This window comes from Butyrivibrio sp. CB08, assembly GCF_003625485.1.
Classification (GTDB): domain Bacteria; phylum Bacillota; class Clostridia; order Lachnospirales; family Lachnospiraceae; genus Butyrivibrio.
Genome location: NZ_RAIR01000009.1, coordinates 1 through 56,069 on the forward strand (window position 1 = coordinate 1; position 56,069 = coordinate 56,069).

At 42.9% G+C, this 56,069-nt stretch carries 70 protein-coding genes and 1 pseudogene (1 of these 71 running past the window's edge); 69 read left to right on the forward strand and 2 right to left on the reverse strand.

The window, feature by feature from the left end; genetic code table 11:
- From D6855_RS13835 to D6855_RS13895, 13 genes are all read left to right on the forward strand, one after another.
- Positions 1-201 (forward strand): L-2-amino-thiazoline-4-carboxylic acid hydrolase (locus D6855_RS13835; protein ID WP_199712457.1); only part of this gene is annotated, 201 nt, incomplete at its 5' end.
- Between the two features lie 11 nt (positions 202-212).
- Positions 213-890, forward strand: coding sequence for a DUF6796 family protein (locus tag D6855_RS13840; protein ID WP_120742123.1), 678 nt, complete (start codon positions 213-215; stop codon positions 888-890).
- Between the two features lie 8 nt (positions 891-898).
- The gene (locus tag D6855_RS13845) at positions 899-1,528 is read left to right on the forward strand and encodes an L-2-amino-thiazoline-4-carboxylic acid hydrolase (protein WP_120742403.1); all 630 of its coding nucleotides are present in this window, start codon (positions 899-901) and stop codon (positions 1,526-1,528) included.
- 180 nt (positions 1,529-1,708) lie between these two features.
- Entirely contained in the window at positions 1,709-3,010 is a 1,302-nt protein-coding gene (eno, locus tag D6855_RS13850) for a phosphopyruvate hydratase (RefSeq protein WP_120742125.1), read from the forward strand.
- A gap of 154 nt (positions 3,011-3,164) precedes the next feature.
- Positions 3,165-4,961: an ABC transporter ATP-binding protein gene (locus D6855_RS13855; RefSeq protein WP_120742127.1), complete on the forward strand. Its 1,797-nt coding sequence runs from the start codon at positions 3,165-3,167 to the stop codon at positions 4,959-4,961.
- Positions 4,945-6,705: an ABC transporter ATP-binding protein gene (locus D6855_RS13860; RefSeq protein WP_120742129.1), complete on the forward strand. Its 1,761-nt coding sequence runs from the start codon at positions 4,945-4,947 to the stop codon at positions 6,703-6,705. Before D6855_RS13855 ends, D6855_RS13860 begins: the two co-directional genes overlap by 17 nt.
- Positions 6,686-7,366: an energy-coupling factor transporter transmembrane component T gene (locus D6855_RS13865; protein ID WP_120742131.1), complete on the forward strand. Its 681-nt coding sequence runs from the start codon at positions 6,686-6,688 to the stop codon at positions 7,364-7,366. Before D6855_RS13860 ends, D6855_RS13865 begins: the two co-directional genes overlap by 20 nt.
- Positions 7,348-8,769, forward strand: a complete 1,422-nt coding sequence (locus D6855_RS13870) for an ABC transporter ATP-binding protein (protein ID WP_158589542.1) — start codon at positions 7,348-7,350, stop codon at positions 8,767-8,769. Before D6855_RS13865 ends, D6855_RS13870 begins: the two co-directional genes overlap by 19 nt.
- 71 nt (positions 8,770-8,840) lie before the next feature.
- Positions 8,841-9,443 carry an MptD family putative ECF transporter S component gene (locus D6855_RS13875; RefSeq protein ID WP_120742135.1) on the forward strand — a complete coding sequence of 201 codons (603 nt, stop codon included), beginning with the start codon at positions 8,841-8,843 and terminating at the stop codon, positions 9,441-9,443.
- 110 nt (positions 9,444-9,553) lie between these two features.
- Complete coding sequence (locus D6855_RS13880; protein ID WP_120742137.1) at positions 9,554-10,162, forward strand: TetR/AcrR family transcriptional regulator; 609 nt, start codon at positions 9,554-9,556, stop codon at positions 10,160-10,162.
- Between the two features lie 112 nt (positions 10,163-10,274).
- Complete coding sequence (locus D6855_RS13885; protein WP_120742139.1) at positions 10,275-12,026, forward strand: ABC transporter ATP-binding protein; 1,752 nt, start codon at positions 10,275-10,277, stop codon at positions 12,024-12,026.
- Positions 12,026-13,762, forward strand: coding sequence for an ABC transporter ATP-binding protein (locus D6855_RS13890; RefSeq protein WP_120742141.1), 1,737 nt, complete (start codon positions 12,026-12,028; stop codon positions 13,760-13,762). The genes D6855_RS13885 and D6855_RS13890 overlap by 1 nt, the downstream gene beginning before the upstream one ends.
- A 92-nt stretch (positions 13,763-13,854) precedes the next feature.
- Positions 13,855-14,361: a hypothetical protein gene (locus D6855_RS13895; protein WP_120742143.1), complete on the forward strand. Its 507-nt coding sequence runs from the start codon at positions 13,855-13,857 to the stop codon at positions 14,359-14,361.
- Positions 14,362-14,391: 30 nt separating this feature from the next.
- Here the strand turns inward: D6855_RS13895 and D6855_RS13900 are convergent, their stop codons facing one another.
- Positions 14,392-14,973, reverse strand: a complete 582-nt coding sequence (locus tag D6855_RS13900) for a TetR/AcrR family transcriptional regulator (RefSeq protein WP_120742145.1) — start codon at positions 14,971-14,973, stop codon at positions 14,392-14,394.
- 100 nt (positions 14,974-15,073) lie between these two features.
- Here D6855_RS13900 and D6855_RS13905 point away from each other — a divergent pair, with 100 nt between their 5' ends.
- From D6855_RS13905 to D6855_RS14095, 41 genes and pseudogenes are all read left to right on the forward strand, one after another.
- A complete protein-coding gene (locus D6855_RS13905; protein WP_158589543.1) occupies positions 15,074-15,682 on the forward strand; it encodes a GNAT family N-acetyltransferase in 609 nt (202 codons plus the stop codon).
- A 105-nt stretch (positions 15,683-15,787) separates the two neighbouring features.
- Positions 15,788-16,375 (forward strand): L-2-amino-thiazoline-4-carboxylic acid hydrolase, encoded by a 588-nt coding sequence (locus tag D6855_RS13910; RefSeq protein WP_158589544.1) that lies wholly within the window; start codon positions 15,788-15,790, stop codon positions 16,373-16,375.
- A 79-nt stretch (positions 16,376-16,454) separates the two neighbouring features.
- Complete coding sequence (locus tag D6855_RS13915; RefSeq protein ID WP_120742151.1) at positions 16,455-17,234, forward strand: class I SAM-dependent methyltransferase; 780 nt, start codon at positions 16,455-16,457, stop codon at positions 17,232-17,234.
- Between the two features lie 19 nt (positions 17,235-17,253).
- Positions 17,254-17,973 carry a DUF6796 family protein gene (locus D6855_RS13920; RefSeq protein WP_120742153.1) on the forward strand — a complete coding sequence of 240 codons (720 nt, stop codon included), beginning with the start codon at positions 17,254-17,256 and terminating at the stop codon, positions 17,971-17,973.
- A complete protein-coding gene (locus D6855_RS13925; RefSeq protein ID WP_305781712.1) occupies positions 17,970-18,452 on the forward strand; it encodes a hypothetical protein in 483 nt (160 codons plus the stop codon). Before D6855_RS13920 ends, D6855_RS13925 begins: the two co-directional genes overlap by 4 nt.
- Before the next feature lie 13 nt (positions 18,453-18,465).
- On the forward strand, positions 18,466-19,209 hold the full coding sequence (locus D6855_RS16825; protein WP_199712458.1) for an alpha/beta fold hydrolase: 744 nt from the start codon (positions 18,466-18,468) through the stop codon (positions 19,207-19,209).
- The gene (locus tag D6855_RS13935; protein ID WP_120742155.1) at positions 19,202-19,870 is read left to right on the forward strand and encodes a DUF6796 family protein; all 669 of its coding nucleotides are present in this window, start codon (positions 19,202-19,204) and stop codon (positions 19,868-19,870) included. The genes D6855_RS16825 and D6855_RS13935 overlap by 8 nt, the downstream gene beginning before the upstream one ends.
- A gap of 33 nt (positions 19,871-19,903) precedes the next feature.
- Positions 19,904-20,386 (forward strand): hypothetical protein, encoded by a 483-nt coding sequence (locus tag D6855_RS13940; RefSeq protein ID WP_120742157.1) that lies wholly within the window; start codon positions 19,904-19,906, stop codon positions 20,384-20,386.
- Positions 20,387-20,392: 6 nt separating this feature from the next.
- The gene (locus tag D6855_RS13945; RefSeq protein ID WP_120742159.1) at positions 20,393-21,028 is read left to right on the forward strand and encodes an L-2-amino-thiazoline-4-carboxylic acid hydrolase; all 636 of its coding nucleotides are present in this window, start codon (positions 20,393-20,395) and stop codon (positions 21,026-21,028) included.
- Between the two features lie 13 nt (positions 21,029-21,041).
- Positions 21,042-21,758 (forward strand): L-2-amino-thiazoline-4-carboxylic acid hydrolase, encoded by a 717-nt coding sequence (locus D6855_RS13950; protein ID WP_120742161.1) that lies wholly within the window; start codon positions 21,042-21,044, stop codon positions 21,756-21,758.
- A gap of 32 nt (positions 21,759-21,790) precedes the next feature.
- A complete protein-coding gene (locus D6855_RS13955; RefSeq protein ID WP_120742163.1) occupies positions 21,791-22,297 on the forward strand; it encodes an SRPBCC family protein in 507 nt (168 codons plus the stop codon).
- 168 nt (positions 22,298-22,465) lie between these two features.
- Complete coding sequence (locus D6855_RS16710) at positions 22,466-22,624, forward strand: hypothetical protein (protein ID WP_158589545.1); 159 nt, start codon at positions 22,466-22,468, stop codon at positions 22,622-22,624.
- Between the two features lie 300 nt (positions 22,625-22,924).
- The gene (locus D6855_RS13960) at positions 22,925-23,980 is read left to right on the forward strand and encodes a DUF5688 family protein (protein ID WP_199712459.1); all 1,056 of its coding nucleotides are present in this window, start codon (positions 22,925-22,927) and stop codon (positions 23,978-23,980) included.
- A 13-nt stretch (positions 23,981-23,993) separates the two neighbouring features.
- A complete protein-coding gene (locus D6855_RS13965; protein WP_120742165.1) occupies positions 23,994-24,485 on the forward strand; it encodes a PcfB family protein in 492 nt (163 codons plus the stop codon).
- Between the two features lie 35 nt (positions 24,486-24,520).
- Positions 24,521-26,101, forward strand: a pseudogene (locus tag D6855_RS13970) (VirD4-like conjugal transfer protein, CD1115 family); the annotation flags it as partial.
- A gap of 81 nt (positions 26,102-26,182) precedes the next feature.
- Positions 26,183-26,395 (forward strand): Maff2 family mobile element protein, encoded by a 213-nt coding sequence (locus D6855_RS13975; protein ID WP_026653618.1) that lies wholly within the window; start codon positions 26,183-26,185, stop codon positions 26,393-26,395.
- Positions 26,396-26,468: 73 nt separating this feature from the next.
- Positions 26,469-27,335: a VirB6/TrbL-like conjugal transfer protein, CD1112 family gene (locus D6855_RS13980; protein ID WP_120742166.1), complete on the forward strand. Its 867-nt coding sequence runs from the start codon at positions 26,469-26,471 to the stop codon at positions 27,333-27,335.
- A 9-nt stretch (positions 27,336-27,344) separates the two neighbouring features.
- Positions 27,345-27,713: a PrgI family protein gene (locus D6855_RS13985; RefSeq protein WP_120742168.1), complete on the forward strand. Its 369-nt coding sequence runs from the start codon at positions 27,345-27,347 to the stop codon at positions 27,711-27,713.
- The gene (locus D6855_RS13990) at positions 27,694-30,060 is read left to right on the forward strand and encodes a VirB4-like conjugal transfer ATPase, CD1110 family (RefSeq protein ID WP_243111952.1); all 2,367 of its coding nucleotides are present in this window, start codon (positions 27,694-27,696) and stop codon (positions 30,058-30,060) included. The genes D6855_RS13985 and D6855_RS13990 overlap by 20 nt, the downstream gene beginning before the upstream one ends.
- Complete coding sequence (locus D6855_RS13995) at positions 30,060-31,652, forward strand: C40 family peptidase (protein WP_120742170.1); 1,593 nt, start codon at positions 30,060-30,062, stop codon at positions 31,650-31,652. Before D6855_RS13990 ends, D6855_RS13995 begins: the two co-directional genes overlap by 1 nt.
- A gap of 8 nt (positions 31,653-31,660) precedes the next feature.
- The gene (locus tag D6855_RS14000) at positions 31,661-31,981 is read left to right on the forward strand and encodes a DUF4315 family protein (RefSeq protein ID WP_120742172.1); all 321 of its coding nucleotides are present in this window, start codon (positions 31,661-31,663) and stop codon (positions 31,979-31,981) included.
- Positions 31,965-32,633, forward strand: coding sequence for a DUF4366 domain-containing protein (locus D6855_RS14005; RefSeq protein ID WP_158589546.1), 669 nt, complete (start codon positions 31,965-31,967; stop codon positions 32,631-32,633). Before D6855_RS14000 ends, D6855_RS14005 begins: the two co-directional genes overlap by 17 nt.
- Positions 32,626-32,958, forward strand: a complete 333-nt coding sequence (locus tag D6855_RS14010) for a plasmid mobilization protein (RefSeq protein WP_120742176.1) — start codon at positions 32,626-32,628, stop codon at positions 32,956-32,958. Before D6855_RS14005 ends, D6855_RS14010 begins: the two co-directional genes overlap by 8 nt.
- Positions 32,959-32,976: 18 nt before the next feature.
- Positions 32,977-34,353, forward strand: a complete 1,377-nt coding sequence (locus D6855_RS14015; RefSeq protein WP_120742178.1) for a relaxase/mobilization nuclease domain-containing protein — start codon at positions 32,977-32,979, stop codon at positions 34,351-34,353.
- 187 nt (positions 34,354-34,540) lie between these two features.
- Positions 34,541-34,942, forward strand: a complete 402-nt coding sequence (locus D6855_RS14020) for a single-stranded DNA-binding protein (RefSeq protein ID WP_120742180.1) — start codon at positions 34,541-34,543, stop codon at positions 34,940-34,942.
- Positions 34,943-35,088: 146 nt separating this feature from the next.
- Positions 35,089-36,501 carry an NYN domain-containing protein gene (locus D6855_RS14025; protein WP_120742182.1) on the forward strand — a complete coding sequence of 471 codons (1,413 nt, stop codon included), beginning with the start codon at positions 35,089-35,091 and terminating at the stop codon, positions 36,499-36,501.
- A gap of 185 nt (positions 36,502-36,686) precedes the next feature.
- Positions 36,687-36,842, forward strand: coding sequence for a hypothetical protein (locus tag D6855_RS16715; RefSeq protein WP_158589547.1), 156 nt, complete (start codon positions 36,687-36,689; stop codon positions 36,840-36,842).
- A gap of 525 nt (positions 36,843-37,367) precedes the next feature.
- Positions 37,368-37,649 carry a hypothetical protein gene (locus tag D6855_RS14030; protein ID WP_120742184.1) on the forward strand — a complete coding sequence of 94 codons (282 nt, stop codon included), beginning with the start codon at positions 37,368-37,370 and terminating at the stop codon, positions 37,647-37,649.
- 104 nt (positions 37,650-37,753) lie between these two features.
- Positions 37,754-38,197 carry a flavodoxin family protein gene (locus D6855_RS14035; RefSeq protein WP_120742186.1) on the forward strand — a complete coding sequence of 148 codons (444 nt, stop codon included), beginning with the start codon at positions 37,754-37,756 and terminating at the stop codon, positions 38,195-38,197.
- A gap of 270 nt (positions 38,198-38,467) precedes the next feature.
- Positions 38,468-39,199 (forward strand): AAA family ATPase, encoded by a 732-nt coding sequence (locus D6855_RS14040; protein ID WP_120742412.1) that lies wholly within the window; start codon positions 38,468-38,470, stop codon positions 39,197-39,199.
- On the forward strand, positions 39,177-39,362 hold the full coding sequence (locus tag D6855_RS14045) for a hypothetical protein (protein WP_243111954.1): 186 nt from the start codon (positions 39,177-39,179) through the stop codon (positions 39,360-39,362). Before D6855_RS14040 ends, D6855_RS14045 begins: the two co-directional genes overlap by 23 nt.
- A gap of 1 nt (position 39,363) precedes the next feature.
- Complete coding sequence (locus D6855_RS14050) at positions 39,364-40,245, forward strand: hypothetical protein (RefSeq protein ID WP_120742190.1); 882 nt, start codon at positions 39,364-39,366, stop codon at positions 40,243-40,245.
- A 25-nt stretch (positions 40,246-40,270) separates the two neighbouring features.
- Positions 40,271-41,509 carry an immunoglobulin-like domain-containing protein gene (locus tag D6855_RS14055; RefSeq protein WP_120742192.1) on the forward strand — a complete coding sequence of 413 codons (1,239 nt, stop codon included), beginning with the start codon at positions 40,271-40,273 and terminating at the stop codon, positions 41,507-41,509.
- A gap of 13 nt (positions 41,510-41,522) precedes the next feature.
- Positions 41,523-42,146 carry a DUF1349 domain-containing protein gene (locus tag D6855_RS14060; RefSeq protein WP_120742194.1) on the forward strand — a complete coding sequence of 208 codons (624 nt, stop codon included), beginning with the start codon at positions 41,523-41,525 and terminating at the stop codon, positions 42,144-42,146.
- 16 nt (positions 42,147-42,162) lie between these two features.
- Complete coding sequence (locus D6855_RS14065) at positions 42,163-42,723, forward strand: flavin reductase family protein (RefSeq protein ID WP_120742414.1); 561 nt, start codon at positions 42,163-42,165, stop codon at positions 42,721-42,723.
- 173 nt (positions 42,724-42,896) lie between these two features.
- Positions 42,897-43,232, forward strand: a complete 336-nt coding sequence (locus D6855_RS14070) for a hypothetical protein (RefSeq protein ID WP_120742196.1) — start codon at positions 42,897-42,899, stop codon at positions 43,230-43,232.
- 27 nt (positions 43,233-43,259) lie between these two features.
- Entirely contained in the window at positions 43,260-43,688 is a 429-nt protein-coding gene (locus tag D6855_RS14075; RefSeq protein ID WP_120742198.1) for an SWIM zinc finger family protein, read from the forward strand.
- 104 nt (positions 43,689-43,792) lie between these two features.
- Positions 43,793-44,521: a MerR family transcriptional regulator gene (locus D6855_RS14080; RefSeq protein WP_120742200.1), complete on the forward strand. Its 729-nt coding sequence runs from the start codon at positions 43,793-43,795 to the stop codon at positions 44,519-44,521.
- Positions 44,522-44,773: 252 nt separating this feature from the next.
- Positions 44,774-44,938, forward strand: a complete 165-nt coding sequence (locus D6855_RS14085; RefSeq protein ID WP_242826472.1) for a hypothetical protein — start codon at positions 44,774-44,776, stop codon at positions 44,936-44,938.
- Positions 44,939-44,956: 18 nt separating this feature from the next.
- On the forward strand, positions 44,957-45,139 hold the full coding sequence (locus tag D6855_RS14090) for a DUF6440 family protein (protein WP_120742202.1): 183 nt from the start codon (positions 44,957-44,959) through the stop codon (positions 45,137-45,139).
- A gap of 28 nt (positions 45,140-45,167) precedes the next feature.
- Positions 45,168-45,404, forward strand: coding sequence for a GlsB/YeaQ/YmgE family stress response membrane protein (locus D6855_RS14095; protein WP_120742204.1), 237 nt, complete (start codon positions 45,168-45,170; stop codon positions 45,402-45,404).
- 51 nt (positions 45,405-45,455) lie between these two features.
- Here D6855_RS14095 and D6855_RS16960 read toward each other — a convergent pair whose 3' ends face one another.
- Positions 45,456-45,938 (reverse strand): helix-turn-helix transcriptional regulator, encoded by a 483-nt coding sequence (locus D6855_RS16960; protein ID WP_243111956.1) that lies wholly within the window; start codon positions 45,936-45,938, stop codon positions 45,456-45,458.
- Here D6855_RS16960 and D6855_RS14105 point away from each other — a divergent pair.
- From D6855_RS14105 to D6855_RS14175, 15 genes are all read left to right on the forward strand, one after another.
- On the forward strand, positions 45,837-46,724 hold the full coding sequence (locus tag D6855_RS14105; protein WP_120742208.1) for a DUF6591 domain-containing protein: 888 nt from the start codon (positions 45,837-45,839) through the stop codon (positions 46,722-46,724). The two genes, D6855_RS16960 and D6855_RS14105, sit on opposite strands and share 102 nt — an antisense overlap.
- Positions 46,725-47,172: 448 nt before the next feature.
- Positions 47,173-47,541: a helix-turn-helix domain-containing protein gene (locus tag D6855_RS14110; RefSeq protein ID WP_120742210.1), complete on the forward strand. Its 369-nt coding sequence runs from the start codon at positions 47,173-47,175 to the stop codon at positions 47,539-47,541.
- A 90-nt stretch (positions 47,542-47,631) separates the two neighbouring features.
- A complete protein-coding gene (locus D6855_RS14115; RefSeq protein ID WP_120742212.1) occupies positions 47,632-48,330 on the forward strand; it encodes a hypothetical protein in 699 nt (232 codons plus the stop codon).
- Between the two features lie 174 nt (positions 48,331-48,504).
- Complete coding sequence (locus D6855_RS14120; RefSeq protein ID WP_120742214.1) at positions 48,505-49,149, forward strand: hypothetical protein; 645 nt, start codon at positions 48,505-48,507, stop codon at positions 49,147-49,149.
- Between the two features lie 182 nt (positions 49,150-49,331).
- Positions 49,332-49,553, forward strand: a complete 222-nt coding sequence (locus tag D6855_RS14125) for a hypothetical protein (RefSeq protein WP_120742216.1) — start codon at positions 49,332-49,334, stop codon at positions 49,551-49,553.
- 320 nt (positions 49,554-49,873) lie between these two features.
- Positions 49,874-50,224: a helix-turn-helix domain-containing protein gene (locus D6855_RS14130; RefSeq protein WP_120742218.1), complete on the forward strand. Its 351-nt coding sequence runs from the start codon at positions 49,874-49,876 to the stop codon at positions 50,222-50,224.
- 140 nt (positions 50,225-50,364) lie between these two features.
- Positions 50,365-50,577: a helix-turn-helix domain-containing protein gene (locus tag D6855_RS14135; RefSeq protein ID WP_120742220.1), complete on the forward strand. Its 213-nt coding sequence runs from the start codon at positions 50,365-50,367 to the stop codon at positions 50,575-50,577.
- Positions 50,578-50,653: 76 nt separating this feature from the next.
- Positions 50,654-51,250: a sigma-70 family RNA polymerase sigma factor gene (locus D6855_RS14140; RefSeq protein ID WP_120742221.1), complete on the forward strand. Its 597-nt coding sequence runs from the start codon at positions 50,654-50,656 to the stop codon at positions 51,248-51,250.
- A complete protein-coding gene (locus tag D6855_RS14145; protein WP_120742223.1) occupies positions 51,217-51,447 on the forward strand; it encodes a DUF6462 family protein in 231 nt (76 codons plus the stop codon). Before D6855_RS14140 ends, D6855_RS14145 begins: the two co-directional genes overlap by 34 nt.
- A gap of 152 nt (positions 51,448-51,599) precedes the next feature.
- The gene (locus D6855_RS14150; protein ID WP_092059795.1) at positions 51,600-52,841 is read left to right on the forward strand and encodes a tyrosine-type recombinase/integrase; all 1,242 of its coding nucleotides are present in this window, start codon (positions 51,600-51,602) and stop codon (positions 52,839-52,841) included.
- 616 nt (positions 52,842-53,457) lie between these two features.
- Positions 53,458-53,817, forward strand: coding sequence for a DUF6462 family protein (locus D6855_RS14155; RefSeq protein WP_243111960.1), 360 nt, complete (start codon positions 53,458-53,460; stop codon positions 53,815-53,817).
- Positions 53,818-53,820: 3 nt separating this feature from the next.
- Positions 53,821-54,072: a DUF6462 family protein gene (locus tag D6855_RS14160; RefSeq protein WP_120742225.1), complete on the forward strand. Its 252-nt coding sequence runs from the start codon at positions 53,821-53,823 to the stop codon at positions 54,070-54,072.
- Complete coding sequence (locus D6855_RS14165) at positions 54,060-54,842, forward strand: ParA family protein (RefSeq protein ID WP_120742227.1); 783 nt, start codon at positions 54,060-54,062, stop codon at positions 54,840-54,842. Before D6855_RS14160 ends, D6855_RS14165 begins: the two co-directional genes overlap by 13 nt.
- Positions 54,843-54,859: 17 nt before the next feature.
- The gene (locus tag D6855_RS14170; protein WP_120742229.1) at positions 54,860-55,777 is read left to right on the forward strand and encodes a ParB/RepB/Spo0J family partition protein; all 918 of its coding nucleotides are present in this window, start codon (positions 54,860-54,862) and stop codon (positions 55,775-55,777) included.
- A protein-coding gene (locus tag D6855_RS14175) for a replication initiator protein A (RefSeq protein WP_120742231.1) crosses the window boundary here: on the forward strand, positions 55,767-56,069 show its 5' portion. Its footprint extends 93 nt past the window's final position; 303 of the gene's 396 nt are visible here — the first part of the coding sequence; the start codon lies at positions 55,767-55,769; its stop codon lies off the right edge, out of view. Before D6855_RS14170 ends, D6855_RS14175 begins: the two co-directional genes overlap by 11 nt.

Here is a 56,069-nt window from a genome sequence, read left to right on the forward strand (position 1 = left end):
AAAGAACAGTGCTTCATGGATGTGGTAAGCTGTCCTCTTTATGATAAGGCACGGGAACTTGGGACTCCGGAAGCTGTTCAGATGATCTGCTGTATGGATAAAGAATACATGAACGGTTTCAGGGGAGTTGATTATAAACGGACTAAATCAGTGGCTGAAGGTGACGACTGTTGTGACTACAGGCTCATAAAGTCACTGTAAGTGGAGGAAAAATGAAGAATCTTACATCGAGACAGAAAATCATGTTCGGAGTATATTCTATGATCCTGGCGATCATAGGAGATTACCTCCTGGGTTATGGAACATTCAGTACTTCCAGTTCACCGGATGCCTATATGGGAGTTGAATGGAATGTAGCTCCTGACTGGAGATATGCAGTGTCGTCCATTCTCGGATTTGCCTGTGCTACTCTGTTTGCTGTGGCGGCTGTTGAACTTCTTAAGGTTATGGAAGAGAAATATCATCTTAATGATTCTAAGTTGTTTGGCCTTTTCAAGATCGCAAACTGGAGTGGAATCCTTTATTTTGCTTTCATCCATATAGGAATATGCATGCTTCCTGTTGTGTTCAATGCTGGAATGGCAGCAACAGGCGATGTGAAAACTTCTGCTGATATGGTGTTCAGAGTATTGAAAAGTATTGCAGTTCCCATGGGCATCGGATTTGTAGTATGCGATGTTTTCGTTACAATTGCCTGGATCGGAATGGTGTTTAAGAAAATGATTCCTGTGAAAAAGGCTGCATTTATTTGTTGCCCGGTGATTACCTCAATATTAGGGCAGCTCATGAATTACATTTCTGAAGGCCTGGATTCCGGTTTCGAGTCTTTTGGATGGTTGCTCATGTATCTGGTCTGCGCGTTAAGCCTTGTAGATAAGGATGAGAGGTGATGATACAGATGAAATATGCAGGAATGCCTTTGGGGATGTGGTTTATATATAAAATGAGCTTTCGAAATAAGCTGGTAAGCGTGCTTGAGCTTTCGGATCCAGAAGCTGTCGAAGTCATGAAAGCAGCTAAGCGTAGATATAAAGAAATCATTGGAATACTTCCGGAGTTTGAAAAAGGGGACATATTTAAGACTAATATAGTTAACTGTGCCCTATTTTCGTCAGTAATCCTCAGTTTGAAAAAGAAGCCTACCGTAGATGCACTTACTGATTACTACGCGCAGGCCATGACAACGGCTGCTACAAAGTGGTTTTGCAGACGGGCAGGGAAAAAGAAGTTCAGTGATGCTGATATAAGTGGGATGAAGAAAACAGCAGCCCTGAAAGCCGCGGACAGAAACCCTTATTCCTGGAATATGGAATACTTTGATTATGGCGATGATTCCGGATACGAAGCCAGATTCACTAAATGCGGCATCTGCACACTCATGAAGAAACTTGGAATTTATGAGTTTGTGCCTGCTATGTGCCATCTGGACTATACAATGAGCGAGATGGGCGGTTCGGCAGAATTTGTGAGGCAGTATACCCTGCCGTCAGGTGGACCGTACTGCGACTGTGGTTATAAAAAGAAATAATATCTGATAAAAATACTCATTTAGAGTGGTTGACACTGGAAGTAAGCAGTAATAGAATAATCAATGTTAGCGATGGCTAACATGTTGAGTAAATCATGTGAGTTCCTCTTTTTCATACCGGGACCTATGACCGGTTATGAAAAGAGGAATTCTGTGTTTAAACGGAAAGGAGCATTGTGAATGGAATACTTGGAAATTGAAAAGGTTATAGGAAGAGAAATACTGGATTCAAGAGGAAATCCTACTGTTGAAGCAGAGGTTACTCTTGCAGATGGAACTGTTGCTACCGGGACAGCACCAAGTGGAGCATCTACAGGTGAGTTTGAGGCGCTTGAACTTAGAGACGGTGACAAATCAAGATATCTGGGCAAGGGTGTCACAAAGGCAGTAGAGAATATCAACACTGTTATAAATGATGCTATCGTTGGACTTGATGCATCAGATACCTACGCAGTTGACGCAGCCATGATCAAGGCAGATGGAACAAAAGATAAATCAAAACTTGGAGCCAATGCAATACTTGCTGTTTCAATTGCTACAGCCAGAGCAGCATCCAAGGCTCTCGATATTCCTTTATACAGGTTCCTTGGAGGTGTATCCGGCAACAGACTTCCTGTTCCTATGATGAACATCCTTAATGGAGGAGCGCATGCAGACAGTGCTGTAGACACACAGGAGTTCATGATCATGCCCGTTGGAGCACCTTCATTTAAGGAGGCTCTTCGCTGGTGCGCAGAAGTATTCCATAATCTCAAAAAGCTCATCAAGGATATGGGAGATGTGACTGCAGTTGGAGATGAGGGCGGTTTTGCACCTAACCAGCTCAAGAGTGATGAAGAAGCGATTGAGAAAATACTTGAAGCCATAAAGGTAGCGGGGTATGAGCCGGGTAAGGACTTTATGATTGCCATGGATGCAGCAGCTTCCGAATGGAAGAGTGAAAAAGGAAAAGGCTTCTATAAGCAGCCTAAGTCAGGAAAAGAGTTTACATCAGATGAGCTTATCGCGCATTGGGAGAGTCTTGTAGATAAATATCCTATTATTTCAATCGAGGACGGACTTGACGAAGAGGACTGGGAAGGCTGGCAAAAAATGACCGCTAAAATCGGTAACAAGGTACAACTTGTCGGAGATGATCTCTTTGTCACAAATACAGAGCGCCTCAGCAAGGGCATTTCTTTGGGGGCAGGGAACTCAATCCTCATAAAGCTAAATCAGATAGGATCTGTTTCCGAGACACTGGAAGCCATCAAGATGGCTCACAATGCAGGATATACAGCGATTTCATCACATCGTTCAGGTGAGACGGCGGATACAACAATTGCCGATCTAGCAGTTGCTCTTAATACATGCCAGATTAAGACCGGTGCTCCAAGCCGTTCTGAGCGTGTGGCAAAATATAATCAGCTGCTTAGAATCGAGGAGCAGCTTGGCGACAGCGCTGTTTATCCCGGAATGAATGCATTTCATATAAAAAAATAAGAAGAAACAAAGAAATAGGACTTGAGATTTATCAGGCGAGAATATATAATGAAATGCGGTTAGCTGATGCTAACCGCATTTTTTAAAACTTCATGTTAGCCATCGCTAACTATGAGCTATATGAATTGCAGAAATGTGGGGAGATAAGTGAGGTATGAAGAAAAGTAACAATCTGTTTTTTCTCTTTAAGGCAATGGGGCCCTTTCGCATATGCATGTTCTTAAGCATAGTATTCGCAGCGGCTTCCGCTATAGTTTCAATAAAAGCTTACACATATGTGTATCTTATTGCAGAAGAAGTGATTGGCAAAATGGGAGAGGGAGCATTAGATGCTTCTTTAATCTCCGATTATGGTAACTCAATAGTTTTTATGATCTGCGGAGGATTTGGTCTCTATGGCCTGGCACTTCTTTTTTCCCATATAACAGCTTTCAATACGGCAGCACGACTTAAAAGAGTATTGATAGAGCATATCGGAGCACTTCCGGGAGGATATCATGATGTAAATCCGAGCGGGAGCGTGAGAAAGATCATAGAAAAGAACACTGATGTTACGGAAACGCTTATAGCACATCAGATACCTAACACTACGATGTCAATCGTGCTGCCGATCGCGTTTGTAGTGTTCATGTTCAAATATAGCGTCTTTCTGTCGGTTGCCTGCATCATTCCGGTAATAATAGGATTCGCTCTCTTAATGGCGATAATGATGGGCAACGGCAGCGACTTTGTAAGGACATATCAGCAGGCATCCAAAGACATGTCTAACGCAGCTGTGGAATATGTGAGAGGAATTCCTGTCATGAAAACCTTTGGACAGACCGCAGATTCTTTTAACAGATATAAAACTTCAGTGGATTTCTTTTGCCAATACGTGCTTAAGTTTGCGGTATCAATGATGAATGCGGACAGCAGTTACAATACGGCCATCAATTCGGTGTTCTATGCACTTGTTCCGGCAGCTTTGATAGCATTTAATCGTTCAGAGGACCAACTGAAAGTAATATGTTCTTTTATATTCTTTGCATCCATTATTCCGCTTGAAGTGACCATTTTAAAGCGTATAATGAGCAATTCTTCCGAAACCATAATCGTTGATGAGGCTATGGGCACTCTCAGGGCTGTGCTTGATGAAAAGCCCATGGAATATGCAGGAAACAAAGTGCCTGAGGGCTATGACATTAAGTTTACAGATGTTTCCTTCAGATACGCAGACAATCTTCCTTATGTTCTCAAGAATGTAAGTCTTACCATGAAAGAAGGTACCATGACGGCTCTCGTGGGCATGTCCGGAGGAGGTAAGAGTACGATTGCACAGTTATGTGCCAGATTAAGGGACGCTTACTCCGGAACCGTTACGATAGGCGACGTGGACATAAAGGACATATCTGAAGAAACGCTAAACGAAATACTCAGCATAGTATTCCAGGAGAGCACGCTCCTTAAAATGAGCATTGCCGAGAATGTTGCTTTGTATAAAAAGAATGCCAGCCGAAATGAGATTCTTAGAGCCCTCGAAGCTGCTCAGTGCAGTGATATCATAAGCAAACTTCCAAATGGAATTGATACGGTATACGGCTCCAATGGCGCACATCTGTCGGGAGGCGAGATTCAGAGAATAGCAATAGCAAGGGCAATACTCAAGGACTCACCTATAGTTATCCTTGATGAAGCGACAGCGTTTGCTGATGCGGAAAACGAGTATCTAATCAGAAAATCATTTGAAAATCTGCTTAAAGGCAAAACAGTTATTATGATTGCTCATCGGCTTTCTTCTATTAGGAATGCAGACAATATCTATGTGATAGATGGCGGCGCTCCTATCGAAGAAGGCACCAATAAAGAGCTTATGGCATTACGCGGAAGATATTATGAGATGTACTGTGAGTACAAGAAAGCTGTAAGCTGGAAGCTTGAAAAGGAGGTGCCTATAGATGCTAAAGTGTCTTAAATATATGTCTGAAAATGGCAAGAAGGCTGTTCTTTTTGCATCCCTGTGGCTTGGACTGTTCCAGGTTGTATGCATGCTTCCAATGATAATGATAATACATGTCTTATCCAAGATGCTTAGAGCATATCGATTTGGGAATGCAGTGGAAACAAGCGTGGCATTTTATCTTATTGCCGGAGCGTTTCTTATAGCCATTATGTTCTTAACTTACAAGAAAATGTACCGCATGAAATACATAAATGCGGCTAATGAAAATAACTCTCTTAGAATGGGTGTTGCTGACAAGTTCAGGAGACTTCCTGAGAGTTTTCTTTCTACACATGACTTGAGTGATCTGACATCGACTGTAATGGATGATGTAGGAACTATTGAAGGTGTTCTTGCCAATCAGTTGACAGAGATGATTGGCGGGGCTTTTGGAATAGGCATAACACTGATATTTATGTATTTCATAAATGTCAAAATGGCGCTTGCACTTACGGCAGTTATTCCGTTTGTGGTTTTCAGCATGTCATTAAGTGATACTGTGTCCGGGAAGACTCATATGAAGAACAGAATTGCAAGGGTGGCAATTTCTGATTCAATTCAGGAGTACCTGGAAAATATAAGGGTTCTTAAAATTTCAGGGAATATTGGCACATATCAAAAAAGTATCTATAGAAAGATAAGTCATTTGATTCCGGGGCTGGTGCTGTTTGAATTTTTGGCTGGTATGTGTGTTTCAATGGCCTTTAATCTTTTGAGAATGGGCATAGGCATAGTGGCTATATATGGCGCAGGAATCCTAGCCAAAGGGGAAATCAGCGTGGAAATCTACATAACTTTTGTTCTGATGGCTGTGTGGATATATGAGCCTCTTTCTTACACCTGCGAGCATTTAGGCGCAGTAATAGCCAGCAAGGTTGCTGCCACAAGAATCGAGAATATCATGGAATATCCGGAGCAGACTGGTAGTAGAACGGCTTCTTTTGATGGATATGATATTTGCTTCAAAGATGTTTCTTTTTCTTATGCGAGCAAGGAGACAGCGTCAAAGGAGAATGTTCTTAATTCTGTGAGCTTTACTGCCGGACAAGGGCAGTACACAGCGCTCGTGGGACTTTCCGGAAGCGGTAAGAGCACTATCTGCAGGCTTGCAGCCAGACTGTGGGACTATGAGAGCGGACTGATAACAATTGGGGGGACAGATGTTAGGAGTGTTCATCCCGAGCGGCTTTTTGAATTGTTCTCAATAGTATTTCAGGATGTAACTCTTTTTAATGACACGATTTATAACAATATACTTGTTGGGAATAGGAATGCCACAAGAAAAGAGGTGTTGAAAGCAGCCGAAGACGCTCAGTGTATGGCGTTTATAAATAAGCTTCCCGATGGTATCGATACCGTGATAGGCGAAAATGGACATACTCTTTCGGGTGGCGAAAGACAGAGACTATCGATAGCAAGAGCATTCTTAAAGAACGCACCGATAGTCCTTCTTGATGAAAGCACGGCATCTGTCGATCCTGAGACCGAGACAAAACTTCAGGCTGCCATAGAGAAGCTGACAAGGGGCAAAACGGTTCTTATGATAGCTCACAGATTAAGATCTGTCGTGAATTGCGACAGAATAGTGGTGCTAGACAAAGGTGAGGTGGTTGGAAACGGTAGCCACGAAACACTAATAAAAGATTGTGATATTTACAAAAGGCTTTACGAACTGCAATGCGAGGATAAAGACGACTATGAACAGATTACGAATTAATCCGGTGGTACTGATCATTATCAACATTATTGCACCATCCATGTACATAGTGCTAAACGGCAGGTATTTACAGTATTTTCTGCTTGCCTTTGCTTCTTTTGTTCTGATTTTAATGAAACGGTACAAAAGGATTATCGGAATGATAGCAGTCTATGGGGCAATGATCGGAATACACGAAATCACGATCATGGATGACAGGACCAAGTTTATAGGACTGTTTTTCATCGTAATTGCTCAGTCAGTGCCATGTCTGGTGTTGGCATCGGTGCTTGTCACCAAGTACAATTCTGCAGAACTTCTATCGGCTCTTGAGACTATGAGATTGCCGAGGATGCTGGTGGTGGCAGTAACTATAACCCTCAAGTACATACCCACTTTTGCACGAGAGTTTAAGCTGATCAAAGAATCCATGCGACTTAGGGGAATTGCCTTTACATGGAAAAAACCAATCTGCAGTTTTCAGTATTTTGTGGTGCCGCAGCTTTTCAGATGTGCGGCACTAGCTGAAGAAGTCACGGCTGCCGGGATGGTTAAGGGGATAGATGCACCGGTGAAGCGAAGTTCTTATTTTGAGGAAAAGGTAAGATGGTCAGATGCAATGATAATGGCTGTCTTTATGATCGGACTAGCAGGAGGTTTTGTATGGCAGATACACCTGTGATTAAGGCGGAAGGCCTTTCTTTTAAATATAACGAATCAGAAGAAGGAATATTTGACATAAGTTTTGAAGTTATGAAGGGGGAGGCTGTGCTCATTACCGGTAACAGTGGTTGTGGCAAATCTACACTCTTAAAGTGCCTCAACAAGCTGATTCCTACCATAACTGAGGGTGAACTTCAAGGAAAGCTTTATATAAACGGTGAAGACTATGCAAAGGTAAAAATGTATGACCTGAACAAAGAAGTGGGATCTGTTTTTCAGAATCCTCGCTCGCAGTTCTTTACCGAAAACTCCACGGCGGAGCTTGTATTCCCGATGGAGAATTACGGCATGTCCAAAGAAAAAATGCGTCAAAAACTTGGTGCCCTCAAGGAAGAGTTTGGTCTCTTGAAAGTAATAGGACGTGACATTTTCACCCTTTCAAGCGGAGAAAGACAGCTACTTGCCCTGGCTTCATCACTGACCATGGATCAGAAGATACTTATATTTGATGAGCCTTCTGCCAATCTTGATTACGGTAATGCCACACGCCTTGGGATACTTATCGACAAGCTTAAGACTCAAGGATACACGATCATTGTTGCTGATCACAGATTCTATTACTTAAATGGATATATAGATAAGGTTCTTTTCATGGAACAGGGCAGAATGATTGTTTTTGAAAGCGAGGATGAATTCAAGAAAAGCGGTTATGACACCAGAAGCTTTGATTTATTCTCACTTGGACTTCCTTTTAACAATGCAAAAGTCGTAGGAAAAGATATTGTAGCGGAGCTTAATGATATTTCGTATAAGGGCATTATAAAAGACATAAACTTAAAGCTTTATAAACATGAAGTCGTGGGACTTGTGGGCAGTAATGGCGCCGGTAAAACTACTCTTGCAAAGATTCTTTGTGAAAGCAATAAGCCGGACAGCGGAAAGGTAATCAAAAGCACTCTTCCGTTCTTTATAATGCAGGATCCGGATTACCAGCTTTTTGGGACGTCTGTAGATAATGAGCTTTCTCTTGTTAAAAATGATCAGGAGAAAATCGCAGAATGTGAGGAACACCTTGGACTTGTCCCTTACAGATACAAGCATCCTTTTGATCTTTCCGGAGGGCAGAAGCAAAGGCTTCAGATAGCAATGGCGCTTATATGTGATAGAGACCTTATCATATTTGATGAACCCACTAGCGGCTTGGATGTGTACTCCATGCAAAGGGTTTCTGATGAAATAGTAAAGCTCAAAGAACACGCGGGAGTTCTTGTAATATCTCATGACTACGAGTTTTTGAGGCATGTGGCTGACAGGATCATTTTTCTTAATGAAAAGACTATCACTGACGATTTTGAGTTAACAGGAGAAACTGTTAACAGACTTAACGAGATATTTAACGACATGGCTTCATTATCGGCTTAAATGGAAGGCAAAAAAGGTTACTAAGATTCTTAGAATCTAAAAATATAGCACACATAATCAAAGGAGGAAGTATGAAAAGATTAAAGATTAAGGACATAGTGATGATTGCGCTTTTGTCAGCGCTGTACATGATTTTTTACATGATATCCGGCACAGCAGTGATGATATTTGGGGCTTTCGGACATGCAATAAGCCCGGGAGTATGTGCTATATTTACAGGCACAATAATGTATTTTATGTCAAGAAAGGTTGGTAAATTTGGACAGTTCCTGATCATGCAGGCTATTTGTATGATTCTTTTTTCAATAATGGGCGCAGGATATCTTCCCTGGTTCATTACATCAATGCTAGGAGCTCTTATCGCTGACTTAATAGCTTCAATAAGCGATAAGCCTTCCGTATTGAGAGTGGCAGCGGCATCCGGTGTATTCCACGTAGGGCAGGCATTCGGATCCATTATTCCTTCAATGTTCTTTATGGAAAGCTACAGAGAGGAATGGATTTCCAGAGGGCAAACTCCTGAAGCAATGGATGAAATGATTTCGTACACGACAGGTTTTATGGGCATTGTATCAACTGCTGTTGTATTCCTGCTTGCTGTAGTGGGCGTATATATCGGATATTTCATCCTGAGAAAGCATTTTGAGCATGCAACTGTTAGAAATGTAGCATGAGAAAAATATTCATTTAGAACGATTGACGAAGGAAAGCGAACAGTGTACTCTAAAAATACATTAGCGTACACTGTTCGCTTATTCTTTGTTGCATCTAAACGGGAGAGAACATGCCAAGAGATAAGACTGCTAATCATGAGAAAATTGTAGAGGCCGCTTTTGGCGAGTTTAAAAAGTATGGCTTTGAAGACGCATCTATGCGCCGCATTGCAACTGCCTGTGGCATGAGCGCATCCGGCCTTTATAAGCATTTCCCCGGGAAGGCAGAGATGTTTACATCCCTGGTCAAACCTGCACTGGATGGACTCATGAATCTGTATCATCAAATTGAAGATGAATACTTTGATGATCTTTCGAAGAACAAAATAGCAGATGTGAGCGATTCAAAGGGCGAGCTGGTAAGGGCTATGGAGTTTATTTACGATCACTATGATGAGTTTGAGCTTATTATTTGCAAGTCCAAGGGCTCAATTTATGAGAACTTCAAGCATGATATAGCAAATCTCGAGGAAAAAGTGACGCTACGGTACATGGATGAGATCAGGAAAAACGGAATTCATGTGAAAGATATTAATCAAAAAGAATTCCATCTTCTGGTGACCGCGTGCATCGAAGCATTGTTTCAAACAGTGACGCATGGCTTTTCAAAAGAAGAAGCTATTCACTTTGCCGAGACGGTGCAGAATTTCTACGGACCCGCGTGGAAGGCATTTTTTTAATTATAGGTATCAGATCCCCGCATATCGCGGGGATTTAAAAAGGATGCAGGTTAGCTATTGCTAACAAAATAGAAAAGGTACATGTAAAAAGAAAGGGAGGGAAAGAAGAAAAATGGACAGTACTAAAAAGAGATCCACACTCAGCTGGGTGCTTGAATTTGCCGGCATGAATAAAAGCTCATACATACTGAGCATTGTATTTGCCACAATAAGTGTCCTGGCAGGCTTCGTGCCGTATTTTTATGTAGCAAAAATTGTAAGATCACTTATTGACGGTGAGAGGGATATGAGATTTTTCCTGACACAATGCGTTATCATTTCATGCTGCTGGCTGGTAAATAAGGCTTTTCACAGCATATCCACAACCCTGTCCCACAGGGCAACCTTTGGAGTTCTTGCGGAGATCAGAAGAAGACTTACCAAAAAACTAAGTCTTATGCCGTTGGGAGATGTTTTGGAGGATTCATCCGGCTCCTACAAGAACATAATTGTTGAGCGAGTAGACTCCATAGAAACAACGCTTGCGCATATCATCCCTGAGATGATTTCTAATGCGGTGGTACCTATCGGCATTCTTGTGATCATGTTCACTATCAACTGGAAGCTTACTTTGCTTTCGCTCATCAGTGTTCCGTTGGGACTGATTTTTTACAGTCTGATGATGGTGGGCTCCGAAGAGAGCTTTAATAATACCATTGTTAAGACCAAAGCCCTTAATGACACAGCTGTAGAGTATATTAATGGCATTGAGGTAATAAAGGCGTTTGGCAAGACCAAGACCTCATACGAGAAGTTTATAGTCGCTGCAAAAGAAGGAGCAGACTGTTTCATCGAATGGATGAGAAGGTGCAATTTATGGCAGAATCTTGCGCTCACTCTTTTACCTGCGCAGCTTTTAACGCTCTTGCCATTTGCAGGACTATTTTACATGCAGGGAAAAATCGACGGTACTGATGCCATGCTTCTTATCATTCTTACGCTGGGACTGGTATCACCGTTTATGGTAGTTGCAGGACACATGGATAATCTAAAGAAAACAGGTTCCATTATTGCTGAAGCTACGTCAATTCTTGGGAAAAGAGAATTGATCCGTCCGGAGATAATGAATAAAAAGCCGCTGGATAATACTATAGAGTTTAATGACGTTCACTTTGGATACAACGAGAACGAGGTGCTCCATGGCGTTAACCTGACAATAAAAGAAGGAACTGTCAATGCACTTGTTGGGCCTTCAGGATCCGGCAAATCCACGATTGCCAAGCTTATAGCTTCTTTCTGGGATCCGGACAGAGGATCTGTTACTTATGGTGGCGTGAGCATAAAGGATATCCCTCTTGCAGACTACAACAAGAATATTGCTTATGTCTCTCAGGATAACTATCTTTTTGATGAAACTGTCATGGAAAACATAAGAATGGGAAATCCAAATGCCAGCGATGAAGAGGTTATCAGAGCCGCAAAGGCTTGCGGGTGTCATGATTTTATCATGAATCTTGAAAAGGGATATGATACAAAAACCGGTGGTGCAGGCGGACATCTTTCAGGGGGAGAAAGACAGAGAATCAGCATTGCAAGGGCGATGCTTAAGAATGCACCTGTTGTCATACTTGATGAAGCTACAGCTTATACTGATCCGGAGAATGAGGCTCTTGTTCAGAGAAGTGTTGCAAAGCTTATCGCAGGAAGAACACTTATCGTTATTGCCCACAGACTTTCCACCATTGCCTCCGCAGATCAGATTTTTGTGATAGATGACGGAAATGTAGTGGCTAAGGGAACTCAGGAGGAGCTTCTAAAAGAATCACCACTATATAGGGAAATGTGGGAAGCTCACATATCTTCCAAAGATTCGGAGGTGGCATAATGTTTCGTACTTTAAAAATGTATTTCGATTTTGCTAATAAGGTAAACAGGAAGAAGCTCCTTACTGCAATGCTTTTAGGAGTGCTCAAGGCTATGTTCGCCATGATCAAGATTCCGGCCATAGCAACAATCATTCAGGGTATCTTGGAAGAGAATATGAGTCCTGCCACCATATGGACTTCATTTGGGATTATGTGTATTTCTATTGCTGGACAGGTGATTGTGGGGCTAAAGACGACAATGCTTCAGACTGAGGCTGGGTATAATACCTGTTCGGGAAAAAGAATTGAGATAGCAGAGCACCTTAGGTACCTTCCCATGGGATTTTTCAACGCAAACAGCCTTGGAAGGATAACCAATATCACTACCAATACCATGGAGCAGCTGGCAGATGTGGCTACACTGGTGGTAATGATAACAACTCAGGGACTGGTGACAACTGCTGTGATTTTCGTGTTCCTTGCAGTTTTTGATATACGTATAGCACTTATTCTTTTAGCCGGTATATTGGTTTTCTCTTTTTTCAATACAATGATGCAGAGTGCAACACGCCCGGCTGCGCCAAGGGTTGCAAAGGCCGGAGAAACGCTTGTAAGCGCGGTTATCGAGTACATACAGGGTATTGCTGAAGTAAAGAATTACAATCTGACTGAGAAGACTGCCAGAAAACTTGAAGATGCTATAAAAGAAAAACAGGCAGCGGATACTAAAATGGAATTTACGGTTATACCATACATGTTCCTTCAGGGACTTGCGACCAAGCTTACCGGAGTACTCATGTGCATCGTTTCCGTGTATTTTTACCTCACAGGTTCAATGCCGCTTTTATATGCGATAATCATGACGATTTCATCATTTATGATCTACGAGAGCCTTGATATGATGGGTGGATTCTCAGCTCTTATGAGAAATGTAAATATCATTGTCGACAAGGCAAATGAAGTTCTTGATATTCCGCCAATGGATATTGACGGGGCGGACATTGTATCGGATTCAATGGATATTGAACTTAGAGATATCTCTTTTGCCTATGAAGATAAGAAGATAATTGATGGAGTATCAGTAAAGATTCCGGCGAATACTACTACCGCAATAGTGGGACCATCAGGCGGCGGCAAGACCACTCTTACCAATCTTATGGCAAGATTCTGGGATGTTGGTTCAGGCGAAGTTCTTCTTGGAGGCAGAAATGTTAAGGATTACAGCTTTGACTGCCTTATGAAGAATTTCAGTTTCGTTTTCCAGCGAGTTTACCTTTTTGAAGATACCATTGCCAACAATATAAGATTCGGTGAGCCTGATGCTCCAATGGAGAAAGTAATTGCAGCTGCAAAAAAAGCCCGCTGTCATGACTTCATTATGAGTCTTCCGGATGGATATGATACTATTATCGGTGAGGGCGGCGCATCTCTTTCAGGCGGCGAGAAGCAGAGAATATCTATCGCCAGAGCTATCATGAAGGATGCACCGATCATTATCCTGGATGAAGCAACTGCCAATGTCGATCCGGAGAATGAGGCGGAGCTTACCAAGGCTATTGAAGAGCTCACCAGGAACAAGACCATCATCATGATCGCTCACAGACTTAAGACTGTAAGGCATGCGGACCAGATTGTAGTTGTTGCAGACGGTAAGATAGTTCAGAAGGGCACCCATGAAGAATTGGTAAATGAGCCGGGAATATATAAGGACTTTGTCAGTGAAAGACAGGAAGCGGTATCCTGGAAAATTGCATGAAGTGGCTGATTACGATTGTAGGCAATCCTATTATTGCAGCTGTACTGGCAGGGATTATGATGGTCGTATTATGAGGGAGGGAAGCAGGTAACATGGCTTGGCATGTATTGGCAATTGAAGCGGTAGTATTTGCAGTATTATTTACAACAATTCTTTTTGTGACTTTTCACGGAGACAGAATGTACAGCCCGGCTTGTATACATAATTACCCGCCTGATATTCAAGAAGAATACTTTAAAACACATGAAAAAGTGGATGTTTCATATAAATCAAAAAAGGTAGTACTGGCGAAGTTCTGTGGAATAATCATGTTTACAGTTATTCTTACCATATGCGCGAAGCTTGCCGGGGCAGTTACATTTTGGCAGGGATTCGCGATCGCTTTTGGACTCATGGTATGGATTGGAGCCTATGACACACTTTTTCTGGACTGGGTATTATTTGCAAATATGAAAATGTTCAGGCTGGAAGGAACAGAGCACATGGATAAGGCTTACCATCAGAAGTGGTTTCATTTAAAAGGTGCTATATTCCCGGGGCTGTTGTTTGCACTGATTCCGGCAGCGATTGTAGGACTGTTCATAAGTTTGATGGGTTGAATAAGAAAAGAGCTTTGAGTAAGTGGTAAGTCAGGAACATAGCATATTCAAGATCTGCTCAATCAGAGAGTCAACCATTACGTTGTAATTTTCTTTGATGAAGACCTTTTTTGTAGCAAGGCTGATGGCGATGAGCTTCATGTAATTGCAGGCAAGCTTCCAGTCGGGCTCCGTTGCCGGTGATTCAAGAAGTGAGATTAGCATATGCATGGTCTTACTGTCGTTACTTTTGTCTTCTATATATTTGTCTGACCAGGATGCTATGAGGCGCTTTTTTTCGGCATCGGTTAGAAAAGTAAACACATTGGGATTTTCTGCTGACAACCATTTGAGGTAGTCGCGCAGAGAATCCTTTGTTAGTTTGCCGGAATCGTTAAGATAGGAGAGGAGCTTTTCTTTGGCACGGTTTCTCTCGTGAATCATCATGTGGTACATGAATTCAGATTTATTTTCGAACAGATTATAGAAGGTGCCCTTGGCGATATATGTTTCTTCTGTTAGCTTATCGATGTTTACGGCAGATAAGCCGCCCTTTTTTAGCATCTTAAATCCTTTATCAAGAAGTTTCTTTCGGATTTCATCCCTGTTTTCATCTGTGAATATCTTTGGCATATCGGTTTTCTCCGCTAATAGTTTTAATGACTTTAGAAATATTGATAGTCATTTTGCGAAGATTATACTTGGAATTATCAATGATTTCAAGGAGGTTGCCATGCTGAACAAGGTAAAATTGACAGAAGCGGAAATGAGAGAGTTTGCGGAGGTGTTTGCGTACTATGACTATGGTGATAAAGAAATCGGAATGGTTCCTTATTATCCCGGATACCCGGACAGGACAAGCCTGGTTAACTATCTGGTAGCCATGATAAAAACGGCAAATGAATATGATGGGATATATGCGACATCAGAGAATAGGGAGGGCATTATTATTCTGACGGATACTACACATCCATATCCCGGAATTGCAATGTTTAAAATGGTCTGGAGGATGGCAAGAGCTCTTGGCTTTAGGAACTTCAGCGATATTGTGAAGAAGTTCCAGGCTGGAGGAGCAAGTCTTGAAAAGACATATAGGGATAAAAAGAAACAGTTTGTACAGATAGAACTGCTTGCCGTAAAAAAGGAATATCAGGGTAAGGGATTTATGCGTCCGCTGGTTGAGACTGCATTCGAAGTGGCTGATGAGGCTGGATTACCGGTCATAGTATCAACTGATGCCAAGCTTAAGAAAGAAAAGTATGAGCATATTGGCATGAAACATGTGGGTACAAGAACGCTTGGGGAAAGGAGCTTTATGTATGATCTTGTAAGAGAAAAATGAAATGATAAATTTTTGAGAAAAGTTAGCAACAACTAACAATAAGTAGTATCATGAAGTATAGTAAGTAACAGATTGGGGATGAAGAAGCAACGGAGAGCAGTCTGTATGAGCAATACTCTTAAAAAATCTTCTATATTTAAGCGTTTTTATTCGGAATTGGCAGAGAAATACGGAAAAGCTAAGACAAAAGATATATGGGATTATGCTGAAGAGGAGTTTTCCAGATTAAAGAATGCTGAACCATCCGCAGATAAGGCGAGTGTGTCATATGTCTTTCCAGCAGTAGCACTGTATCGTTCAGTTGAGCATTTCTATCCCGGAGAAGCTTTGGCTGTTACAAGAGGCTTTGGAACAAAGATGGGACGCAGACTACGAGGTATCTTTAGCAAGATTACTGCTTTTCCGGGCATTCCTTCACTCATGTGGAAGAGGATGGATAGAATTGCTGCAAAACTGAGCGATGGATATGAAATAAAGAATCTTAAAGTTACCAAAGAACAGTGCTTCATGGATGTGGTAAGCTGTCCTCTTTATGATAAGGCACGGGAACTTGGGACTCCGGAAGCTGTTCAGATGATCTGCTGCATGGATAAAGAATACATGAACGGCTTCAGGGGAGTTGATTATAAACGGACTAAATCAGTGGCTGAAGGTGATGACTGTTGTGACTACAGGCTCACAAAGTCGTTGTAAAGGCTATAGACATGAGAAAAAGAGAATGCTATGATTTGGAGTTAGCATAAGCTAACGATTTTAAAAGGAGGAGTGGACAATGGAACTTACTTTTGGTGATGTACAGGAAACAGCTCTTATTCCACTTGCGATAAAGGCAAGTGAGACAGCAAGATCTAATGCCAGGATAATTGATCTTAAGGCTAAAGAGATCATTGATGCGCTTGGAGTTGACGTTAGTAAATACGATCCCTTTTTATCACATGAGGGTGTAGTGGCTAGAACAATACTATACAGAAATGAGTTGAAGCGGCTTATCAGTAAATATCCGGATGCACTCTGCATAAATCTTGGATGTGGTTTTGATGATAAGTTCTTGCAGGTAGACAATGGCAAGATCACGTGGTTTGATGTGGATCTTCCGGATCAGATAGAGAAGAGACGTAAAGTGTACTCCGACAGGGACAGGTGCACAATGCTTGATGGAAGCGCACTTGATGGAGAATGGACCGGGCAGCTTCCTAAGCGGGACATGACAATCGTTGTAATGGAGGGAGTCCTTGAGTATTTCTCCAAGGACCAGGTGAAGACATGCATTAATATGCTCTGTGACAGTTTCGAACATGGATATCTTCTTGCGGAGCTTCATTCTCCGTTCCTTGAAAAGAATGGTAGCCATCACGATGCTGTGAAACATACTAATGCTTCTTTCGGCTGGGGAACAAAGTCAGGCCGTGAATATCTGGATCTTGAACCAAGGATGAGCCTTGTGTCTGAGACAAATTATAACGAAGAAATGAAGAAATACTCAATACGCGGAAAACTTTTTGCTATCGTTGGAAAGAACATCAACAACAGACTGGCAGTATTTAAATGGTAAAGCATTAAGGGCGGAATGTATGGATAAGTTTAATGACATCGGAATTGATGACAAGTTAGACTGGAACAGGATAGAGAAGCTTATGCGGATAGGCATATTTGCCGCATGCATGGTGCTTGTGGGAGATGTGCTTATAGGTTATGGGATGCATGATTCCTCTAAAACAGGTATGGAATGGTTCTTGTCAGCATATTTGCAATTATCGGATACCAGAATGTTTTGGTCAGCATTTCTGGGATTCATAGGTATTCCGCTTGAGGCACTTTGCTATTTTGGAGTGTACAGGCTGATTGTTCCTAAATCACAGAAATATGCTCATCTTTATAGAACAGGAATACTTGGGGTATTGGCTTTCGCGGGATGTGGAGTGCATGTCCCGTGTTTGTCCACATGCTTCTTTTACAAGTATATGAACGATGCTGCCCCGGAGATTGCAGTAGATGCAGCAGTGAAATTTGGTAAATACTTTCTTTTGCCGGGAATGATAGTGTTCTTTCTATTCTGGATCATCCAACATGTGGCACATATTGCAGCATTCACAAAAGGGCTGACTCCATATCCTAAATGGTGCTGGATATTCTGTCCTGCGGTAGGAATGGCCGCAGTCATGCTGTTTAAGTTCCTTCCTGAATCAGAAGTTCGCAATGCTATTACTGCTGCTTGGATCAGTATAGGGAATTTGTGGATGTTCGTTGGACTTTTGGTTATGGCGAAGAAAGTTAAGGTTGGTGACAGATGATTATTCTGATACAGATGGTTTTATTCTGCCTGCTTTTTACTGCGATGGTCATGTACGCGGTAAGAGGGGGCGCTATTGATGGATTGTATTTCTATCCGAAAGCAGTACAGGAAAGGGCTATAGATATAGGTTTTATAACAAAAGAAACTATGCAGAAAAAACGCAAGGTCTTCATGACAGAGTTTTACATAGTAATGCTGACAGCGCTTGTACTCATTATCGGATTATGGAACAGAGTCTCTGATTACAAAACGGCATATTTACAGGCTCTGCTATTTCTTGAAGTAATGAATATCTATGATGGTATTGTCATAGACAAGATCTGGGTTGGACATAGCAGGTTTTGGATCTTGCCTGGCTGTGAAGATATTCCATATGTTCAGACTTGGGGCCAGGTTTTGAAAAAAAGAAGCTTGCTGGCAATGATATGGATAGCAGGAGCTGCTATAGTTGCAGGGATTGTGGTGTTTTTGTTTTGAAGGGGGAAATGAGATGTATATCAACGAGTATGGAAATCCGAATAATCCAAAGCTCATATTGCTGGCGCCAATGATGATATCCGGTGCAAATCTGTATGATCTGATGAGTCCGTATCTTAAGGGAGATTACTTTATCATCGCTCCCGATCAGGGAGGCCATGGTAAAGCCGGGGCATATATCAGCGCTGATGATGAGTACAGACAGCTTAAATCGTATCTGACTGATAAAGACTATAAGGATATCAAGCTTGTATACGGAGCTTCACTTGGCGTAGCAGTTGCATGGCGGCTATTCTGGGATTCCGATTTTAATTTAGAACGTGCCTGGTTTGACGGTGTTGCACTCAATAAGAGTTCTAAGATGGCAGAAGTGCTTGTGTGTAATCTGTTCAGAAAGAGAAAGAAACAGCTGGATAAGACTCATGTGGAAGCATCAAAATCCCTAGTGGATTGGTATGGCTATGACTTCGCAAAGATGATGACTAAGAACTTTGAAAGAATCACGCTGAGTGATATCGATGCAATATGCCATGCATGCTGTACCTACGATATGAAGCCATTGTCAAAAGAGCAGCAAGCTAAACTGCACCTGGAGTATGGCGAGAAGGACTTTGACCTGAAGCTTTCTAGAAAATCTTTTGCCAAGTATATGCCGGATGTGAAGGTGGTTATTAGAAAAGGATATCCGCATTGTGGATACATGGCTGCGCATACCAGAGAGTATGTTGAAGAAATAGAGGAATTTGTAAATGTTTAAAAAGACAAAGAATATAAGGGGACTTATTTGTGGAATCATCGGATGCCTATGCTATGGAAGCGGAGATTGGCTTATGATGTATGGTGATCCTTCATACTCGGGGAAACTTTTTTGGCTTACATCGGGAACGTCCCAGATTCCTCAGTGGAGATATATGCTGGCAATGGCTCTTGCATTTCCAGGAATAGTTTTCTACGGCATAGCGCTGTTTGCGGTACAGGAGTATATCAAGGATGAAAAGCATAAAAGGATTTATCATTACCTGAATGCCTTTGGGCTTACACCTTGGATTGCACTTCACCTGGTCTATGTGGTGATATTGAGTTTGTTTGCATGGCTTAATAATAATGGCTTTACGCAGGATGCAATCACGATATGCGAAGCACTTTTTGGAAGCTTCTCATGGATTATCCTGGTAAGTGAAGTATTGATGTTGCCAGTGTTTATGTTTTGGTTTTTTCTTCAGATTACAGGAAAGACAGTGTTTAAGAAGGGCATGGCATTTACAAATGTGCTCGTTATATTTGGTATTTTAAAGACTATAGCTTCACTTATGCCAATAAGCGCGTTTAGACTGGGATTTACGAACGGACTTATGAGTGAGAGTATGATCATCTGGTTTGCGTTGGTGTTTTTGGGAATTGGCCTGGGAAATATATAATTCCTCCCTGCCAAATCCAGGTTAAAAGAAAAAGTGGACGACTCATATATACAGGATGAATTCAGGCATGAGCAGTATGTAGTTGCCACCGAGGGTAACAGGAAAATCCTCATATCGGGATGCGCGCACAACGGGATCCTGAATATCCTTGGTGAATATGAAAGAAAATATGGATCCCAGCCTGATGCTGTTATCAGCGGATTCCATCTGATGAAGAAGTCTGGCTACACGGATGATGAGATCACTGAGATCATTGATACCGCAAAAAGACTTAAAGAGTACCGGACAACATTTTATACCTGTCATTGCACAGGAGTTAAGGCATATGAGTCGATGCGCTGCATCATGGGTAATCAGCTGAGGTACGTCCACTCAGGTGAAGAAATAAGGCTGAAATACCAGAAAAGTGTACAAGAGGAAAGGAGAGGACAGTTTATGAAATGGCATAAGTTTTTTGCATGGGCAACAGTAATATGCTTTATCATCACCATGATGACCGGATATGAAAAGAAATGAGGCTATATGAAAAAGTATATACCTGAAAAAATGGTAGCTATCAGCAGATATCAGAACTTTTTTCCTACTCTGGACTTAGGGATCAGGCAGGATATCTATGCCAGGATGGCAGAACTGATTGAGGAAGAAAAAGCGTACTGTGACATGGGAAACTATGACCACATGTCCCAGATACTAACTTCCATTGCTATGTATGAAGTCCTTCAGAAGCATGGAAAGTCGGAGGAAGAAGCCTACAGGATCGTATCTGAGGAAATGTGGAAGTTCCTTGACCCTTCAGGCTTCCAGAAACTGTCAAAGAAGAGCTTTTTCCTGCCACTGATGAAAAAAATTGTACCTTTTGGATTTAAGCATGGATCAGGAGCTGGTTGGAAATATACCTGGCATACAGATACTGATGCCAAGAATGAATTTCATTTTGAGTGCCGTGAATGCATTTATGACAAAATCCTCAGACCAAGGGGACTTATCAAGTTGGGAGCCATGTGCTGTCATGCAGATATCATCAATTATGGTCAGCTCCACTATACGGATTTTATAAGGACAAAGACGCTGTGCCAGGATGGTGACTTCTGTGATTTCCTTTTTGTCAGACATGATACAGATGTCGGTGACGGATGGGAAAGAACAAAGAGCATTTGAGGAGGCGGAGAGTATGCATAGCTATTACTCCGAAAACAAAGAGAAGATAAAAAAGGGAATGAATGAATTTTTTATTCTTGTTTCTGCAGAGCTTGAGAATGCAAGTTCAAGAAAATATCATGAAGTCCTTCAGGAAATTTGGGATTACTATGAAGCAAATCTCCTTGATAAATTTCCATACATAGGTGGGGATAAGGTGAGCGGTACAAGGAACCTGACCGGAGCCTATTATTTTGTTGCGATGGGAGAAGTGCTTAAGAAGTACGGCTTATCCCTTGAAGAATCTGGCCACCTGATGGTTCTGGTTTATGAGAGATACTATCTCAAGATGCCCGGACTTATACGCACTCTTATGGGCAAAATATATAGGAATCCCAAAATCCTGAATAAAATGCTTCTGAAAAAAGATGCTAAGAATGCTGCAAATGCCGTGAAAAATCCGGGAAGCTTTGAAACACAGACGCAGATTCCCCCAGAAGAAGGGTATGACTTCAGCTATCATAACCTGGTATGTCCTCTGTCAATCTTTGCGAAGAAATATGGGTATGAAGAATACATGCCTTATCTGTGTAATCTGGATTATGTGATGTTTGGAGTATTGGGAGCTCCACTCTACCGGGAACATACCTGCTTTGAGGATGGGGACTTCTGTGACTTTAAGTTAAAGAATGATGCGACTCCGCTTCCCTATTGGCCTCCGGTGTTTTCACAGGATAACCCTTATAAATGAGATGGCGATATAAAGTGGGAGGCTGAATGTAAATGGTTACTCTTAAGGAACAGGTGGATATCAAAGCTCCCTATGAGCGCATGGAAGCATGGGCAAACAACTTTCAGGAAGAATTCGTAAGATGGAGTCCATATCATACAGAGTGCGAAATGTACGATGGTGGCTACCAGAAAGGGATGAAGGTTCGCTTCAGGGAGATTGTAGGCGGACTTGATTACAACGTGACCGGATTTATTACGGATTGCGAACAGGATAATGATCATTTCCGAATTGTATTTCAGAGTGAGAAGAAAACATCATTTATTACGTTTGAGGGCCAGAAAACAGCTGACGGATGCAGGTTTATTCACACGGAGGCTTTCGGACTCACAAAACCTGTGATAGGTCCAATCCTGGAATTTTTTACGTTTAAGGTGTTTTACAGAAAGTGGTGCAACTGGAAGCTTATCAGGGAGGATATGATCTTGGATAACAAGTATCTGAATGATATCCTGACTGAGGGGAAGTATCCGGAGCGCCTGACGGGGATTGATGGTTAGTGACTTTACGAAGGTAGAATGTATAAATAATGCATAATATTTTATTAAGAAAAATAGGTGCGTCGTCGATTATATTTGAAGATATTCTTCCCAAACTTGCACCAAATGCAAGTCCAAAGTGATACCTTATTTATAGTAGCAAAACCATAGATATGTGAGGACTTGGATATGACTTCAGGAGAAAAGGTATTAGACATACTGATGGCTAAGGACGACAAAGAATTGTACTCATCGATAAGCAAGCTTACTGACAATCAAAAGGACATTGTTATTGTTTCGTTGGTAAAGACACTTAAATCCTATACAGCTGAAGCCAAATTTGAATGATAACGATATGATAACGTTCTGAAACGCTGTGATAATGTTTTGAAACAAATTGATAACGCCGTGATAATTGAAAGGCTTTTTAGGGCGTGATATTATTATGATGGACAAGGGAGCAGGCAAGAGCCAAATGCTTCCTTGTTTTTTCTTGGCCAAGAGAATAAAGACATGAACCGGGCATCAGATCATGAGTGCAAAATGCATTCGTGGGACTGGTGCCTTTTTCATGCCTTGAAGCCAGGTGGTGAAAACCGCAGGGCATGACACTTATAACGGCTCGATTATACAGAAAGAGGTGTATGAATGGATTTCGATACATTCAAAGAAGACCTTGCCAAAGCGGTTAAGGACAGACTCGAGTTGATCTTCGACAGGGAGTATTCAGTTGAGGCTCACACAGTTGAGAAGATGAATCAGACCTACGAGGCTCTGGTAGTTAAACCTGAGGACAGCGCCATTGGTGTGAACATCGGCATCGATGCTGCATTCAAGGAATATTCAGATGGCAGATCATTTGACATGATAGCCAGACAGATTGCCAGTGCTGCAGAGCATGCCCTTGATAATCATCCTGCGTTTGATCTTGAGGCACTTACCGATTACAGCCAGATGAAAGGCAAACTTGCCATGGAGGTTGTTTCTGCAGAAAGAAATGCAGAGCTCCTTGAGACTGTTCCTCATAAGAACATGGAGGATATGGCGATTGTTTACCGTATTGTTCTTGACTCATCTTCAGAGGGAAGAAGCTCGATTCTTGTGACAAACAAGATGCTTGATAACTACGGTATCACGGCAGAGCAGCTTCATGCTGATGCGATGTCAATTGCTCCGGAGGTAAGACCTGCGGTAATCCAGGGACTGTCTGAGGTGATGGCGGAGATGATGGGTGCTGAGCAGGCAGAAATGCTCGGGCTTGGACCTAAGGCTGATGAGCCTATCTTCGTTGCAACTGTTGAGGATAAGACCCAGGGCGCTGGAATCCTTGCTTATCAGGATTTCATGGATCAGGCGGCTGAAAAGCTGGGTGGCAGTTTCTACATCCTGCCTTCATCAATTCATGAAATTCTCCTTGTGAAGGACAACGGCCAGTTTGACCGTGCTTCCTTAGAGAAGATGGTCAGAGAGGTCAATGCTACACAGGTAGCTCCTGAGGATAAGCTCACGGATAGTGTTTATCACTACGATTCCCAGGCTAAGGTCTTTGAGCTGGCTGAGAAGTTCGAGGCAAGAGAGGTTGCGGGAAAAGAGAAAGATTCTCTGATCTCAGATCTCAAAGCCAAGAAAGAGGAAGTTTCCAAGGCTCCAAAGAAGGAGGATGTCGCAAAACCTCCCAAGACCAAGGGAGGAGAAGCTATCTGACGGAGGGTAAACCATGGTAAACGACTCTACATCCAAAGAGGCGTATCTGTTTGCTTACCATAAGTGTGTGAAGGCGGGAAAACTTACCGGCAAGACCATGATTAAGCTCCTTAAGTGGGCAGTAGTCAAGGGCTGGAATAAGATTTCCGCCTCCAACACGAACCGGCATGGCAAGCAGCGCATCAAACAGCTCATCCGTAAGGACCAGGGTGTTACCAGTGTAGATGTTTCCAAGACTGAGCTTCGTGATTTTCAGAAGGTGGCCAGAAAGTACGGCGTTGATTTTGCCGTTGTTAAGCACCTTAATGAGAAGCCTCCGGTATATTCTGTTTTCTTTAAGGCTAAGGATCAGGATGCCATCACTGATGTTATACGTGCGTATACTCAGAAAAAGCTTATGAAGGAGCAGCGCCCTTCGCTGTTAGAACACCTTCATAAACTAAAGGAAAAGGTGGCAAGTGCTCCCAGGAAGGTAATCCACAGGGCAAAGGAGAAGGTAAGATGATCACTTATGAGACTATTTTGCAAAATCCCAGAGCTCTTGTGGGAATAATAGGTCTGGCGGTTATGCTGCTTGTTCTTTTTATTTGGGACAGGCGGGATAACCGCAAGAAGTTTCGTCACCGGGAAGAATACGGCTCAGCAAGATGGGGGAATAGTAAGGATATTGCTCCTTATGTTGATCCCGACTTTTTCAATAACGTCATTCTTTCTGAGTCTGAAAAACTTACCATGAATTCCAGACCGGAGAATCCCAAGTACGCAAGAAATAAGAACGTCCTTGTAGTGGGAGGTTCCGGCTCCGGTAAGACCAGATTTTTTATCAAGCCTAACCTTCTTCAGATGCACTCATCCTATGTAGTAACAGATCCCAAGGGACAGTTGCTCCCTGAGACCGGCCATGCACTATATAAGAATGGATACGATGTTAGGGTGTTCAACACCATCAACTTTGCAAAAAGTATGCATTTCAATCCATTCAAATATGTGCACACCGATAAGGATATCCTGAAGCTTGTAAATGTCCTTGTGGTCAACACAAAGGGAGAGGGAACCAGTAATGATCCGTTCTGGGAAAAAGCTGAGAGGCTTCTTTATACGGCACTTATTGGTTATATCCATTACGAAGCTCCTGAGGAAGAGCAGAATTTTTCTACTCTCCTTGAGATGATTAATGCCATGGAAGTCCGTGAGGATGACGAAGAGTTCAAGAATGCGGTCGACCTGATGTTTGAAGAGCTCGAGGAAAAGAATCCTGAGCACTTCGCAGTGAGGCAATATAAAAAGTTCCGCCTTGCTGCCGGCAAGACCATGAAATCTATACTCATAAGCTGTGGCGCCCGTCTCGCCCCATTCGATATTGCTGAAGTCAGAGAAATCACGATGTATGACGAGCTTGAGCTCGATACAATCGGGGATAAGAAGACAGCTCTTTTCCTGATCATGTCAGACACGGATGCTACCTTCAACTTTCTGATTTCAATGATCTACACTCAGCTTTTCAATCTTCTGTGTGAAAAGGCAGATGATGTCTATGGTGGAAGGCTTCCGGTTCATGTGAGGTGCCTCATCGATGAGTGCGCCAACATCGGCCAGATCCCTAATCTGGAGAAGCTTGTCGCAACGATCCGAAGCAGGGAGATATCAGCGTGCCTTGTGCTGCAGGCAAAATCGCAGCTAAAGGCTATATACAAGGATAATGCAGATACTATAGTCGGCAACATGGATTCACAGATCTTTCTTGGTGGTACAGAGCAGACAACTCTCAAGGATCTCAATGCCCAGCTGGGAAAAGAGACTATTGATTTTTTCAACGTTCAGGACACCCGTGGAATGAATCCTTCCTATGGTATCAATTATCAGAAGGCAGGTCATGACCTTATGAGCATCGATGAGCTTGCTGTCCTGGACGGTTCCAAGTGTATCGTTCAGCTAAGAGGTGTAAGACCATTTCTTTCAAAGAAATATGATCTGACAAAGCATCCTAACTATAAGCTGACAGCAGACTACAGCAAGAGGAATCTTTTTGATATTGAGAAGTTCCTTAAGCAGCAACACAATATGATCCTCAAACCAGATGACGAGTACTACGTCGTCGATGATATAGATGAGGAAATGTAACTATTGACCGGCATCCCGTTATGAGGGAAGTCGCTGACCGCACAAAAAATAGCGGTAGAAAGGTTTTTGGGTTTAAGAATTATGGCATTTTTTCAGAGTTCAGTAACAGTACTTCAGTCACTTGTAATCGCGCTTGGCGCTGGGCTTGGAATATGGGGTGGTGTAAACCTCATGGAAGGTTACGGCGGTGACAACCCCGGCGCGAAGAGCCAGGGAATGAAGCAGCTGATGGCGGGAGGTGGTATTGCCCTCATCGGAACAACGCTTGTACCTCTTCTTTCAGGTCTGTTTTGATCTGGCAGAAGTCGAGAAGTACACGGAGGCTGGGGAGTAGAATCCCCGGCCTTTTTACTAACGGAGGGCATGAATGGAAACCGTAATCGAGGCAATGGAGCAGTGGATAAAGGACTTTCTCATCACGGGTATTATGAAGCACCTGGGCAATATATTTGACTCTGTGAATACTCAGGTGGGTGAGATAGCGGCTACAGTAGGACAGACTCCGTCCAGTTTTATGCCGGCTGTGTATCGGCTGATAAGGGACCTGTCGGAGAACATTATCATGCCAATCGCAGGAATCATCCTGACATTTATTGCTTGTTATGAGCTTATTCAACTGGTTGCAGGCCACAATAACCTGGCTCATTTTGAGACCTGGGTTTTCTTCAAATGGGTCCTTAAGACTTTTGTGGCAGTAACACTGATATCAAATACCTTCACCATTACGATGGCTGTTTTCGATGTGGCCCAGTGGGTCATCTTAAATAGCGGAGGAATAATATCCGGAAGCACTACGATAACTGCTGCAGATCTTGCGGCGATACAGTCGAATCTTGAAGCGATGGAGTGGGGAGAGCTGGCGACAATCTACATGCAGACATTTATCCTGCAGTTTCTTCTTCAGTTCCTTGCAATCATCATATTCATTATCGTTAATGGCAGAATGGTTGAAATATATCTGTATGTCAGTCTTGCTCCTATTCCTTTTGCTACCTTTGGCAATCAGGAACAGAGCCAGATGGGACAGAACTACTTTAGATCCTTGTGGGCACTTGGTCTTCAGGGATTTTTGATCATGGTCTGTGTTGGCATTTATGCAGTGATGCTCCAGACAGTCAGTGTCACAACTGATGTGGTGGATTATCTCTGGAAGGTTCTTGGTTTTACAGCGCTTCTTGCATTTACGCTGTTCAAGACAGGATCAATTGCCAAGGCAATACTTCACGCACATTAAGGAGGCGCTATGGCTAACTATATCAGTGTGCCCCGCGATTTTTCCCGTGTGAAATCGAAGGCATATTTTAACCTGACCAAAAGGCAGCTTGTCTGCTTTACACTAGCGGCAATAATAGGTGTTCCGTCTTTCTTTCTGATAAAGAGAATCGGGAGCACAACAGTGGCATGTCTTGGCATGATGATCGTCATGATGCCACTGTTTTTTCTTGCCATGTACGAAAAGAATGGGGAGCCTCTTGAGGTCTATTTAGAGCATTTTATCGATGCTGTGTTTAAAAGACCCAGAAAGCGCCCCTACAAAACCAAGAATTATTACGATCTGCTTGCTAAGGTAGCACTGCAGGAGAGGAGGCGCCGTGGTAAAGGCAAAGAGTAATCTTTTCCGCAGGGAAAAGAAAAAGGACAACATCCCATATACAGCTCAGGAGAGCATTCCTTTTGAAAGGATGTTTCCCGATGGTATCTGTCGTGTTGGCAAGAATTTCTATACCAAGACAATCCAGTTCCAGGATATCAACTATCAGCTGGCTCAGCAGGAAGACCAGACCGAGATATTTGAGGAATGGTGCAGCTTCCTCAACTTCTTTGACAGCTCTGTGCATTTTCAGATCTCATTCCTGAACATGGCAACAGATGCTGAGAAGTTCAGAAAAAAGATTGCCATAAGACATCAGAATGATGGCTATGACAATGTCCGTGACGAGTACAGCTATATGCTGTTTCATCAGATGCAGGCAGGTAACAACGGTCTTACCAAGACTAAATATCTCACCTTTGGCATAAATGCAGAGTCAATCAAGGTGGCAAAGCCGAGGCTGAACCACATTGAGGTTGACCTTCTCAACAACTTCAAGCGTCTTGGTGTTGTGGCAGAAACACTTAACGGAAAAGATAGGCTTGAAGTAATGCATGCGCAGTTCCATATAGGCGGCGATGCCAAGTTTTTCTTTGACTGGAAAGACACCATCAGGGCAGGAGCTTCCGTTAAGGATGTCATTGCTCCAAGCAGTTTCGAGTTCAAAGGCAGCCGTACCTTCAAGATGGGTGAGACCTATGGCTGCATGAGCTTTCTTCAGATCACGGCTTCTGATATAAGTGACAGGATGCTGGCTGATTTCCTTGGCATGGATTCAAGCCAGGTGGTCACTATGCATCTCCAGTCAGTTAATCAGAATGAGGCCATCAAAACCATCAAACATACCATCACGGAACTTGACCGCTCCAAGATTGAGGAGCAGAAAAAGGCCGTGAGAGCGGGTTATGACATGGATATAATTCCTTCAGATCTTGCCACTTATGGTAAGGATGCAAAAGACCTTTTGAAGGAACTGCAGTCCCAGAATGAGCGAATGTTTCTGATGACATTTCTCATCATGAATACCGGCAGTAATGAGCAGGAGCTGGAGAACAACTTCTTCCAGGCTAACAGTATTGCCCAGAAGCATAACTGTAACCTTGTGAGGATTGATTTCCAGCAGGAACAGGCTCTTATGAGCAGCCTTCCTCTAGCAACAAACCTCATAGATATCAAGCGAGGCATGACTACTTCCTCTACAGCCATCTTTGTTCCTTTCACAACACAGGAACTGTTCCAGAGCGGGGATGAGTCGCTTTATTATGGGCTCAATGCTCTTTCCAACAACCTGATCATGGTTGACAGAAAAAAGCTTAAGAACCCTAATGGCCTTGTTCTTGGTACACCGGGCTCAGGTAAATCTTTCTCGGCAAAAAGAGAGATTGCAAATGCATTTCTCGTAACAGATGATGACATAATCATCTCAGATCCTGAGGCCGAGTACGCACCACTGGTTGAAAGATTCGGAGGCCAGGTCATCAAGATCAGCCCTACTTCTGACCAGTACATCAACCCCATGGACATCAACATGAATTACTCTGATGATGACAGTCCTGTAATGCTGAAGGCTGATTTCATCCTGTCACTATGCGAACTCATCGTGGGCGGAAAAGAGGGACTGCTTCCAGTAGAGAAGACCGTCATCGACAGATGTATCCATCAGATCTATCAGAGGTACTTTGAGAACCCTGTTCCGGAGAATATGCCTCTTTTGGAAGATCTGTACAAAGAGCTTCTAAAGCAGGATGAAGCTGAAGCCAAGCATGTAGCAACCGCTCTTGAGATTTATGTCTCAGGTTCCCTTAATGTCTTTAACCACAGGACAAATGTTGATATCACCAACAGAATTGTCTGCTACGACATCAAGGACCTGGGCAAACAGCTCAAGAAGATCGGTATGCTTGTTGTGCAGGATCAGGTCTGGGGCAGGGTCTCGTCGAACAGAGAAGCCGGAAAGTCCACAAGATACTACTTGGATGAAATGCATCTGCTCCTTAAAGAAGAGCAGACTGCAGCTTACACAGTAGAGATCTGGAAGAGATTCCGTAAGTGGGGCGGCATTCCGACCGGCATAACCCAGAATGTAAAAGACCTTCTGGCTTCCAAGGAAGTAGAGAATGTCTTTGAAAACTCTGACTTTGTGTACATGCTCAATCAGGCTGTTGGAGATAGACAGATCCTTGCCAAACAGCTCAATATCAGCCCTCATCAGCTCTCGTATGTGACCCATTCGGGAGAAGGTGAAGGGCTTTTGTTTTATGGCAATGTCATCCTGCCATTTGTGGACAGATTCCCAAAAGACTTAGAGCTTTACCGTATCATGACCACGAAGCCTCAGGAAGTTCAGGAAGCAAAGGAGCAGTGCTGATGAATGAAGGCAGATCAAAGAAGTCCCCCGGTAAAATGGGGGACAAGCTCAAGAATGAGACCACCGCCGCCCAGGCGATGGCCTCAAAGTTCCGAAGCGGCAAAAAGGACAATTCTCTTACGTTAGAGGAGAGAAAAGCCCTTAAGAAGCTCCGAAAACAGGGCAGAAAGGCAGCCCGTAAAGAGGAGGTGACAAGGGAGGCAGTAAGACGTGGTGCCGGGCAGGTATCAGATTCTGTAACAGATATGTCCTCAGAATATGAAGATTATAACAGTGCAGAAGAAAGTGCCGGTGCTGCGGTCTCGGCGGTAAGCGCAGTCGAGACGAAACTCAAGTCCGAGCTCTACAGCAAGAAGCAGTATGAGCATGTTCATACAAGACAGGTCAAGGAGGAAGATGTCGTAAAGAAAACCGGCTCCAATCCCAGGTCCAGGGAAGCCCAGAAGAAGATCATCAAGCGCGAGATGCAGGAGGCTGCCTACAAGAAGAGTGCCAAGGAAGCCGCCAATGAAGTGGGTAATATTTCAAGGCGTTTTGTTGATCAGGCAGAAGACATTGCGGGCAAGGTTGCTGAATTCATCAAAGAGCATCCCAAGGAGATAGCAATTGGTGTAGCAGTTGTGCTGCTTATCATTTTCATCGCGGGTACTTTTTCTTCCTGTGGCTCTGTTGCAGGGGGAATGTCCAACATAGGTGTGACGACCAGCTACACAGCGGAGGATGTCGATATCCTTGCAGTTGAAGCTGACTATAGAGAGCTGGAAGAAGAACTTCAGGATACAATCGACAAACTTGAAGACGATTATCCTGACTACGATGAATATCAGTATGAACTGGATAACATTGGTCACAATCCTTACCAGCTTGCAGCATTTCTGACGGTTCTCTTTGAGGACTACACCGAGGCGGAAGTTCAGGAGACTCTTCAGGAAATCTTCGAAAGGCAGTATGAGCTGTCTATCGAAGAGATTGTGGAAGAGAGGACCGATGAGGACGGGGAGGCTTATGATTACTACATCCTTAAGACAACCCTTGTTAATAACACCATGGACACGGTGGTGAGAGAGTGGGGGCTTGATGATGATACTCTTGGACGTTACGAGATTCTTCTCGAGACCTATGGTAATAGGAAGTATCTTTTCGAGGACGATATTTATGCCATAGTTGATCCTGAAGATGAGTATGAAGTTCCTCCGGAAGCTCTTACTGATACAAGGTTTGCCAACATGCTGAGGGAGGCGGAAAGATATCTTGGATATCCTTATGTCTGGGGCGGAAGTAATCCCAGTACTTCCTTCGACTGTTCGGGGTATGTCTGCTGGGTTATCAATCACTGTGGCAATGGCTGGAATGTTGGCAGGACTACTGCAAACGGACTAAGAGCCAGATGCACAAGGGTCTCGGTATCGGACGCAAGACCAGGCGACCTTATCTTTTTCCAGGGCACCTACGATACTCCGGGGGCGAGTCACGTTGGCATTTATGTGGGGAGCGGAATGATGATCCATTGCGGAAATCCCATCAAGTATTCATCCATAAACACAGCATACTGGCGTAGCCACTTCATGTGCTACGGCAGAATTAATGGTTAGGAGGTATTATGTACGAACGTATAGACAGGCTCCGTGAGGAGCTTGGAAGGGCACGGCAGAGGCGACTGGAAGCAGAGCGCAGGGTAAAGCAGTGTGAGCAAAGACTCAAGGAAGCTGAGAACAATCAGATCCTTGCTGAAGTCGGAGCCCTTAAACTGACACCGGAGCAGGTTTCTGAGTTTCTTAAGCTGGCAGCTTCCGGTCAGATCCCGGCTCCTGGAACAGGCTATGTTCCGGGAAAAGAGCTTGTGGCTGAAAAGTCATTTCAAGATATTTCTGATGACGAAGACTACGAAGAAAGCGAGGTTATCGATGATGAAGAGGTTTAACAAAAGAACCATTTTGACCAGGGCTGTGGCGGGGGCTGCAGCTCTTTTTATTGGCATGAGTCCTGTTACGGCGTTTGCTCATGTTGATCCTGAAGCCGAGGCAGAAGAAGAGCTGCCGGAGATTGTTCCTCCGGAGGAAGATACTCCAATTGAGGAATACGGTCCACTTACTCCGGATGGAAACATGGAGCTGGTTGATGACTACGGCACGCTTGAGTGCGGCGGCAAGCAGTTCATTACCGTTGTTACCAAGAGCGGCAATTACTTCTACATCATTATCGACAGGGATGATGACGGCAACGAAAACGTCCATTTCCTCAATATGGTGGATGAGAGAGATCTCCTTTCACTAATGGAGGATGAAGAAGTGGAAGAGTACCTTGCATCAGTTGCTCCTAAGGAGGAACCGGTAAAAGAGCCGGACCCTGAGCTGGTTGCAGTAGAGCCTGAGCCTAAAAAGCAGACGGACTTTACACCTCTTTTGGTAGCACTTCCCATCATGGGCATAGGTGCGATTGCAGGTTATTTTGTTCTCAAGAACAAAAAGAAACAGCCTGTCCAGGAGGAAGATCCTGACGCTGATTATATAGATGAAGAGGATGATTACCTTTCCCAGTATTCCGATGATGAAGAGGAAGAGGGAGATGAGTAATCGCACCTTCACAATCCGTGCCAGAGTAACACCAGAAGAGATGCAGATTATAAACGACAGGATGGAGGCGGTGGGTATTAACAATGTTAGTACCTACCTCCGAAAACTTGTCCTTACAGGGTATGTGATCGAGATGGATATGAGTGATTTCAAGGAAATCTTAAGGCTCGTTCATATCTGCAGCAACAATCTGAATCAGTATGCAAGACGCGCCAATGAGACAGGCAGCATCTACAAAACTGATATAGATGACCTGAAGAGATCACATGAGCAGATTCTGTGTCTTCTGGGCGAGATTCTGGACAAGTTGGGTTCCATGCAGTAACAGAAATGGGGTGATGGATTGGCTGCTACACGTCTGATTGCCATGCATGTAAATAAAGGCATGACTGTTAATCAGTGCATGTCTGCAAGAGTCAGATATATCAATGATGATGAGAAGACAGAGGATGGGGAGTATGTCACAACCTATGCCTGTAATGCCCTTATTGCCGACAGTGAATTTGCAAATGCTAAAAGAGAGTATCTGCAGAAAACCGGAAGGCAGTATAAGGGCGACATCATTGCTTATCAGATTCGCCAGTCCTTCAAACCGGGCGAAGTAACGCCTGCGGAAGCTAATCAGATCGGCTATGAAACTGCCATGCGTTTTACAAAGGGACAGCACGCTTTTATCTGCTGCACCCACACTGATCATGAGCACATTCATAACCACATCATCTATAACGCTGTTAACCTTGACTGCGACAGGAAGTTCAAGGATTCCTGGTTTTGCGGGATTGGCCTAAGAAGGCTCAGTGACATCATCTGTCTTGAACATGGTCTTTCCGTAATTGAGCCATTCAAGCATCGCGGAATAAGGCCCAGGTATGAGAAATCCTACCGGGCAAATATCCGTGAAGCTGTGGATAAAGCTCTTTTGCAGAATCCAAAAGACTTTGATGCCCTGCTCCAGATTCTTATGAATGAAGGCTATGAAGTGAAGCGCGGTAAACATACTGCACTTCGCGGACATGACCGTAAGAACTTCGTAAGATTCCGTACCCTTGGAGAAAAGTATTCCGAAGAGAATATCAAAAACATTCTTGAAGGCACATCTCCAAATGAGGAAAAGAGCACTGGTCGTGAGTTTGACATTCTGATAAATCTTCAGGAAAAACTCAGGCAGGGTAAGGGCAAAGGCTACGAGAACTGGGGTAAGAAGTTTAACAACAAAGCCATCATGAATACTCTTTTGTTTTTGGACGAAAAGGGGATTCGCAGCTATGACAAGTTGTGTGAACTTGCTGATATGAAGGCAGAAGAGTTTCATGCTTCTTCAGATTCAATAAAAGAACTGGAGAGTAGGATCACTGAGCTGAAAGAGCTTCGCCAGCATATCATCAATTACTCCAAGACCCGGAAGACCTACGAAAACTATCGCAAGGCTGGTTACAGCAAGAAGTTTTATGAAGCCCATCGTGAGGAAATCACGATTCATAAAGCTGCCAAGGAAGCCTTCAATAAACATGAGGGCAAGCTTCCAACGGTCAAAGACTTAAGTAAGGAGGTTTCTGAGCTTATGGCTAGAAAGAAGAAAGGGTACCGCGAGTACAAACTTGCCAGGGAGGAGCATAAAAAACTCCAACAGGCAAAGAAAAACGTCGAGATGTTTCTTGAGCTGGAGAAGCAGAACAAGGAACAGAAAAAGAAGAGGGTTATCGACTGCCCTGTTCGATGATTTTTCAGCAATGCATAGCAAGCGTGGCCTTTCGTTTTACGAAAGAAAGAGGGTTTGGGAGGTTTCTCCCAACAAGCGGCAAGAGACTTTGTAGCACAAAGACACTGCTTGCCACTTTCTTTTAGGCCTCGTAGATATGCGCGAACGCGTCGGCACGGCGCGAAAAATAGGAAGGAGGATTTCCGCTGTGAACAAAGTTATTCTTATGGGCAGACTCACCAGGGATGCCGAGATCAGAAATGCTGATTCCGACAAGAAGGTGGCCCGCTGCGTCCTGGCAGTAAACAGGTCATTCAAGAAGGAAGGGGAGGAGGCTCAGGCTGACTTCATTAACCTGGTTGGCTTCAAAAACCAGGCTGACTTTCTTGAGAAGTTCGGCAAGAAAGGCGTCAAGTTACTCGTCACCGGTCGCATCCAGACCGGACACTACGACAAAGACGGTTCCACGGTTTATACTACTGATGTGATTGCTGAGCAGCTGGAATTTGCTGAGAGCAAAAACGCTGCAGGCGGTGGTAATGAGGAGTCCGGATCCGGCGATGGTTTTGCTGATATCCCGGATGGCTTTGAGGGACTTCCCTTTAACTAAATAGGGAAGAGATTTGGGCGGCTTTAGGAGATTTTTCTCCCGGGGCCGCCTTTATTTTTGTGCAAAAAACGCGACTGTTTTGGGGCAGTATACCTTGGGATAATTAAGGTACTTCATGAAGAATAAAAACAAAGGTTGGTAGAAAAATGGTTATCAGAAACACAAGCGGGTTACGCAAAAATATTTCCATTGTAGTTAATAACAGAGCATCACGAAAGAGCCTTCCTGAGGGCGAGCAGTATGTCATTGTGTCTAAGGTTGCATATCTTCTTGGAGTACATAAGAGGATATTTGAGAATGAGTTTGAACCGCCAAAGATAGAGATCTTTAATGAGCTGGAAGAGGAAAGGAACGCCAGGATCATCAGGAACCTGTGCATGCTAAGGACTCAGCTCGAAAGATCCTTCCAGAAAGTCAGTCAGACGATTTTGAGGGAAGACAGGAGTATTCAGCGCATGCCGGAATATATTTCCGATATTGCCATGAAACAGCTCAGTGATGATGGCATTGATATTTACAAAAATCTCTATGATCCCAGACGTTTTCTTATTGCACTTAACATGAATATCAAGAGTCGCATCAATAACTGTAAAGCTCTTTTCCCGGAGTGGCTCAATTGGGAGTACCTGGCTGATATCTTTATCATGCCGGATGGCGATACTGAAGAAGGAACCCTTCGGGCGGCCAAGGAATACTACGCTAACATGGAGTTTTATCCCTACAAGCATTATATGAACTGGCCTGCCAGGAACTGTGGCAACATTCTCTTCTGTGATAAGAGGTTCGTGGTTTTGCTCTATGAATGGAACGGAGATACCTTCACCCACAGGAACTGGGTTTCCGATGTAGATGAAAAAGCCAAGGGCGACATATATAGATTCCTGGAGGAGAGCAGGAAGTGCATCTTCATCGTGGACTGCGAGAATTCTGATCCTTACAGTTTGTGTGCAGCCATTAGAAGCCTGGACGAGGAAAAACTCTCCAAGATCGACAAGATCATTCTCTTTGATGATGTGCATGCGGCTTCTGCCTGGGATATGCTGGAGGGCTATATCAACATTCCGGTGGAGTACATCCTCATCGAGCGCCTTAAGGAAAGCAAGTCCCTGGCAGATGTAAAAGTCACTGCAAGGACCTGCAGGGAGTTCTATGCAAATGAGATTGATTCCTTTGTCCTTGTTTCCAGCGATTCTGACTACTGGGGCCTTCTGCAGGAACTTCCCAGTGCAAGATTCCTCATCATGATGGAGCACAAAAAGTGCAGCCACATCCTCAGAGAGAATCTTGCCAGCAAGGGCGTGACCTACTGTTACATCGATGACTTCTCCACAAAGGGCGGCGAGGATATTAAGACCGCAGCTCTGCAGAAAGAGCTGGCGACTTCTTTGAAGGAAGCAATGAGCATTAACCTCAATCAACTCATGAGGAATGCCCTGGTTCGCACCAGGATCGACATGAGCGATGAAGAGGCAGATGCCTTCACCCAAAAGATAAGGGACAGGCTAAAGCTCCAGATCAGCGATGAGGGCGATGTGGTAATTGCATATCAGGTTAGTTGATAGCTGAGTGTTTGTTGGGCAGTGCCGGGTGGTGCTGCCCTTATTTTTTGTTTGTGTACTTTTAAAAGTCGCATGGTTACTGCATTTCAAAGCTGTCATTTTTATCGGACTCTTCGTGTGGCATTAATAGAGTGTAACCTGAAACGAAGCCTATTTTTTGATGACAGAAATGTGAGGTGAGATCCATGAAACCTGAAGAATTCATCATATTGTTTGGTTCAAGAAATCCAAGGGCCATAGATAAGGGAGATGTCATTATTGCAAGGGTTGCATTGTTTATGGTCAAGTTTGTGATCGCGGTAATCATAGCTTTTGGAGTTTTTCTTGCAATTGTTTTCTAAGGAGGTTTACATGGAACGACTTATCTATTGGATAAAAAAATGTATAAATCATAACAATAGGTTCTGTAAACACTTCTGCGTGACCTGTGAGTTCTATGATTTTTGTAGGAGAGATGGGGAGCTGGATTAGAAAAAGCATATTATGGACATTATGGCTGTTTTCATCCAGTTGAATAAGAATCGCAAGAAGTTGCATTAATTCAACGTGAACATAGTGAATAGAATACCTCGATATGGTAAAATGAATAAGTGCTGTTTATTTGCATTTATTCTAGTGAGGTAAAGCATGAGAATTAGTTATAAGAAGCTATGCCGGATATGACGTTGACGATTTCGATGATGATTTCGGAGACGACTTTGGAGATGATTTTTAATCGTGTGTGTTTTGACATATGCAGATCCTGAATGAAATGATCCATCCTCTGGATAGTAAGGATTTGTTGCCACAGGGTGTGCGGTCTGGTAGGGGATTTCGTGAGATCAGCCGGGCTACTCCTTTCTAAAACTTGTGAAGGCGGTTTTATAATGACAGATGAACAGAAAACAAGAATACGACAGGCAGAACCAAATGATTGTGAATTTGATGGAATGCCTATGCACCCACATTATAGGCATTTTTTGATTTGTGCGGGATTTAAGGATTTATGTGAAGTGGAGTCCAAAACGGAAGAAGAGTTCATAGAAATAATGAATAATGCTAAAAATCGGGCGGGACAACCGTTATCACACATGAATAATCTTGGAAATACTATGGTAAGAAATCTTAAGAAATATGGTCTTGTTTTTAAAGAAAACGAAGATTTGTGATGGCATTCGGGCTGGGACTTATGAGAGTCCTAGTCCATTTTTTTGGGGTGAAACAGAGCTGTTAGGGTTATAATGGATATAACTGTTTTGGAGGAGCTTTGTTAATGGGAAAGACAGCTATTGTTTATTATAGCCAGCATCATGGGAATACTAAGAAAGTACTAAATGCCATTGCCGATTATGACAATGATGTTACGCTTATCGATGTAACTGAAAAGCATGAAGTGGATCTGACAGGATACGATAGGATAGGATTTGCCAGTGGCATCTATTTTGGGAAGTTTGCAGAGCAGCTTCACAACTTTGCGAAGGTTAATCTGCCTACCGGTAAGGATGTGTTTTTTATCGCAACTGCAGGTAATCCAATAAACCACAACTTTAATTCCATCGTGGCTGCTACCAAAGAGAAGCACTGCAACGAGATAGGAAGATACCAATGTGGTGGGTTTGACACCTTTGGCCCATTCAAGATTGTAGGAGGGCTTCAGAAGGGGCATCCTACAGAGGAAGAGCTTCAGGCCGCAGTGGAGTTTTATAAGAATTTATAATCGCTGACATATATGAAGCCGCTGACCTTCTTTATATGAGAAAAAACCAGCGGCGTTGTGTTAGGGAGGACCCTCTGGGTGTGGACCAGAGGGATGTGTGTTATGAAAAAGTTGTATGTGTGTGGGGGTCAAGAAGCTTTGTTCTTCTTGATGGTTTTATCATAGAACTTGAACTTTAATCCAAGCTTAAAACATTGTGAAAAGATTGTGACGAGATTTGACCAACCAAGGCCAACCAAGGGGATCGTTGTGGATTTTTTAGATGAAAGAATGAGCTTACCGATTCAAGGTGTAAGCATTGACTGGGATAAGATAGACGGAGGCAGTTACCTTCGTGGGATAGAGGCAATCAAAGGTCTGGACTATCTTTCTTTTAATAATAAAATCACGATATTTGTTGGCGAAAATGGTAGTGGAAAGTCCACCATGTTGGAAGCGATTGCTGTGAACTATGGCTTTAATCCTGAAGGCGGAACCAAGAATTACAGCTTTTCAACATATGATTCGCACTCTGAATTGTGCGATGCAATTAAGCTTTCCAGAGGAATCAGAAAGCCAAAATGGGGATATTTCTTAAGAGCGGAGAGCTTTTATAATGTGGCATCTGCTGAAGTGGAGTATAGCAAATGGGGTGGTGTGCCGCAGCAATACCATGAGAAGTCTCATGGTGAGAGCTTCCTAAAACTGGTACAGAATAATTTCCAGGGTCAGGGGATTTATCTTTTGGATGAGCCTGAAGCAGCGTTGTCTCCACAGAGGCAGCTAACTCTTTTACTTGAGATTGTAAACTGCGCAAAAGAGGATTCACAGTTTATTATGGTAACACACTCTCCGATACTGTTAGGAATTCCGGGAGCGGAGATATTAAGCTTTGATGATGGTCAGATTCATCCGATTGATTATGAAGACACAGACAGTTATCAGATTACAAAGATGTTTATAGAGAATAAGGAGCAGCTTTTAAAGAGGTTGTTAAGTGATGAAGATAAAGAAGATTTTTGATGGAGACTATGGCTGCGAAGAACTGCAGCCAGGGCAGAAACCAAAGGTATCAGTCACCCTTGTGGATGATGCCGGTAATGAGAAATTTGTGTCAGTGGAAGATGACTGGCTTACGGAGAATGGATTAGATGTTGGCTCAGAGTGGCCAAAGGAGGAAATGTAGAATGCTTCAATTACCTAATCGTATTGGGGATGAAAAAGCTGATAAGATAATTACTGAATTTGTTAATTACAGGCTTTTAGAGATCATGGAGGATATTATTCTCGATGAAGTTGTCTGGGGAATGGCGCAGAGGGGCGAACTGGACCAGAGTGCGTCTACAAAGAGCTTTGATGAGCTGGTGGATTTAAAAGAGCTTATGCTTGATGATGAATTTGCAGCAGCTGTTTCCATGTCTTATCTGCCGGATAATTATCCTCTGGAAAAGGCAAATAAGAAGTTCTTTGGACTTTACAAACTTCTCAGGTCAAAGAAGGAATATGTGCCGGATCTTACAACGGAATATGTTCTCTACAGCATTATTGAGAGCGAGATTGGTGAAGTGGATATGATCAACCAGGATATTGAGGATGGGCTTTTCGATAACCTTGAGGATGATATGCTGGATGGCTTTGATGAAGACTTTGATGAGGATCTCGGCGATGACGAGGATGATTTTTTTGGAGATGATTTTGACGATGACGAAGAACTCACCACAGTAGAAAGAATTCCTGAGCCCGACCGCAGTGTAGTAAAAAAAGCCGCTCTTGAATCTTATAAGGGAGAATTTGAAGGCGAAGAACTTGAGGAAACTGCTGAGTATCTGGTTAACTGCTACGAGGATCTACGTGCATACCTTGATATATGCTTCTGGGATACGGATTGTCTTTTCCTGGATGATTATACAGAAGAGCAGCTGGCAAAGATGGAAATCAATGAACAGCTGGGGATGGTAGCTGAAAAGGAAAAGAAAATAATTGAGTTCCCATTCCAGAATAGAGACGGCAAGCAGACCCGTATCAAGGCTGAGCTTGATATAGACCCCTGGGATCTGGAGGATGAGTGATTGCGCTAAGCACTGGAGGAGCAGTATGAAAAGATTATGCGTCGCCATGTTAATACTTATGACGATTGTTGCTGTAGGCTGTGGAAACAATAAAGTGGAAGATAGCGGAGCTGCTTCCAGCACAGTGAGTGAACCGGAAGCGGTTGAAGCCAGCACTCTTGGTGTGCCTGCGGTGAAAGACGGAGTTTTGAGGCCGGGAGAAGACTGTGCAGAGGTTGTTTTCGAGTGGGATCCGGTTGAGGGTGCTGAAGGATACGAAGTCTCTGAGGAGAATAAGTACTATTCAGAAAAGGAATACAGAGAACCTGAAACAGTTGAGATTACCGATAATTCTTACGTTACCGGTGCGCAGGATTATTTCGATTTCAGAATAAAAGTAAGGGCATTTAAAGGCAACGGAGCCGAGAGAGTTTATGGCGAATGGAGCTCTTTTGCCACAGGAAGTGCTTATGAAAAGCAGACAGTTTCAGTGGGCGGACCCTATGGAGAGATGTCTGTAGTTGTTCCGGAAGGATGGACAGCGGATATTTCTGCAGTGGATGACGGGAAGCTCACTTATGGTCTATATGGATTGATACTAAAACCAAAATCTGCAGATGCAGGGCAGATAGAGCTTTTTTGCTCAGACAGTTTTGGTGTTTGCGGAACAGGACTTTCCCAGGAAGAGATTACATTAGCGGGATATACCGCGCATGTTGGCACATATGATGATCATGAGCACTGGGACTTCATTACTTTTGGCGATGAGCGTCCGCAGATAGTTGCCCAGAGCATAGACTGCGATTCCTGGATAAGCCATATGTGGGAAGAGGCAGATACCATTTTGGATACGCTTAAGTTTGATACCAGCAGGACTGAAGGAGGAATAGGACAGTACATTTCAGATTCTGAAGTTGAGGCTCTTGGACTCATGATGAGTGTTAGTAATGTGACGACCTCAGGGCTGACTGTTCATTTCAAGCAATACGAAGACAAGAATACCGGCGAGCTGATATATGGAGAAGAATACACGCTTGAGAAGCTTGAAGGTGAGAAGTGGGAAGCAGTTCCGATGATAATTGATAATGGAGTTTTCACTGATATCGGCTACAGTATTCCAAAGAATGGTGAAGCTGAGATTGAAACTAATTGGGAATGGCTTTACGGAAAGCTTGAACCTGGAACATATAAGATAACCAAGACAGTTTTGGATTCAGGATCCAGCAGCGAAGGGGATAGTTTAAATCGGTATACTGTGAGCGCACAGTTTTTAATTGCCGGATGAGGGAGAATGAGAGATGTTGAAATTCACTTGGACCAGAGAACCGAAGAGTTACAGTGTGACAGAGAATAAGATTACTGTGACGACATTGCCACATACAGATCTGTGGCAGAGGACGTACTATCATTTCAGGAATGATAATGCTCCTGTGTTTCAAATGGAGACAGAGGAGAAGTTCTTTTCCTTTGTGGTGAAAACAGATTTTGCTGACAGCCATCACCGCTTTGATCAGTGCGGAGTTGTGATGTACCTGGATAGTGAGAACTGGCTTAAGGGCTCAATTGAGTATGAGAACGAGGAGTTCCAGCACCTTGGATCAGTTGTTACCAACCATGGTTATTCTGACTGGGCAACTACTGAGATTCCTGCGTCAGTGAAGTCTATGTGGTATAGGCTGAGCCGCAGGGAAGATGATTACTGTATCGAGTGCTCAGATGATGGAAATAAGTGGAAACAGATGAGAGTTTGCCATATGCATGAGGGTGCTGGCAAGGTGAGATTTGGAATATATGCATGTTCGCCGGAAGACAGCTCTTTTACCGCTGAGTTTACAAATATGGCTCTGACAGAGTGTACATGGATGGCACATGATGGACAGAAGCCGGATGAGGAGACTGTAGCTGGAACTATGTATGTATAGAGAAGGAGTTAAGATTATGAGCAGAAAAGATTTTGGAGCAAAACCGTTTAGTTACCCACAACCAGTTTGGATCATTGGAACATATGATGAGAATGGAAAGCCCAATGCTATGAATGCAGCATGGGGCGGAATCAGCGAGATGAACGAGGTTTCAGTATGTCTTTCTGTTGACCACAAGACCTGCAAGAACTTCGAGAAGACTGGAGCTTTCACAATAAGCATGGCTGACGCAGATCATGTTGCAGCATGCGACTTTGTCGGAATGGCTTCAGGTAATAAAGATGAGGATAAGTTTGCTAAGGCCGGATTCACTGCAACAAAGAGTCCTAACGTAAATGCTCCTATCATCAATGAGCTTGCTGTAAGCATGGAATGCAAGGTAAAGAGCTTTGATCATGATTCCTGCATTCTTAAGGGTGAGATAGTTAATGTCAGCGTGGACGAAGCTGCTCTTACAGATGGCAAGGTTGATGTAAGCAAGGTTAAGCCGATTACTTTTGATCCTTTCAACAATGCTTATCATGTTGTTGGCGAGAAGGTTGGCGATGCCTGGGGAAGCGGAAAGGTTTTGATGTGATTTTTTTCCAAAACGAGTTCAAGCCGATGCGAGGGAACCGGAATTCGGTTTGCATCGGCTTGTCTTATGATATGTAAGGGCATCCCAAAATCCTTACAAGAGGTGTTTCTATCATACTATAATTACATTGAAATTTATATTAAATACCGATTAAATTTGAACGGGGAGAGATTATGCAGGGAAAGTATCCGGTAATAACATTGTGCGGGAGCACCAGATTTAAAGACCAGTTCATGGAGGCACAGAAGAAGCTTACTCTTGAAGGCAACATCGTCATCAGTGTAGGCTTGTTTGGCCATTCTGGAGATCAGGAAGTCTGGGAAAACATGGATGAGGGCACTCTTACCAAGACGAAAGAGATGCTGGATGACATGCATAAGAGGAAAATCGATATGGCGGATGCCATATATGTGATAAATGTTGGAGGCTATGTGGGCTCCAGTACTAAGAGTGAGATTGAGTATGCGATAGCTCATGGCAAAGAGGTCAGATACCTGGAAGAACCATAACAGATAAATGGGGAGCGACTGAATAATATGGGACTTATAGAAATAGCAAGCGGCAACTCAGTTTGGCGCGGCATGGATTATTACAATAACAAAAAGGTAGCGTCCGTAGAGAAAACAAGTACTACAACTTATGATGGCACAGTAAAAGGCACGGAGCTTTACCATGTGCACGTGGATCTGGAACATCCTAGAAAATCTACATGTACTTGCCCTTTTGCTGATGGACGCAGAGTAATCTGTAAGCATATGATTGCTCTTTATTTCACTGCTGAACCTAAAGCTGCAGAGGATTTCCTCAAACAAGTGGAAGAGTGGGAAAAAGAGGAAGAGGAGGAAGAGCAGCGACATTACGATGAACTTCGTGATTATGTGAACAGCTTAAGTAAGACTGAACTTCAGCAGCTTTATTATGACGCGCTGATCGAATTAGAAGACAGACGCAGAAATTATTGGTGAGAAGTATAGAGGTTTTACGACCTCTATATTTTTTGCAAAAAAGTGTTGACTCTAACGTTACGTTATGGTTTAAGCTATACTTACACGTGAAGGAGATGAAAGCCATGAAGACAGTAAATGAAGTAAGTAAACTGACAGGAGTGAGTATACGCACCTTGCAGTATTACGACCAGATAGGACTCTTAAAGCCGGCAGAATACACAGAGTCAGGATACAGGCTGTATGACGATGCAGCACTGGAGAAATTGCAGCAGATTTTACTGTTCAAGGAGCTGGAGTTTCCACTTAAAGACATAAAAGAAATAATAAACAGATCTGATTTTGACAAAACGAAGGCACTGGAGCAGCAGATTGGCCTCCTGGAACTCAAGAAGGAGCACATTGAGAATCTGCTCAATCTGTGCAAATACCTTAAATCGAGAGGAGTGAGAAGATTGGATTTTACAGCATTTGATAGTAGTAAGCTTGATGAATATTCAAAGAAAGCCAAAGAGCAGTGGGGGCAGACTCCCGAGTATAAAGAGTTTTCGGAAAAGAGCAAGAATTGGACCAAGGAATACGAGAGCGGCCTGATGGCTGATTTTTCCAGGATTTTCGAGGAGTTCGGGCCAATGATCAGTAAGGACCCGGCTTCCGCAGAGGTTCAGGCTCAGGTCAAGAAGATACAGGATTTCATCACCAAGAATATGTATAAATGCACCGATGAGATTCTTTACGGCCTTGGTAAGATGTATGCAGGCGGCGGAGAGTTCACTGAGAACATCGACAAGATGGGCGGCAAAGGAACCGCAGAATTCGTATATCAGGCAATAAAGGTTTATTGTGGTAAGTAAACGGCAAGAGTTTAATGCGGTGGGTATCTATGGTAGATGCTCACCGTTTTTTTGATGGAGGAATGTCTTTTTCATAAAAAGCAAAATAACATATTTCTTTTTGCTGAAATGATTATGTAATCCTGAATGTGACAGCCATATAATGAATTCATCAACAAGCGACAGATGACAATGGTTTTTATTTTAGAAAGGAAGGTGAGGATCATGTTGTCGCTGCTTTTTATCATATTTTTCTTTTGGATCTTTGGAAAAATGATTGGCTTTGCATTCAGAGCAAGCTGGAGCATCATCAAAGTTATGTTTACACTGGTGTTCCTTCCACTTATTCTTGTGGGGCTTGTATTTAAAGGACTTGTTGCTATTGCATTGCCGGTATTGTTGGTAGTTGGGCTCTTTAGCCTTTTGGATAGAGCCTAAATATGAAAGGACAAAGACATGACAGGGGGAAAAAGATTTAAAAAAGTTTATTCACAGGGAACAGTTAATGTAACAGAAATCTGGGTAGACCAGGACACAGGCGTTAACTACATATTCCATGCAAGTGGATATGCTGGAGGACTTACACCCATGCTGGACAGGGAGGGTAAGCCGGTAATCAGTCCAGTTGAAAATAGATAAACACTTATTAAGAATGGAGGGAAATGCTATGGGACTTATCTGGGGACTTATACTTGGTGCAATCGCTGGACTTCTTGCAAGCAAGCTAATGAGTGAAGAGTCAGGAATGATCAAGAATATTCTACTTGGTATCGGCGGTGGATTTGTAGGAGGCCTGGTGTTTAAGATTCTCGGATTTACTGCTACAGGAATGATTGGCAGCCTTATTGTTTCGACAGTAGGTGCTTGCATCTGTATCTGGGCTGGAAGAAAGCTCTTTACATAAATAGTACTCGGCTAAGGCGGTCTGTGGACGATGATTCATGGATCGCCTTTTTTATGTGTTTTTTGCTTCGACAAAAGCCTCTATTAGTGGATTTATGAATTTAAGCTCTTCCTCTGAACAGAGCGCAACATAGTCCATGAGTATCTTCTTTGGAGAGTTGAGTTCGATCATCTCAGGATAGATTATCCGATTAGGATTTATTTTGAGCGCTGTTATTATTGCATACATTGTGCTTAGGCGAGTGGTTCCTGACTGGAGCGGATCTTCAACTTTGACAATGGTACTCCTATGCAGCCCGGATAGCTTTGCAAGCTCTGCCTGAGTCATCCCAAATAATAGGCGGGTTTCTCTGATGACATTGGAGAAATTCCTGGCTAGTTCTTCTCTTGAATAATCTTTTAATTCAATGTCGATATACTCATCACTTTTTGTATGAATTGTGGAAATGAAATCCCTGATGGAACAAAGTTCTGTCCTAATTGTGGAACACAGGTGGGAAGCAGTGTTACACCAGATAGAGTTGCAGAAGTGCAAAATGTTCAGCTACAGAATAGGGAACCTGTTGGCCCTCAACAGAATATGTATACTGTGCAGCCACCAGTTCAAGAACCACAGGCATCGGGAACAGATAAGTTTGGAAAGTTTTTTGGAATAATTCTTCTGATACTTGCTGTGTTAGACTTTAGTTCTGATCCGGCAATTTTGACAATCATTCTGTCAGCGGGAATTATTGCAGGAGCAATATTCTGCCTTAATAAGAAATATAAACTCAAGGGATTTACGATTATCGCACTTATCCTTGCCGCCATCTGCCTGTTTGCAGGAGTTGGTCAGGCAAAGAAGTATGGGCTTTTCACAATACCGCCTGAAGAGAAAGCTTCAAGCACTACAATAAAGGAGAAAGAAGAGATAGCTGTTAAGGAAAAGACGGAGGATATTGCTGTAAACCAGACAGAAACAAAAGAGGAAGCATCTGCTGTTAATGAAGAGAAAAAGGCTTCTACAGAGAAAGTAGATGAGAAGCAGGAAGAACAGCCTAAGGAGAAAGAGCAGACCAATGGTGTGGATCCTGATTTGAAAGAATTTCTTGATAGTTATGAAGAGTTTGTAGATGAGTACGTCGATTTTATGAAGAAGTATAATTCTGATCCTAACAACATGGTTTCCATGCTGGGCGAGTATGGTGCAATGATGCAGAAATACGCCGACTTCGCGGATAAGATTGATAAGTATGATTCGGACAGCATGTCTACAGAGGACTACAAGTATTACATTGAGGTTACTACAAGATGTGCCCAGAAGATGCTGGAAGCGTATTGATAAAACTGAAAGAGACGAAGGCAGGCAATATTGGCACATATAGGATTGGAAGAGCTCCAAAACCGCGTGTTTTAGGGCTCTTTTCTGTTGCTTAAAAACAGTGTTTCTGGAATAGGCATATCTACTGACATTGATGTATGAAAATGGAAGCAGAGCCTTGAAACAATGATGAATACTGGATTTATTAAGAGAGATATATAGGACACGTAATGGTGTATTTTATAGATGTGAAAGATGTGAAAGAAATTTGAGGAAAGAAATTCGGAAAGCTGTCACAGAAATATAGGTTATAAGGATTGATTATGCAGAAAATATACAGTTAACCATAATCATTGTTTTGCAAACCTATAGAGTTATTATAGGTTTTTCACTCTTTTCTATATACCTATTTTATGGGAAATGAGCCCTGGTGCTCGTATCATAAAATATAGGAAAGTAGGGAAAGACAGTGAAGAAAAAAACTCAGAAGGCAGCGAAAAAGCCAAAAGTACGTCGACAAATTGATATTGATGTTGGTGACAGACTCAGATCTAAGAGAAAAGAGCTTAAACTGACACAGGAAAAGATGGCGGAAGGCTTGGGAAAATCTGTTCAGTCATATGCCAATTATGAAAAGGGAGTCACAAGGATCCCATTTGAGGTTTTGGTTGATCTTGTTCTGAATTATAAGATTTCAGTTGATGAATTGTTGCTGGGGATTAAGCTGGAGGAGCTGCTTGAAAACCATATCCATACAGTAAGTGATTTTCGACTTACTATGTATGGAAAGCTTATTTCTGATGAGATGAGCAGGAGATATTTGGAAAAGAATAAATAGTGTGCTTGCAGGAAGATTGGGGATAACACCTGATGCTTCCTGCTTTTTTATATATGGTTCATATACCGGCATTCGAAAGGAGGGATTGCGATGCCAGCATCAGCTAATTGGAGAGATATTGTTACAATATGCAGAGCAGAAGGATTTGATGACCCAAATGATGTTTATAAGAAAGCCATGCTTATGTTCAAAAAGTTTAGATCATACAAATGGCATAGGAAGCAATCTCCGCCTCGTATGAAATCTAAGAAAGAGACAGATATGGAAAGAAGACAGCTGCGGAGACGTTTCCTGGATTTGTTCTGGAAGCCTCTTGATAAGAATAAGGAGGAGATGGAGAAGCTGGTGGAAGATGCTATGGATACAGCGTGGTTTGACGATCTGATAGATTTTGCTGTTGGCATTCTGACGCTCTTTAATGACGGTCGGACATACAGAAAACTCATAGAAAGATGCTATTTTAATGCGGCTCCGGGGGAGAGGCAGATTGATGTGGCCATTGAACTTGGGATGGGAAGCTCCTGCTTTAGCGACAAGCATAAAGAAGCGGTGACTCTTATAGGAATAGAAGCGTGGATGCATGCCAAGAATATGGAATATGAAGATATGGCCAAGCGTATTGTGGAATACCATGATATCTACCCCGACAATATCCCTGGCAAAAGGGACCAGTCAGAATACTTTCTGAATTATTTTGAACCGCATAAAAAACAGAAAAATCAGGACCCAAAGAAGCCTAAAAAACAATCTGCAAAATTGCGGAAAAAGAAAGATGGTGTAAAGCAGTAAATATCAGCAATTGAGGTATGCCTGTTAAGAAACTCTACGGATTCCGTGCGGAAAAACTTCGGATATGGATTTCTATGGATTATGGTAAAGTATGTTACCGGAGGCACAGAGTGCTAGCATCTGTGCATTTTGTAACCAGTCGTTAAGCCAAGAGTTTCTTAATTAGGAGGGCGTATGAATAAAAAGGGAAATATTATAACAGCGCACGTGCTGGCGCTGGAGATTTGTGAACGTGAAGGATTCAGGTATGAAGATGCTCATACTTTTGCAAAAGATCTGCTCTGCAGGAGAGTAGATGGGCAGGCACTGGCTGCACAGGAAAAGCAGAATGATGATCCTGAGTATATTAAGCACCAGAAGCAGCACATAAGACGCTGGTACATGTATCTTGCTGAGAAGATGGGAGATAACTGGGACCGGGATCAGGAGTACAGAAGTTTTATCTGGGAAGTGGTCAGGGCACCATGGTTTGATGAGAAAGCAAACATGGTTCTGGATCAGATGGAAAAGATGCTTGATGGCAGTAACCTTGGAAGAGAGTTCATCCCCGGGGAAGATGAACTGACTGAAGGTATCATGCTTAGGACGATTATCTATGAGCTTTATCTCAGGGGAAGAAATACAATTAAAACAGATGACCAGGTGATGGAGATGCTTTTCATAAAGAGGAGCACTTATTATAAGAAGAAAAAGGATGCCATTACACTTTTTGCAGTGATCATGTGGGTATATGCCAAGAGGCGTGAACAGGAGGATATAGAAAAGGGGATTGTCCCTCCAAGAGAAGACAGAAATAACAAGGATAGTGGTGTGGCCTGATAATATATACGAAGTCCAATCCAAAGCTTTATGCTTCGGGTTGGATTTTTTTGTTATAGACTTTCGCTGGACTATGAAGAGACAAAGAGAGGATTAAAGCTGGACTCGCGGTTGGATTTTTGGTGATAGGATTATACTGCTGCGCAGAATGAAGAATAGTTTTTGGAGGTTGATTAAAAGTTATGGTAAAGGATCTTTATGTTGCATCATGTGTATATGATGGTACCCCGATGATGGCAGTGGGATTTGTTCAAGGCTACATTCCATGCCCTGAGTGCGGGAGGATGATGTATGTTAAGGCTAAGTATGGAAAAGTCACAGTTACAGATGTTTCAGATTGTCCGGAATATGGTGAGCCGCTCAGGTCATACATTGCGGCAAGGAATGAGAGAAGACACGACTAAGTATAGAGAAGCCGGTACAACTAAATATGTATGAGGCACATGTGAACGAAGAACTGAATCGCATCATGTAAAGGGGAGGCTATATCTCTTTTGCCAAGACCACGGGAAAGTAAGTCGAAAGAGTTCCGCGCATGTGCCAAGAGTTTGCCCAGAGCTGAATATGCTTAAACAATAGCACTAAGGAGTCTGCAAAACGGAAATGCAACCATATCAATTATGGTTTTATTTCATTACCGTTTTGCAGGTTCCTTTTTCTGTGCAGACAAATAGCTCTGGGCAGGTTGTGTTTCCGTTTTCAGACTCCGGAAAAGGAGAATGAAATGGAAATAAGAAACACAGAAACAATCGGAGGAAGGATCAGGGAGCTTCGTGAAGCAAGCGGCATCGGTCAGAAGGAACTGGCTGCAGAGTTCTTTTTATCAAACAAGAGCGTTATATCTGCCTATGAGAGGGAGACAAGGACACTGCCTATCGATGTTCTTCTCAAGTATTCCGAGAGGTTCCAGGTATCTACTGATTGGATCCTTAAGGGAGTTGATGAAGTTCACGTTAATACCCTTCAGGAAGCCGGAGTTGAAGAAATTGAAAAGCTTTATTCAAACCTTAAGAGCGCGGAGGTAAGGGCAGTTGCCGTTGCCCAGCTAAAGGCGCTGGCTCTGCTTGACAGATGACGGTATACAGATTGCATACCGAGTATACAGCTCAGTTCTAGTGTTTATGCGGGTTGCAGCCTTATGATGGAAGAGTCTTAAGACGATACGCGCGTAAAAAACAAGGAAAGGACAGTTCATGATCATGGCAGGCCAGTAAGATGATGGCAGAAAAAACATTGGGAGAAAAGATCAGAATCAGAAGAAGGGAGCTTAAGCTAAGCCAGGAAAAGTTTGCTGAAAAGCTGTATGTGAGCAGACAGATAGTGGCTAACTGCGAGACAGGAAGAACGGATATAAAGATGTCTCTTTTCCTGGATATGGCAAACGTCCTGGAGCTGAGTCCGAAATGCTTTTTTGACGGTACTTACTAACTAAGTAGAGAACACACTCCTTGAAACCGGATGTAGGAAAAAAGTTGAGAATCTACATATATTAAGGAGGTGCTTCATGGCAATTCAATTAGTAGATGATTATGCTGCAGCGGATGCAGGAGGGAAGGTCGATATTATCTGCAGAAACTATCCTTCTTTCCTGGGAATGTTAGACAGCCGGATAGAAGGACTTGTCTATACCATTGAGACTGACAGGGCATGCAGCAGGCACTCTGACAGAGGTGCGCTTGGTGTCAGGGTGCAGACAAGCGGAACGAGTGATCCGACTGCAAATACGGGAATCAGTGAGACCATGACGAGGGATGCGCTGAGGACCTGTGATTTTTCAAGCGGTGTACTGGAGGGTACTGAGAACGAAATAGATTATATGTATGAGGCATATGTGATCCGAGATATGCGCAAGGCCTATTTCTTATTCAATACCCAGATGTGCATCCTCAAGCCAAAGGAGAAAGCTCTTTTCACTTCATATATCAATGGTGCAAAGGATGCAGCAGAGATCGCTGATGAGCTTGGGATAACCCAGGAGTCAGCAAGACTTAAGATCCACAGAGCAAAGAAGAAGGTGAAGCTATCAATGCTTCACTGTATGCAGACTAAAGACAGGAGGGACGGTAAATGCCGGCAAGAAAAACAAATATCACTAATGTAGCGGAGGCTGTTAAGTCCGGAAAGAAGTTTGTCACTTACAAGGAGGGAAAAGACCTGTATTCGATGGGGCTTCATACCTTTGAGAAAATGGCTAAGGACGCAGGAGCTATATACCACATTAAGAGAAGGGTGTTGGTCAACACAGAGATTTTCGATGCATTCATGGAAAATTTTCGTGATGCAAATTATACATCGTAATTGTCCATTGTTGTCCAAAGAAGTCCAAATGGCAGTATTCATGCGGTTTTGCGCTTCGCTCACAGGATAAAAATGGATTGTAACAGAGGAATAATGCGGATTATAATGTGTTTATGAACCGGTTATTCCTCTTTTTTATTAGGAGGAAAAACATGACGAGAAAAGATTCAAGAGGTTACAACCTGTACGTAGGCGAGTTCCAGAGAAAGGATGGCAGATACGTATATTCCTATACAGACCGTATGGGACAGAGACACTCTATATATAAGAAGACACTGGTTGAACTCAGGGAGGCTGAGAGGAAATTAAAGAGAGATTATGATGATGGCCTTGATCCCAGTAAGTCAAAGAATGTAGCAGTCAACAGCATGGTGGAGACTTATCTTGATACCAAGCACAATCTCAAAGTTACTACCAAGGGCACTTATGTTAATGTCTATAAGAGCTATATCAAGGAAGACTTTGGTAAGATGAAGATTGTCGACGTCAAGTATTCAGACATCAAGAAGTTCTATTACGGGCTCATCATTGAGCGTGGACTCAAGGCAACGACAGTTGATCATGTACATACTGTTCTCCGCCCTGCATTCCAGATGGCTGTTCGGGATGGCTACATCAGGACAAATCCGACAGATGATGTCATGGCAGAGATCAAGCGCAGCAAGTTTTGGGAAAAGCCGGACAGAAAAGCTCTTACCATTGATGAGCAGCAGGCTTTTATGGATATATTCAGGAACAATCCTGAATTCAGGGGATGGCTTCCGATTATCACGGTGCTTCTTGGCACGGGCATGCGTATAGGCGAGTGCCTTGCGATCAGATGGGACTGTGTTGATTTTCAGAATCGGATCATCCATGTCAATCATACTCTCAGCGACAGGCCTGATGAATTTGGGGACTGCAGTAAGCGCATGCTACCTACGAAAACCGCTGCAGGTACCAGGGACATTCCGATGGTCCAGGAAGTATATGATGCTTTTCTGATGGAATATGAATTCCAGAGCGTCCTTGGTTTCTGTGATGAAGAGATCGATGGATTCACCGGATTTGTTTTCTGTACCGGCGAGCACAAGGCTCTCCATCCAGGAGCAGTCAACCGTGCTATCCACGATGCAATCGATTCTTATAATGAAGAGGAGGTCCTTATGGCTGCTGATGAGAACAGGGAGCCTTTTCTGCTCCCGAGTATTTCTGCCCATATATTACGTCACACTTTCTGCACCAGGCTCTGCGAGAATGAGTCGAACATCAAGGTGATCCAGGCCATCATGGGCCATGCGGACATAACCACTACGATGAACATCTACGCTGAGGCTACCAGAGAGAAGAAACAGGAGGTCATGATGAACCTTGAAGGCAAGATCATCATCAGACCGGAGCGCAGTGATTCATGATGTATCGGTTCGGACTTCTATGGATAAATTTGGTGATGACAAACCAGAACATAGGAGTTATAATATGAGTGTAGCGTAATGCTCATATCAATTACAGAGATGTGATTGAGAGAAATGTGTAGTCAATTGCTTCATCTGGACTGCACTGTATGTATTTGGTTCGTAACAGTACTCTTTCCACCGAAGACCACCTTTTTGGAGGCCTGCACCTCGGTTGACAGCACAAATCCGGTGCTCCATGGATTTCGGTGGTAGAGTCAAACGGAGAAAAAATAGCTCAGAAGGATTTGCTTGGAGCTGTACGGATTAAGTTAGGGGAGCAATCACCATTTATTCCAACACTTAAGTCACAGAAACTCTGAAACCCACTATCCATGCGGATTTCAAGCAAGGGATGACGCTTTTGACAAACAAATGACAAATTTTTCGTGCGAAATAGTAAGCAGTGATGCGCAATCGTGCGAGGTTTGAAAGTCAGATAATCAATTTTTCGAATATATAACTTTAGGTTATAAGAGTTACTTTTTAGAAAACAAATTCTAGAGAGTAACTCTTTTTTGTTGGCTTTTTTCTCGGAAGATCTTCTGCATAAAAAAGGATGAAAGGAAACAGATCAATGGGAAAAAAGAAAGAAGACAGAGCGTATTTTGATGAGAACCGTGATTATGTGGGCGAACATGAAGCTGAGATAGTACGACCATTAAGCAGAAATGTAGTAGTCCAGGAGAAACTGGTTGTCCAGACTTTAAGAAAAAAATGGCTCAGATATAAAGATGCAGAGATAGTTTACAGCCTTGAGCACAAGAAGATTCTTGAAATGGCAGATGAGTGTGGAGCAATTTACCGCAGAGAAGGAACTGTCCTTATTAACAGAGATATTTTTGATGAGTACCTTGAGAGATTTCATCAGCCTGCAGGAATGTATCAGACGAATGGTAACCGCGAAAGAAAGACTCTGGAAGATAGGGAGGACTAAAACATGTTTGGAACAATATGGATGTTCTCCGATCAGATAGATGATGAAGATCTTTTGTTCGCACAGAGAAGTTTTATTACCTATAACATGGCAATCGATTATTACAAGATGAGCTACAGGGCGGTTACACACGCGGCTGATAAAGCCGGTGCATTCTACAAGCTTCATAAGAAAGTGCTGATAAAAAGGTCAATATTTGAAGAATACTTGAGAGAACATGGAAAAGATGGGAGGAGAGAAGTATGTGTAAGGTAATTGCAATCGCAAATCAGAAAGGTGGGGTAGCCAAGACCACTACTGCCATGAATTTAGGAATAGGTCTTGCGAACAAGGGACATAAGATACTTTTAGTAGATAACGATCCACAGGGTAGTCTGACAATCTGTATGGGTTATAGGGAACCAGACAATCTTGAACTCACTATTGTTGATGTAATCGAAAAGATTGTAAATGAGGAAGATATTCCTGAGGATTTCGCAATCATCCATCACAGTGAGAATGTGGATCTCCTTCCTTCAAACATTGGACTTTCAGCTGCAGAGGTCTCATTGGTAAATGTTATGAGCAGAGAACTTGTTTTGAGAGACTATGTGGAGCAGATCAAGGACAAGTATTCATACATTATTTTGGACTGTATGCCATCGCTTGGCGTAATGACAGTAAATGCCCTGGCATGCGCAGATACAGTACTTATTCCAGTACAGGCAGCATTTCTCCCTGTAAAAGGCCTTCAGGCGCTTCTAAAGACCATCTACACAGTAAAGCGTAGGCTCAATTCAAGGTTGGAAATTGAAGGAATCCTCTTAACAATGGTCGATAAGAGAACAAATTATGCCAAAGAGATTATTGCAGAGGTAAATGAGGTATATGGTAAGAGCCTTCGTGTTCTTCCTACAGAGATACCGTTATCAATCAGGGCAACTGAGGTATCTGCCATGAGCAAGAGCATTTACGAATATGATCCAAAGGGAAAAGTTGCTGGCGCTTACATGGAACTTACAGATTTTGTCGCAGAGAATTCATGAATTGGGGGTAATCAGACATGGCTGTTAAAAGAGAAAAAATACATTTTGAATCGGTGGATGAGCTTCTTGGGGCTCCAACATTTAAAGATGGCACAGAAGAAATAAAGATAGATAAGATCCATCCTTTTAAGGATCATCCTTTCAAAGTGGTTGATGATGAAAAAATGGAAGAACTTGTTGAAAGCATCAAACTCAACGGGATTCTTTCTCCGGTCCTGGTAAGGCCTGATAACAAAGGTGGTTACGAAATGATTTCAGGGCATAGAAGAATGCATGCCGCTTTGTTAATTGGACTAGAGGAACTACCAGCAATAGTAAGAGAAATGTCAGATGATGAAGCCACGATTGTAATGGTAGACAGCAATGTTCAGCGAGAGGAAATTCTTCCAAGTGAAAGAGCTTTTGCCATGAAGATGAAAATGGATGTTATGAGAAGGCAAGGAACACGTACGGATTTAACTTCCGCCACTCAGTGGCGGAAGTCGGAAACTGCCGCAATAGTTGGAGAAGAATTTGGGATGGGAAAATCTCAAGTAAAAAAATATATAAGATTGACTGAGCTTATACCGGAGCTTCTTCAGATGGTTGATGAAAAACAAGTTTCAATAATTATGGGAGTTGATATTTCTTATTTTGATAAAGATGTACAGCAGTGGATTTACGAGTACAGAAAAGAAAACGGTATCTTAAGACCAGAACAGATTGAGGCACTTAAAGAACAGAAGAACCTTGAGAATATGACTCAGTACTCAATTATTCAGGTCATGAATGGAGCGTTACCGGAACCTAAGACAAACGGAAAGGTTTCGTTGTCAGAAAGAAAATTAAATAAGTACTTCCCTTCTCATATGGCTTCAAAAGAGCGTGAAAAAATAATTTTGGAGCTTCTATCAAGATGGAAGGAAGAACAGGAGGAAATGGCAGATGAAACTTGATTATCATTACGGACGGCAGGCATTTCAATATGCCATGGTTGAAATACCACTGCTCATGTTTATAGATGAAGCATTTGAACCACTATCTATAGAAGCAAAAGTTGTTTACGGATTATTGCTACAGAGAATAAAGATGGCTAACAGAAATGGCTGGAGAGATGAAGAAGGCAGACTTTACGTGATATATCCGCTTGATCAGATGAGCAAGGATATAGGGCTTTCTACAAGGACTATCAGCTTATCATTAAAGCAGCTTGAGGCGATAGGTATTATCGATATCGTTATCAGAGGC

Bases quoted from the DNA above. Each gene is read 5' to 3' on its own strand.
- D6855_RS13840 (WP_120742123.1), top strand. From the start codon at position 213: ATGAAGAATCTTACATCGAGACAGAAAATCATGTTCGGAGTATATTCT.
- D6855_RS13845 (WP_120742403.1), top strand. From the start codon at position 899: ATGAAATATGCAGGAATGCCTTTGGGGATGTGGTTTATATATAAAATG.
- eno (WP_120742125.1), top strand. From the start codon at position 1,709: ATGGAATACTTGGAAATTGAAAAGGTTATAGGAAGAGAAATACTGGAT.
- D6855_RS13855 (WP_120742127.1), top strand. From the start codon at position 3,165: ATGAAGAAAAGTAACAATCTGTTTTTTCTCTTTAAGGCAATGGGGCCC.
- D6855_RS13860 (WP_120742129.1), top strand. From the start codon at position 4,945: ATGCTAAAGTGTCTTAAATATATGTCTGAAAATGGCAAGAAGGCTGTT.
- D6855_RS13865 (WP_120742131.1), top strand. From the start codon at position 6,686: ATGAACAGATTACGAATTAATCCGGTGGTACTGATCATTATCAACATT.
- D6855_RS13870 (WP_158589542.1), top strand. From the start codon at position 7,348: ATGGCAGATACACCTGTGATTAAGGCGGAAGGCCTTTCTTTTAAATAT.
- D6855_RS13875 (WP_120742135.1), top strand. From the start codon at position 8,841: ATGAAAAGATTAAAGATTAAGGACATAGTGATGATTGCGCTTTTGTCA.
- D6855_RS13880 (WP_120742137.1), top strand. From the start codon at position 9,554: ATGCCAAGAGATAAGACTGCTAATCATGAGAAAATTGTAGAGGCCGCT.
- D6855_RS13885 (WP_120742139.1), top strand. From the start codon at position 10,275: ATGGACAGTACTAAAAAGAGATCCACACTCAGCTGGGTGCTTGAATTT.
- D6855_RS13890 (WP_120742141.1), top strand. From the start codon at position 12,026: ATGTTTCGTACTTTAAAAATGTATTTCGATTTTGCTAATAAGGTAAAC.
- D6855_RS13895 (WP_120742143.1), top strand. From the start codon at position 13,855: ATGGCTTGGCATGTATTGGCAATTGAAGCGGTAGTATTTGCAGTATTA.
- D6855_RS13900 (WP_120742145.1), bottom strand. From the start codon at position 14,973: ATGCCAAAGATATTCACAGATGAAAACAGGGATGAAATCCGAAAGAAA.
- D6855_RS13905 (WP_158589543.1), top strand. From the start codon at position 15,074: ATGCTGAACAAGGTAAAATTGACAGAAGCGGAAATGAGAGAGTTTGCG.
- D6855_RS13910 (WP_158589544.1), top strand. From the start codon at position 15,788: ATGAGCAATACTCTTAAAAAATCTTCTATATTTAAGCGTTTTTATTCG.
- D6855_RS13915 (WP_120742151.1), top strand. From the start codon at position 16,455: ATGGAACTTACTTTTGGTGATGTACAGGAAACAGCTCTTATTCCACTT.
- D6855_RS13920 (WP_120742153.1), top strand. From the start codon at position 17,254: ATGGATAAGTTTAATGACATCGGAATTGATGACAAGTTAGACTGGAAC.
- D6855_RS13925 (WP_305781712.1), top strand. From the start codon at position 17,970: ATGATTATTCTGATACAGATGGTTTTATTCTGCCTGCTTTTTACTGCG.
- D6855_RS16825 (WP_199712458.1), top strand. From the start codon at position 18,466: ATGTATATCAACGAGTATGGAAATCCGAATAATCCAAAGCTCATATTG.
- D6855_RS13935 (WP_120742155.1), top strand. From the start codon at position 19,202: ATGTTTAAAAAGACAAAGAATATAAGGGGACTTATTTGTGGAATCATC.
- D6855_RS13945 (WP_120742159.1), top strand. From the start codon at position 20,393: ATGAAAAAGTATATACCTGAAAAAATGGTAGCTATCAGCAGATATCAG.
- D6855_RS13950 (WP_120742161.1), top strand. From the start codon at position 21,042: ATGCATAGCTATTACTCCGAAAACAAAGAGAAGATAAAAAAGGGAATG.
- D6855_RS13955 (WP_120742163.1), top strand. From the start codon at position 21,791: ATGGTTACTCTTAAGGAACAGGTGGATATCAAAGCTCCCTATGAGCGC.
- D6855_RS16710 (WP_158589545.1), top strand. From the start codon at position 22,466: ATGACTTCAGGAGAAAAGGTATTAGACATACTGATGGCTAAGGACGAC.
- D6855_RS13960 (WP_199712459.1), top strand. From the start codon at position 22,925: ATGGATTTCGATACATTCAAAGAAGACCTTGCCAAAGCGGTTAAGGAC.
- D6855_RS13965 (WP_120742165.1), top strand. From the start codon at position 23,994: ATGGTAAACGACTCTACATCCAAAGAGGCGTATCTGTTTGCTTACCAT.
- D6855_RS13975 (WP_026653618.1), top strand. From the start codon at position 26,183: ATGGCATTTTTTCAGAGTTCAGTAACAGTACTTCAGTCACTTGTAATC.
- D6855_RS13980 (WP_120742166.1), top strand. From the start codon at position 26,469: ATGGAAACCGTAATCGAGGCAATGGAGCAGTGGATAAAGGACTTTCTC.
- D6855_RS13985 (WP_120742168.1), top strand. From the start codon at position 27,345: ATGGCTAACTATATCAGTGTGCCCCGCGATTTTTCCCGTGTGAAATCG.
- D6855_RS13995 (WP_120742170.1), top strand. From the start codon at position 30,060: ATGAATGAAGGCAGATCAAAGAAGTCCCCCGGTAAAATGGGGGACAAG.
- D6855_RS14000 (WP_120742172.1), top strand. From the start codon at position 31,661: ATGTACGAACGTATAGACAGGCTCCGTGAGGAGCTTGGAAGGGCACGG.
- D6855_RS14005 (WP_158589546.1), top strand. From the start codon at position 31,965: ATGATGAAGAGGTTTAACAAAAGAACCATTTTGACCAGGGCTGTGGCG.
- D6855_RS14010 (WP_120742176.1), top strand. From the start codon at position 32,626: ATGAGTAATCGCACCTTCACAATCCGTGCCAGAGTAACACCAGAAGAG.
- D6855_RS14025 (WP_120742182.1), top strand. From the start codon at position 35,089: ATGGTTATCAGAAACACAAGCGGGTTACGCAAAAATATTTCCATTGTA.
- D6855_RS16715 (WP_158589547.1), top strand. From the start codon at position 36,687: ATGAAACCTGAAGAATTCATCATATTGTTTGGTTCAAGAAATCCAAGG.
- D6855_RS14030 (WP_120742184.1), top strand. From the start codon at position 37,368: ATGACAGATGAACAGAAAACAAGAATACGACAGGCAGAACCAAATGAT.
- D6855_RS14035 (WP_120742186.1), top strand. From the start codon at position 37,754: ATGGGAAAGACAGCTATTGTTTATTATAGCCAGCATCATGGGAATACT.
- D6855_RS14040 (WP_120742412.1), top strand. From the start codon at position 38,468: ATGAGCTTACCGATTCAAGGTGTAAGCATTGACTGGGATAAGATAGAC.
- D6855_RS14045 (WP_243111954.1), top strand. From the start codon at position 39,177: ATGAAGATAAAGAAGATTTTTGATGGAGACTATGGCTGCGAAGAACTG.
- D6855_RS14050 (WP_120742190.1), top strand. From the start codon at position 39,364: ATGCTTCAATTACCTAATCGTATTGGGGATGAAAAAGCTGATAAGATA.
- D6855_RS14055 (WP_120742192.1), top strand. From the start codon at position 40,271: ATGAAAAGATTATGCGTCGCCATGTTAATACTTATGACGATTGTTGCT.
- D6855_RS14060 (WP_120742194.1), top strand. From the start codon at position 41,523: ATGTTGAAATTCACTTGGACCAGAGAACCGAAGAGTTACAGTGTGACA.
- D6855_RS14065 (WP_120742414.1), top strand. From the start codon at position 42,163: ATGAGCAGAAAAGATTTTGGAGCAAAACCGTTTAGTTACCCACAACCA.
- D6855_RS14070 (WP_120742196.1), top strand. From the start codon at position 42,897: ATGCAGGGAAAGTATCCGGTAATAACATTGTGCGGGAGCACCAGATTT.
- D6855_RS14075 (WP_120742198.1), top strand. From the start codon at position 43,260: ATGGGACTTATAGAAATAGCAAGCGGCAACTCAGTTTGGCGCGGCATG.
- D6855_RS14080 (WP_120742200.1), top strand. From the start codon at position 43,793: ATGAAGACAGTAAATGAAGTAAGTAAACTGACAGGAGTGAGTATACGC.
- D6855_RS14085 (WP_242826472.1), top strand. From the start codon at position 44,774: ATGATTGGCTTTGCATTCAGAGCAAGCTGGAGCATCATCAAAGTTATG.
- D6855_RS14090 (WP_120742202.1), top strand. From the start codon at position 44,957: ATGACAGGGGGAAAAAGATTTAAAAAAGTTTATTCACAGGGAACAGTT.
- D6855_RS14095 (WP_120742204.1), top strand. From the start codon at position 45,168: ATGGGACTTATCTGGGGACTTATACTTGGTGCAATCGCTGGACTTCTT.
- D6855_RS14105 (WP_120742208.1), top strand. From the start codon at position 45,837: ATGAATTGTGGAAATGAAATCCCTGATGGAACAAAGTTCTGTCCTAAT.
- D6855_RS14115 (WP_120742212.1), top strand. From the start codon at position 47,632: ATGCCAGCATCAGCTAATTGGAGAGATATTGTTACAATATGCAGAGCA.
- D6855_RS14120 (WP_120742214.1), top strand. From the start codon at position 48,505: ATGAATAAAAAGGGAAATATTATAACAGCGCACGTGCTGGCGCTGGAG.
- D6855_RS14125 (WP_120742216.1), top strand. From the start codon at position 49,332: ATGGTAAAGGATCTTTATGTTGCATCATGTGTATATGATGGTACCCCG.
- D6855_RS14130 (WP_120742218.1), top strand. From the start codon at position 49,874: ATGGAAATAAGAAACACAGAAACAATCGGAGGAAGGATCAGGGAGCTT.
- D6855_RS14135 (WP_120742220.1), top strand. From the start codon at position 50,365: ATGATGGCAGAAAAAACATTGGGAGAAAAGATCAGAATCAGAAGAAGG.
- D6855_RS14140 (WP_120742221.1), top strand. From the start codon at position 50,654: ATGGCAATTCAATTAGTAGATGATTATGCTGCAGCGGATGCAGGAGGG.
- D6855_RS14145 (WP_120742223.1), top strand. From the start codon at position 51,217: ATGCCGGCAAGAAAAACAAATATCACTAATGTAGCGGAGGCTGTTAAG.
- D6855_RS14150 (WP_092059795.1), top strand. From the start codon at position 51,600: ATGACGAGAAAAGATTCAAGAGGTTACAACCTGTACGTAGGCGAGTTC.
- D6855_RS14155 (WP_243111960.1), top strand. From the start codon at position 53,458: ATGGGAAAAAAGAAAGAAGACAGAGCGTATTTTGATGAGAACCGTGAT.
- D6855_RS14160 (WP_120742225.1), top strand. From the start codon at position 53,821: ATGTTTGGAACAATATGGATGTTCTCCGATCAGATAGATGATGAAGAT.
- D6855_RS14165 (WP_120742227.1), top strand. From the start codon at position 54,060: ATGTGTAAGGTAATTGCAATCGCAAATCAGAAAGGTGGGGTAGCCAAG.
- D6855_RS14170 (WP_120742229.1), top strand. From the start codon at position 54,860: ATGGCTGTTAAAAGAGAAAAAATACATTTTGAATCGGTGGATGAGCTT.